The following is a 44254-nucleotide window of genomic DNA, read 5'->3' on the forward strand; positions in this document are numbered from 1 at the left end:
CGGGGCGCCTAAGATCAAAAGCAGATCAAGAGCAAGATCAAGAGCGACTCGCTTCGCATCGTGGTTACCGGTGGCTGCAGCGAACTGCACAGCTGTATAGATACCTATGGCCTTCGCAGGCAAGCCAGCTCCCACAGTTTTGAACGTGTTTCAGCCTTTCAGGATCGCCGCATAGCCTTCCCGGTAGGTCGGGTATGTCGGCACCCAGCCCAACGCCTTGATACGCGCATTACTGCATTGTTTGCTGCCAGCACGGCGCACACTGGCGTCCTCGGCCCACTCAGTCACACCCAAGTACTCGCGCAACCAGGCCACCACCTCGGCCAGCGGTGCCGGCGCATCGTCAACGCCGATATAGACCTTGTCCAGCGAGCCGCCCTTTTCCACATGCCGCAGCAAAAAGGCGAGCAGGCCCGCGGCGTCATCGGCGTGGATACGGTTGCCATACAACGGCGGATCAACCGCTACGCGGTAGCCTTGACGCACCTGGGTCAGCAGCCATTCACGGCCAGGGCCGTAGATGCCGGTCAAGCGCACGATGGTGGATGGAATACCGCTATTGAGCGCCACTTGCTCAGCTTCCAGCATCACCTGCCCGGAATAGCCCTTCGCTTGCGTCTCGGACGTTTCGTCGACCCACTCGCCGTTCTGCTGCCCATACACACTGCTGCTGGAAACAAACAGCAAATGCTTGGGCGTCTGGCCGTAGTCTTCCAGCCACTCCAACACATGCAGCAACCCTTGCACGTAGGCGGCGCGATAGCCGGCTTCGTCGTGGTCAGTGGCAGCGGCGCAGTACACCAAGTAATCCACCCCGCCGATGGGCCAGGTATCAGGGCAGTCCTTTTTGAACAGGTCGCCGGCGATGCCGATCACCCCGTCGGGCAGGCGTGAAATATCGCGGCGCAGGCCGTGGACCTCCCATTCCGAGGCCAGCAATTGGCTAGCCAGCCGACTACCCACATCACCGCAACCGGCAATCACAACAGAAGGCGCAGACATTACAAAACTCCATTCTTAAAGGCGCAGATTAGCCGCCAGAGATGACCAACGGCCAGAAAAAGCACAAATAAAGTTACTGTATTACTTCTGTTAACAAGAATTACTTGCAATAATGACCGCCCATTTGTCCTCGACCCTTTGGGTCTGGAAGGACGATCACCCATTTTTTTCTCAGGTCCGGCCAGCATGACACGTCATACAACCCCCGCTTCGCCAACCAAGCTTCACAGTCCCTCCCGCGCCTGGCGTGCGATTGCTGCGATGCTGTTCAGCGTACTGCTGGCACCGACCGCCGCATTCGCTGACGCCACCGCTCCCGCCGCTCCAGCAGCCGCCGAGCAAAATGCCGCGACCCCGGCAGCGCCTGCCGTCGCGCCAGTGGCCACCGACCCGGCCCAGGCCGCCGGCGCTGCCGCACCTGCCGACGAAACCGGCGTGGTGCTGGAAGAAGACAACACCCTGGGCATGGCCCACGACTTGTCGCCATGGGGCATGTACCAGAATGCTGACGTGGTGGTGAAAGCCGTCATGATCGGCTTGGCCATTGCCTCGATCATTACCTGGACCATCTGGATTGCCAAAGGCTTCGAGCTGTTGGGCGCCAAGCGTCGTCTGCGTGCTGAAATCGTCCACCTGAAAAAAGCCACCACCCTCAAGGAAGCGAGCGAAACCGCGACCAAGAAGGGCACCCTGGCCAACCTGCTGGTGCACGACGCGCTGGAAGAAATGCGCCTGTCGGCCAACACCCGCGAAAAAGAAGGCATCAAGGAACGCGTCAGCTTCCGCCTGGAGCGCCTGGTTGCCGCCTGTGGCCGTAACATGAGCAGCGGCACCGGCGTACTCGCCACCATCGGTTCCACCGCGCCCTTCGTCGGCCTGTTCGGTACCGTGTGGGGCATCATGAACAGCTTCATCGGCATCGCCAAAACCCAGACCACCAACCTCGCCGTCGTTGCCCCCGGCATCGCCGAAGCCTTGCTGGCGACCGCCCTGGGCCTGGTTGCCGCGATTCCTGCGGTGGTCATCTACAACGTCTTCGCCCGTTCGATTGCCGGCTACAAGGCCCAGGTGTCGGATGCATCGGCAGAAGTCCTGTTGCTGGTCAGCCGTGACCTCGATCACCTGCCTACCGAGCGCAGCTCGCAACCGCACATGGTGAAAGTGGGGTAATCGGCCATGGGCCTGCATTTGAATCAAGGCGACGACGAACTCGTCGAGAACCACGAAATCAACGTCACGCCGTTTATCGACGTGATGCTGGTGCTGCTGATCATCTTCATGGTGGCCGCACCGCTGGCGACCGTGGACATCAAAGTGGACCTGCCTGCGTCCAGCGCCAAGCCGGCGCCGCGGCCAGAGAAACCGATCTTCCTCAGCGTCAAGGCGGACCAACGCCTGTTCCTGGGCGAAGAAGAAGTCAAGGCTGAGACCCTGGGGCCGGTGCTGGATGCCAAGACCCAAGGCAAGAAAGACACGACGATCTTCTTCCAGGCCGACAAAGGCGTGGACTACGGTGACCTGATGAGCGTGATGGATGCCCTGCGGGCAGCCGGCTACCTCAAGGTAGGCCTGGTCGGACTTGAGACGGCAGCCAAGAAATGATCACGACGCGCCACAAACTGACGCGTTATGGCACCAGCCTCGCCGTCGTGCTGGGCGTGCATGCCGTCGCGATCATCATCGCGCTCCAATGGTCCGCGCCGCAGGCGATCCAGCTGCCGCCCGCCGCTATGGTCATCGACCTGGCGCCGCTGCCAGCGCCACCGCCGCCTCCAGCACCGCCCAAGGTCGTTGCGCCGCCGCCGCCACCGGTCGAAGAGCTGCCCCTGCCAAAGCTGGCCGAGGCGCCCAAGCCAACGATCCAGGTGCCCAAGCCGGTCAAGCCCAAGCCTAAGCCACAACCGCCAAAGCCGGTGGAGAAGAAGCCCGAGCCGCCCAAGGAGAAACCTTCCGAGGAGCCACCGAGCGAAACGCCGCCGAGCAACGCACCTGCGCAGAAGTCCGCACAACCTACGCCGGGCCCATCGGCACAGCAGCTGGCCGCCCAGGCTTCCTGGCAAAGCACGTTGCTGGCGCATCTGCAGAAGTACAAGAAGTACCCGCCTGGCGCCCAACGCAGTGGCAAGGAAGGTATGAACCGCTTGCGCTTCGTGGTCGATGGCGAAGGCAATGTGCTGTCCTACGAGCTGGAAGGCCGCTCCGGCAACGCCGACCTGGACCGTGCGACCCTTGAGATGATCCGCAAGGCTCAGCCGTTGCCCAAGCCGCCGGCCGACCTGTTGAAAAACGGCAGCGTCGAACTGGTCGCACCGTTTGTTTACAACATCGACAAGCGTCGCCGCTGACAGAGCACTGTGGGAGGGACTTGCTCCCTCCCGCATTCGCTTTATTACCTCAGCAAAATTCCGACATTCCCCACTCAATCCACAGCAAAGTTCTGATAACGTGCGTCTATCGATTGCAGCCGGTATGCTTGGCCCGCAACCTCATGGACGCCCGCTATGACTCTTACAGAATTACGCTACATCGTGACCCTCGCCCAAGAACAGCACTTCGGCCATGCAGCCGAACGTTGCCACGTCAGCCAGCCGACGCTGTCGGTGGGTGTGAAAAAGCTTGAAGACGAACTCGGTGTGCTGATTTTCGAGCGCAGCAAGAGCGCCGTGCGCCTCACCCCGGTGGGCGAAGGCATCGTTGCCCAGGCCCAGAAGGTCCTGGAACAGGCGCAAAGCATTCGCGAACTGGCCCAGGCCGGCAAGAACCAGCTGACCGCACCGCTCAAGGTTGGCGCGATCTACACAGTCGGCCCCTACCTGTTCCCGCACCTGATTCCGCAACTGCACCGCGTCGCGCCGCAGATGCCGCTGTATATCGAAGAAAACTTCACCCACGTGCTGCGCGATAAACTGCGCAACGGCGAGCTGGACGCGATCATCATCGCCCTGCCCTTCAACGAGGCGGACGTGCTGACCCTGCCGCTCTACGACGAGCCGTTCTACGTGCTGATGCCGGCCTCCCACCCGTGGACCAAGAAGGACACCATCGACGCCGGCCTGCTCAATGACAAGAGCCTGCTGCTGCTCGGTGAAGGCCACTGCTTCCGCGACCAGGTGCTGGAAGCCTGCCCGACCCTGACCAAGGGCAACGACGGCGCCAAGCACACCACGGTGGAATCCAGCTCCCTGGAAACCATTCGCCATATGGTCGCGTCCGGCCTGGGCATCTCGATCCTGCCGCTGTCTGCGGTAGACAGCCATCACTACGCCCAGGGCGTGATCGAAGTGCGCCCACTCACGCCGCCGGTGCCGTTCCGTACCGTGGCGATTGCCTGGCGCGCCAGCTTCCCGCGCCCCAAAGCGATTGAGATCCTCGCGGACTCGATCCGTCTGTGTTCGGTGGCCAAGCCGCCCGTTGCGAGCTAAGCCACGGTATGACTGAGCTGTCGCAGGTGTCAGTGACGGCACTCAAGGGTGTCGGGGAGGCCATGGCCGAGAAGCTGGCCAAGGTCGGCCTGGAGAACCTTCAGGACGTGCTGTTCCACCTGCCCCTGCGCTACCAGGACCGCACCCGCGTGGTGCCTATCGGCCATTTGCGCCCCGGGCAGGACGCAGTGATCGAAGGCACCGTCAGCGGCGCCGACGTGGTGATGGGCAAGCGCCGCAGCCTGGTGGTGCGTCTGCAGGATGGTACCGGTGGCTTGAGCCTGCGCTTCTACCACTTCAGCAACGCACAGAAGGAAGGCCTCAAGCGTGGCACCCGCGTGCGCTGTTACGGCGAGGCACGCCCAGGCGCCTCTGGCCTGGAAATCTACCACCCGGAATACCGCGCCATTACCGGCGATGAGCCGCCACCGGTGGACACCACGCTCACGCCGATCTACCCGCTGACCGAGGGCCTGACCCAGCAACGTCTGCGCCAGTTGTGCATGCAGACCCTGACCATGCTCGGCCCGCAAAGCCTGCCCGATTGGCTGCCCCTGGAGCTGGCCCGCGACTATCAATTGGCGCCCCTGGCCGATGCGATTCGGTATTTGCATCACCCGCCCGCCGATGCCGATGTGGACGAACTCGCCCTCGGCCATCATTGGGCCCAGCATCGACTGGCCTTTGAAGAACTGCTCACGCATCAGCTGTCCCAGCAACGCCTGCGCGAAAGCATGCGTTCCCTGCGCGCCCCGGCGATGCCCAAGGCCACGCGGCTGCCTGCGCAATACCTGGCCAACCTCGGCTTTGCACCCACCGGCGCGCAACAGCGCGTGGGCAATGAAATCGCCTACGACCTCAGCCAGCAAGAGCCGATGCTGCGGCTCATCCAGGGTGACGTAGGCGCCGGCAAGACCGTGGTGGCCGCCCTCGCCGCCCTGCAAGCCCTGGAAGCTGGCTATCAGGTGGCGCTGATGGCACCCACGGAAATCCTCGCCGAACAACACTTCATCACCTTCAAGCGCTGGCTCGAACCCCTGGGTCTGGAAGTGGCGTGGCTGGCTGGCAAGCTCAAAGGCAAGAACCGCGTGGCCGCCCTGGAACAGATCGCCGCCGGCGCACCGATGGTGGTGGGCACCCATGCGCTGTTCCAGGACGAAGTGCAGTTCAAGAACCTTGCGCTGGTGATCATCGACGAACAGCACCGCTTTGGCGTGCAACAGCGCCTGGCCCTGCGCCAGAAAGGCGTGGGCGGGCGCATGAACCCGCACCAGTTGATCATGACCGCCACGCCGATCCCACGCACCCTGGCCATGAGTGCCTACGCCGACCTCGACACCTCGATCCTCGACGAACTGCCGCCAGGGCGAACGCCGGTCAACACCGTGCTGGTCACCGACACGCGGCGGGTCGAAGTGATCGAGCGCGTGCGCGGTGCCTGCGCCGAAGGCCGCCAGGCGTACTGGGTGTGCACACTGATCGAAGAGTCCGAAGAGCTGACCTGCCAGGCCGCCGAAACCACCTACGAAGACCTCACCAGCGCCTTGGGTGAGCTCAAGGTCGGGTTGATCCATGGCCGTATGAAGCCGGCGGAAAAAGCCGCGGTGATGGCCGAGTTCAAGGCCGGCAACCTGCAATTACTGGTGGCCACCACCGTAATTGAAGTGGGCGTGGACGTCCCCAACGCCAGCCTGATGATCATCGAAAACCCCGAGCGCCTGGGCCTGGCGCAACTGCACCAGCTGCGCGGGCGGGTTGGCCGGGGCAGCGCCGCCAGCCACTGCGTGCTGCTCTATCACCCACCGCTGTCGCAGATCGGTCGCCAGCGCCTGGGCATCATGCGCGAAACCAACGACGGTTTTGTCATCGCCGAAAAAGACCTGGAACTGCGCGGCCCAGGTGAAATGCTCGGCACGCGCCAGACCGGCCTGCTGCAATTCAAGGTTGCCGACCTGATGCGCGATGCCGACCTGCTGCCCGCCGTACGCGATGCTGCGCAAGCCTTGCTTGAGCGTTGGCCCGATCACGTCAGCCCCTTGCTCAACCGCTGGCTGCGCCACGGCCAGCAATACGGCCAAGTCTGACCCGCACCCTGTAGGAGCGAGCTTGCTCGCGAAGAACGCCAACGATAACGCGGACATTCTGGGTAATCGCGCCGTCAGGAAGCTCTTCGCGAGCAAGCTCGCTCCTACAGCGGGATCGGCGCACAGCCAACCTCGTCACAAAGAACACTTATCCGACCAACACCCGTATCAAGCTGGTTATACTCCAATGAATGTAAGAAATTGGATCAGGCCATGTCAGAAGTTGCCCTCGCCACAGCCCCACTGACCGCCCCGCCGGTCATTCGGGCGCTGCTCGCAAAGCTCGCCATCCCCTACACGGAAGTCATGGAACAGCCTGGCCTGAACCCTGCCCGAAAGGTCCAGGCGGTGTTGCTTGAGGATGCGGTTGGCGCGCTCATGGTGCTGTTCCCCCAAAGCCAGTTGCTGGACCTCAACCGCCTCGCCGAACTCACCGGTCGCCGCCTCACGGCCGTGGCCCCCGAGCGTGTCGAGCGCATGTTGGGCAAGCATGACCTGAGCCTGCTGCCAGGCTTGCCGCCCCTGACCAGTTCGCCGTGCCTGTACGAAGGCCGCTTGCTCAATGAGACCAGCCTGCTGGTGCATTCGGGCGAAGCCGGGCTGTTGCTGGAAATTCCCACCGACGCCTTCAAGAGCCTGCTCACCAAGGCCAGCGCCGCGCAGTTTGGCGAACCCTTGAGCAACATCCGCCCGAACCTCGACCGCCCTAATGATGACCGCGAGGAAATCACCCAGGCGATGCAAGCGTTCACTGCGCGCCGTATCCAGCAACGCCTGGAAGCGACCATCGAGATTCCGCCGCTGGCCGACACTGCGCAGAAGATCATCAAGCTGCGTGTCGACCCCAACGCCACCATCGACGACATCACTGGCGTGGTGGAAACCGACCCAGCCCTTGCCGCCCAGGTCGTCAGCTGGGCCGCGTCGCCCTACTACGCCTCGCCGGGCAAGATCCGCTCAGTGGAAGACGCCATCGTGCGCGTGTTGGGCTTTGATCTTGTGATCAACCTAGCGCTGGGCCTGGCCTTGGGCAAAACCCTGAGCCTGCCCAAGGACCGCCCGCACCTGTCCACGCCGTACTGGCACCAGTCGATCTACACCGCCGCCGTCATCGAGGGCCTGACCCGCGCCATGCCCCGTGCCCAGCGCCCGGAAGCTGGCCTGACCTACCTGGCAGGTTTGCTGCACAACTTCGGCTACCTGCTGCTGGCCCACGTGTTTCCGCCGCACTTCTCGCTGATCTGCCGGCACCTGGAGGTCAACCCGCACCTGTGCCACAGCTACGTCGAGCAACACTTGCTGGGCATCAGCCGCGAACAGATCGGCGCCTGGCTGATGCGCTACTGGGACATGCCGGACGAACTGTGCACCGCCCTGCGCTTCCAGCACGACCCCACGTATGACGGGCAATACGCCGAATACCCGAACCTGGTGTGCCTGGCGGTGCGCCTGTTGCGCAGCCGGGGGATTGGCTCCGGGCCGGATGAATCCATTCCGGACGCGTTGCTGGAGCGCCTGGGCCTGAGCCGCGAGAAGGCCGAAGATGTGGTGGGTAAAGTGCTGGATGCCGAAGTGCTGTTGCGCGAATTGGCTTCGCAGTTCAGCCAGGGGTAAATCTGGCGCCTGTGACACCGCTATCGCAGGCAAGCCAGCTCCCACAATTGACCGTATTTCCAAGTTGGAACGCGGTCACTGTGGGAGCTGGCTTGCCTGCGATGAATCCAACTCGGTCTACCTGCCCCCCCCCTCAATGTAGGAGCGAGCTTGCTCGCGAAAAACCTGAGAACACCGCAGGGCGCCAGGCACCCCGCGTCATCGTTGACGTTTTTCGCGAGCAAGCTCGCTCCTACAGGTGTTACTTCTTTTTCTTCGGCTTCAAATACTTGGTCAACCCCTGGAACCAGATCACCAGTGCCGGGTTGCCCTTGATCTGGATCGACTTGTCCTGAATCCCCGTCATGAACGCCAGTTGCTTGTTCTTCGCCTGCATCGTGGCGAAGCCGTAGGCGGCATCCTTGAAGGCAATCGCGAAAGCCGGCGCCGGGTGGACACCTGAGCGGCTGGTGATGCGCTGGTCTTTGACGATGAAGTGACGGGCAACCTTGCCGTCGAGGGTCTGCAGCTGGAAGGCCAGGTCTTTGTCACCCAGTTGCTGCTGGAAGGCGGGGTTGGTGCGGCTGGCTTTGCCCATCATCAGGCCAAGCACCCACAAGAGAAGACGAAATTTCATGCACACGGCCTCGGTGTATTTATTGGAGTGGCCGCAGCAGTGTAACGATTTGCAAAAAGAACGCCACCGATCTCGCGCTTTAGGCGCAGATCGGTTGGCGTTTAACGCTTATAGCAACAAGTACTTAAACGTTAGGGCAAGGCACTGGCGCCCAGTCGGCCAGGTTTGGATTGCGGCAGGTTGCTTCGATCTGGGTTTTGCCCGCAGTGGCGACCCGCTTGCTTTCAGCTTGCTTGGCCTGCACGGTCTGGATGCTGCGCTCGGTGGTTACCGCTTCTTTTGGCACTGTTGGCAGCACTGGCTTCTTGGCAGGCTTGACGGCTTTTTTACCCTTGGCCGGAGCGACCACTGGCGTGGTATCGGCGGTGGCCACGGTCACCACATCGCTGCGCTGTACGCCGACCTGTTGCAGATCTTTCTCGTACGCCTGGGTGTAGTTGTTCAGGTCTTCGCTGGCTTTACCGTTGACCGTCACGATCAGGTCATTGGATTCCTTCAGGCCCGCGACGATTTCCGCCAGGCGCTTGCGGCCTTCGGTGTCGTTGACGGTCTTGGCCTTGCGATCAGCCACCAGCTTGGTGAATGCGCTCTGATAGCACTGCTGCGAGGCCTTGGCATAGGCGGTGCTGCGGTCGATGTCCGAGGCGCTTTTGTTGAAGTCGGTGGAGTAGGACGCGATGCGCTGGTTGTCATCGGTGATCTGCTTCTGACGCTCGGTGTAGTAACCCGCCGCGCCGCCAGCCAGGGCGCCGCCTGCGGCACCGATTGCGGCATTGCGGCCACGGCTGTCCTTGTCGCCGGTGAGGGCGCCCAGCAGGGCACCGCCGGCCGCGCCGAGGGCTGCACCGGTGACGACCGACTTGGTCATGTCCGAATCGGTGGCGCGCAGGTGCTGCACCGGCTCGTAGCAGTTGGGGTAGTACTCGACCTTGGTGCTCGACGCTACCTTGGATGCAGGCGACGTAGCGCAACCAGTCAACACGGTGCTGAAACCAGCTGCGATCAGCAGCAGGTGACGCTTGGAAACCGCCTTACGGGAAAAAAGCATAGATGTGATCTCTGTTAAGTTTGACTTGCCCAGCACGGCCCACCGCCGCCTGAGTCCCTTCCAAGCTCGCTAGACAGCCAACGATCAAGACCGCTGACCGCTCGCTGCGAGCAATTCCTTCAAGATCGTTGCCGGGTCGGCCCGCTGTTGCTTGCGGTAGTTGCCGACATGGCGAACGAACAGTGTCGCGCGCGTCACCAGGCTCTTGCCGAGCACTGGCTTGCGATCCAACTCTTCCTTGACCCGTTGAAACTGCGCCTGGATCACCGCATCGGTGTAGCGCGTGCCGGTGGCCAGGTTGTCGATGTAAATCGCCACCGCGCCGTCCAACGCGCTGCGCCCATTGGTGATGGCCATATCGAACAGCTGCGTGCTGGCCTCGTCCTTGCTGTCCACCGCCTGCTGGCGACTTTTCTGCAGGTTGGCCAGGCGGATGTTGTAGTTGCTGATGGTCTCGGCCACCAACGCCGCCGACTGGATCAGGTTGCCCGCCGCCTCTTCACGCTGTTGAGCGATCAGCGACACATTGCGCTTGAGCTCTTCGTTGACCAGGCCCAACTCGGCTTGCAGCTTGGGATCGACACTGGCGGCGATGATGCTGTCCAGGCGCTTGGTCGGGTCCTGGGCGTCGTCGATGGCGTCGGTCAGGGAGGCCAGGCGGCCTTCCTTCTGCCACTGGGCGAACAGTTCCTTGTAACGCGAGCGCGGCGCCGACAACGCGCCAATCGCCACGCGAAAACCGGTGGTCTCGTTGCTTTGCTCGGTGCCATCAGCGGCAAACAGCGGATATTCGCGGCGCATGCCGGTGAACAACGTGCCCTCGCCTTCCAGGTAATTGCCGCCCTTGACCACAAAACCGCCGTAGGTGCCCTGGCGGCGGCCGGCGTGGACCAACTGGAAGGATTCCTGGACCATTTCCGCAGCATTGCCGATCACGTCGAACATGCCGATGGGGTTAGGCAATTTGGTGCCGATGGGCATCAACCGCGCCGCCTGGCCGGTGCCGCCGGCCACCTGGTTGAACACCGCGTAATCGGCCAGCGGGCCATCGCTTTCACTGCCCTCGGCGCGCCGTGGATACAGGCGGCCTTCGAGGTCCTGGCGGCTCACCGCCTGGCCACCGCGTGCGGCGTACTCCCACTCCACTTCGGTGGGCAGGCGCACAAAGCCCAGGCCGCCGTCTTCGGCCGACGCACCGCGCCCGCTCACAGGCAGCAGTTCGCGGTGGTATTTCATCAGCCAGGCGCTGTACACCGCCGAAAAACGCTCGGCTTCAAAGCGCGACAATTTCACCTTGGGCAAACGCCCGGCCATGCCAGTGGGTGCGTCACACGCCGGCGCCGGTTCACCGCTGGCCAGGGATTGCGCCTGGGCCATCACCTGGGCGTATTGGCGGGCGGTCACTTCGTACTTGCCGATGAAGTACAGCATCGGCTTGAGCGGAGTTTTTGCGTCGGTCTTCGGCATCTGCGGCGCGATGACCTTGCTCCAGTCTTTGGGCAAGTCCTTGAGGGTGAACTGGCCGTTGATGAAGTCGCGGCGGTAGCCGGAAATAAACGACTGCTGATAACCCGCCTCGCCTTCGGCAAAGGGGTAGCCCAGGTTGATTTCACGGTCATCCAGGGTGCCCTGGGCCAGAATGTAGGCGTAGCGGAATACCATGTTGCCTTCGCAGGGCAGCGGCAGGCTCACGTCGTCCGGCAACGGCTTGGGGTTGTCGAGCTTGTCACTTGCCTCATCGGCCCCGGCCAGCGAGGCCAGGCTCAGCGCCACGCAGGCGCCCAGTAATTTATACATCTCTGATTCCTTCAGAAGCCTGGATACGTGCCACCCGCCAACCACCACAGGCGGCCGCCACGGCACTGACGCCGAGCACCGCCACCAGGGCCAGGCCGTAATGGCGCGCCAACAGGTGGCTGGCGTACTCGCCCGGCACCTGCACAAAAAGCTTGTTCAACGCCGCCTCGGCCAGGCCATACAGCCCAACGCTGAGCACAGCGGCAAAACCCGCGCTGTAGAGCGCTTGCAGCAGCACAAACAGCAACAACGCGGCGGTGGAAAACCCCAGCAGGCGCAACACCGAGAGTTCCCGATGCTTGCGCGCCACCGCCGCCAGGGTGCCCGCGAAGATCGCCGCAAACGCCCCGGCCAACGCCAGCCCGGCGATGATCCAGAACACAATCGACAGGTTGCGGCTCAACGATTGCACTTGAGCGATGGTGTGCGCCTGGGTTGAAACCAACAGGTTCTGCCCGGCGAAATACACCCGCAACGGTTCCACATCACTGAGGCTGCGCGCATACAGGCGAAACGCCGGGTAGATACGCTGTTCGCTCACGCTCGCCGCGTCACCGGCCCAACTCAATGCCGGCACGGCACGGCCATCGCGGTAATCTTCTGCCGCTTCCAGCAGCGCCAGATCGGCAAACAGGCCCTCGCGAGCGAAGGCTTCCAGCGGCAACACCGCCAGCACCTGCAACCGCGTGCGCTGGGCCTCGACGCGCCCCGCCACTTGCCGCGCAAAGCGGGTTTCCAGCCAGTCACCGGGCCTTGCCGCGAGCTTTTCGGCGGCGGTATGGCTGAGCACGATCTGGTCCAGGCCGTGGGGCAGCGGCAAGCCTGCCAACAACGGGTCGCCTGCGGCAGTCGGCAGCATTTCCAGGGTCAAGGTGCCCACCTGCGCCGTGGCCGCAATCTGCCGTGTGCGCGGCACAGCAAAGGCCACATCGCTGCGCTCACCCAGTTGCGCGATAAACGCCGCACTGAATCGACCACCGCCCAACGGGATGATTTCACGGCTGGCGGGGTCGGTCTCCAAGCGTTCGGTCAAACTGCTAACCAGTCCAAATTTCAGCCCGAATAACACCAGCAATGGCGCGATAACCGCCACCAATGCCAACACCGAACAGGCCGACAGCCACCCATCGTTGCGGTAGTCCTGCCAGGCGAGCGAGGCAACCAGGCCGATGCGCATCAGCACGCCTCCCCGAGGGTTGCGGTGACGCCGCCGTCTGGGTCGCGCTGGCAACGGATTCGCCGCACCTGCAAGCCACTGGCGCGGGCCAGCGGTTCATCATGGGTGGCGATCACACAGGCCGCACGGTGTTCGCGGGCCTGGGCCAGCAACGCCTGCATCACGCGCTCGGCGTTGAGCGGGTCCAGGGACGCCGTCGGCTCATCAGCCAGCACCAGTTGCGGCCCATGGGCCAGGGCCCGCGCGCAGCTGACCCGCTGGCGTTGGCCCACCGACAACGCCGCCGGGCGCTTGGCCAACTGATCGCTGATCTGCAACTGCTCAGCCAGGCGCGCCACGCGGCCGTCGTCCTGCAAGCCCAGCAGTTGGCGCGACAGCGCGATATTGCCGCGCACATCCAGAAACCCCAGCAAGCCTCCGGTCTGCGGCACATAGCCCAGGTGCTGACTGCGCAACGCGGCGAGCGCCGATTGCCGGTCAGCACGCCACAGCGCGCCGATGTCCTGTTGGTTGAACGCAAACTGCCCCACCTGATCCGGCGCCAACACCAGCGCCAGCACGTCCAGCAAAGTGCTCTTGCCGCAACCACTGGGGCCGACAATCGCCAGTTGTTCACCCGCACCCAGCTGCAATGCCGGGATCACCAGGCTGTAGCGCTGGCTACCGACGCCCCGGCTCTTGTGCACCGCGCTCAGGTTCAGCATTACGGCAGCGTCGACAGTGGCACGCGGTACAACGCATCGCCCGGTTCGGCATCACCGAACCGGACCCAGTTGGCCACGTCGTTATGGAAGGTTTCATACAGGCGGATTTTCGAATCCAGCTCGTCGATAAAGTCTTCCTGCTCGGCCACGCTCAACGACAACCACAGGTCCTGGGTCATGTTCAGCGACTTGCTGCGGTACGGCAGGCCCTCCAGGTATTCACCGAGCAGGCCGCCGTCAGCCAGGTTGCCGCCCTTGCGCAGGGCCTGCGGGTCACGGCTCATATAGGCCGAGGCGCTGGCGATTTCCTGGAAGAAATCCTTGGGCGAGCTTTGGGTTTTGCGCGCCGCATCCACGATCAACTTCAGCGATTGCTGCAGATCGTTGAGTTGCAGCTTGGTCAGCATCACGCACACCTGGAACGCTGGCAGCGCCGGGTTGGTCAGGTCACGATCAGCGGTCCAGGCGCTGACCAGTTGCGGCGCCTGGCTCGCGGTTTTGCGCCCGAGAAAGTCCATGTGCATGGCATAGCCGACGGCGGCTGACTTGTCCGCCAGACTCGGCGCGGCACTGAGCAACGGCACGGGCTGCGGCGTGTTGCTGCGCACCTGATGCACCAGGTTGGCGAACACCGTGCCGATCTCATCGACACGCTCACCCAGCTTGCGCACATCGCCCCCTGGCACTGGCGTGTACAGGTCGCCGATCTGCGGGTTGGCGTCGGCGGTGAGGACGCGATACTGGCTCTCGGCGCCGGCATGGGTTTTCTTGCCGGCGTCGGTGCGCAGGTGCAGCGCGTAGATTTTGATCTGCTTGCCCAGCGCCGCCTGGCGCACTTCGGCTTCGTTCATCTGGGTGGCGGCGAACGGGTCGTTCTTGCGCAGCGCGCCGGCATCGGAGACCAGCAGGATGATGCGCCCGCCGTAGCCGGACCAATCCATGCCGTCCACCGCCTGCATCACCCCGGCAAACGCATCTTCGTTGAACGAGTGGCTGGACACCGTCGACGCTTTGACCTGGCGCGCCATATCCAGAAAGCGTTGCGGATCGCGGCCTTGGTCGAGGGTAATGAGGGTCTTGGCGACATACTCAAGGCCCGGGGTTTTCTGGATGCTGCTGCGAAAGCCGACCATGCCGAAGCTGACGCTGTCCAGTTCGCCACGCTCGGCAATGCGGGTTTGCAGCTCGTGCACCACGTCGCGAATCTGGTCAATGTAGGGCTGCATCGACACAGTGGTGTCCACCACCAGCACCACCGCCGTGCGGAACGCATCGGCATGGGCGCTGAGCGTCGGGCTGGCAGGTTTGGCAGCGGCGCTGCTGCCTGGGTCGATGGAGGCCACGTTGAGCAACTGCACCGGCTGGCCGTTGTCGTCGAAGCTTTCTTTGGAGTCGAAAATCGGCAACAGGTAGAACTGGTTTTGCGGCACCGCGCTGGCGGTGGGTTCCAGGGCCAGGACTTGCTGGTTGTTCTCACGGTTGCTCTGCGCCTTGGCCAACACGCTTTTCGCAGCGGCAGGGTCGGCCAGCAGTTTTTCCACCTCTGCGGGCTGGCGCAGGAACATTACGGGCGCCCGCCCCGAGCGCTCGGTGAACTTGAGCACCAGGCTTTGTTTCCAGTCGCTGACCTGGGAGGCTGGCAGCCAACCGTCGCTGCGACCATCGGTGGCGGCGCCGACGCGTACCCACGGGCTGCCGTCGACGTCTTTGCGCTGGTACACGTAGAGCACGGAAAACGCCGGCAGCGCTTTACCCGGCGAGCTCCCTGCGTCCGCTGAAAGCTGGGCGCCGGGTTTGCTGAGTACGCGCTGGAACAAGGTTTTCTTGCCTGCCATCAGCAACGGGCGTTGACCGCCATCCACTTCAGCGACAGCCACCGGTGGCGTCACCTTGGGCACCACGGCGGCTGGCGGCTGGGCCGGTTCATCGCCGTCGCTCAACCACCAGTAGCTGGCGCCACCAATGGCCAACGCGACGGCGACCGCCACGGCGGCCAAGGCCAATACCGGCCCACGGCGCTGCTCGGACGGGGCATTGTGCTGCGTCGGCGTGACCACCGGTTGACGCACTATTGGCTGCGGCTGCGGTTTATCCGTCGGAATGTCGATGGTGACAGGGGTCATGCCCGCCAGATCAAAACTCAATGGAATCGGCAGCGGCCGCACCAGCGTGGCATCCGAATCATCAGCCGGCAGTTGATCCAGCGCCAACAACAACGCTGCCGCATCCGGATAACGGTCCGCTGGGTCCTTGGCCAGCAACTTGCGCAGCACGCCCTGATAGCGCCCATGGTGCACCGGCAATTCCGGCAAGGGTTCGGTCAGGTGCGCCAGCGCCGTGGAAAGCGCATCGGTGCCGTTATAAGGCAGCTTGCCGACGAGGATTTCATACAGCACCACGCCCAGCGCGTAGAGGTCGGCGCGGCCATCGATCTCCTGGCCCCGCGCCTGCTCCGGGCTCATGTAGCTCGGCGTGCCCACGGCAAACCCGGCCTGGGTGAATTGGGTGCGATCGTCCAGCGACTTGGCAATCCCGAAGTCCGACAGCACGGCCGTGCCATCGGCACGAAACAGAATGTTCGCCGGCTTGACGTCGCGGTGCACCAGCCCTTGGGCATGGGCATAGCCCAGGGCCGAGGCAATCTGGCGGATCAGCGTCACGCCCTGCTCCGGGGTCAGCCCGGCGGCAATGCGCTCCTTGAGCGTGCCGTTGGGCAGGTATTCCATGGCCATGTAATACAGCTCACCGACGTTGCCGATGTCATGGATGGTCACCGTGTGCGGGTGCGACAAGCGCGCCAGGGTCTTGCCCTCGCGCAGGAAGCGTTCGCAGAAACTCGGGTCGGCTGCCAGCGCCGCCGCCATCACCTTCAGCGCCACCTTGCGCTCCAACGAGCGCTGGGTCGCCAGGTACACGCTGGCCATGGCGCCTTCGCCAATCTCGCCTTCGATGTCATAACCCGGGATGACGATGTTCATGACGAGACCTTCACGACGAGGGTGGTGATGTTGTCGGGTGCGCCGCGATTGAGCCCCAGGTGCACCAGGCTGCGCACGATTTCATCCGGCGCGTCATGGCTGAGCACGTCGCGGATTTCGTGGTCTTCGACGGTTTTGTTGAGGCCATCGCTGCACAGCAAATAGCTGTCGCCGGGCGCGATCAACAGGTCCACTGAAGCGACATCCAACTGGGCCTCCACGCCGATGGCACGGGTGACGATATTGGAGCGCGGGTGGGTGCGGGCGTCGGCTTCGCTGAGCAGGCCGCTGTCTTGCAGGTCTTGCACGTAGCTGTGGTCGCGGGAAATGCTCTCCAGCACGCCGTCGCGCAGGCGGTACAGGCGGCTGTCGCCGGCCCACAGGCACACCCCGCGCAAACCGCGCGCGGCAAATACCACCACGGTGCTGCCCATCATGGTCACGCCACGGTTGGCGGTTTCTTCGCGCACAGCCGCGTTGATGCGCAGCAGGTCGTTGCGCAGCGCCGCCGAGTATTCGTCCAGGGAACGGCCCAGCGGCACATGGCGCAGGCTGTCGACGATCAAGCTGCTGACATAGTCCCCCGCCGCGTGCCCGCCCATGCCATCGGCCACCACCCACAGGCGGTTTTCCGGCAGGTCCAGAAAGGCATCTTCGTTGACTTGGCGAACCATGCCCACATGGCTTTTGCTCGCGGATTCGTACGTCACGCCCATCTACACCACACCTTCTTGTCCGAGCAAAAACTGCGCAAAATCGCTGGCGGCAGGCAAGCCCTGGCACCGTAATAAACCGGGAGAGATACGCTGCGAACCTCGCCCCCACCACAGGCTTGCGCCCTCGCACGCCTGTTCGGCCAGCGCGGTCATACGCTGGTGCGGCACGGTGGCTGCCACCCTTTGCAGGCCGGCGAAACGGCTGTCCACCGCTCGCGGTTCGCTGGCCGGCACACCCAGCTCGTCGAGCCCGGCATTGAAGCCTTCGAAGGTCGCGCCACTGTCCAGGGTGCTGAGCAACAAGGTTTCAGCCTGCTCGAACCAGGCGTCCGAACCGCCCACCAGCGACGCCGGGTTGGTGTCGTGATCCAGCAAGGTCACCACCGCCAGCGGAAAGTACCGCCCGACCCGGTCAATGCTCGGCATCACCACGCCCGCCGCCGCATCCGGCCCGCACACGCCCGGCGCCAGCACAAAGCGCCACAGCGGGCTGACCAGGTACGCATTCAGCCAGTCAGCGCCGAGGCTGTTCTGGCTGGCGAGCAAACCCGCCGCCAGCCAGCTGTCCCACGGGCCGATAAAACTCTGGGGCAAGGCGCGGCTGACAAAGTCGCCGCGGCTGGCCAACTTGCCGTAAAAACCCAGAGTCGTCATAGCCGCTCCGGCAGGCTGAAGCCGCTGAGCACGCGGCTCTTGAACGGGTTGAAGGCACTGTTGGCGCGCAACTCGTAGGCGATGCTCGCGCCATCGACCCGCAGGCGCAGGTTGAAACGGTCCGGCGAGTTGCCTGCGGTGAGGTCCGACTGCTCCAGCAGGCGGAACCAGGCCCACGGGCCGTCCAGGGTGATGCCGGAGCGACCACTGGCCGCCGGCGGCATGATGGAGATACGCACCACGCCAATGCTGCCGGGGTTCGGCCATTGCATCGCCACCGGGCGGCTCGGGCCGTGGTCGTAGCTCAATTGCTGGCCGTCCAGGTCGAGCAGGAATTGGGTGATGGTGGGGTCCATCGACACCGGCTTGAGCTCGAAACGCACGATGGGCTGGGTGCCACCGGAGCGGAAGAACGCGTCCCGAATCGTCGCCGCACGCTGGAAGGTTTGCAGCACGCCAGGGGCAATCCCCAACTTCTGCGCCGCCCCAGGTTGCCAGCGCCAGGTCTGTGCCGACGTGTCCACATAGGGTTGCAGGTATTTGCGGAAGTAGTTGTCCATCACCCCGCCCACGCCGAAGAACTGGCCGAAGTCATCCAGGGTGGCGTCCCGCGCACTGCCCGGCGACATCGGGTAACGCCCGGCCAATGACTGGCGATACACGTTGACCACTTCACTGACCCAGGCGGCGTTCAGCTGATTACGCACCCCGCCCATCATGCTGTTGGTGGTGGAATTGACCACCGACTTGACCATGCCCTGCACCAGCGGCGGCTGGCGCTCGGCGTTCAGGCTGACCCGCGTGGCCGCAGCCGCCGCCTGGTTCTTGGCCTCGCCGAGCAAGGCATCGCCGCTGGCACCGACCATGGCGCTGACCTGCACATACAGTGCATTCATGTCTGACAGCAGGCCGTCGATGGCTGCCGGTTCGCCTTCGTTTTTACTCACGATGCTGTTGAGTTCGGCAAAGTGCGCAGTCACTGGATCATCCGCCGGCGCCGGGGCATTCGCCGTCGGTTGCACCTCGCCCAGCAAGCTGCCGAGGCGCTCCTTGAGCTTGTCCACGCCGCCTTCCACCGGCACGCCTTTGGCGGCCAATTGGCGCTCTTCGGCTTGCAGGTCGGTTTCCCTGGCGACCGCCATCAGTAGTTTTTTCAGCGGCGAAGTCGGCCCGGAAATCACCCGCAGCACATCGGCGGCCTGGGCCACGCTGGTGATCGGCACAAAGTCGATGTCAGCGAGCAACGCGTCCCACTGGCGCTGGTAATCCTGGAAGTACAAGCGGCGCACGTCAGCGGCCAGGCTCACCACGTTCTGCTGATCGGCCTGTTCATGGCCCAGCACCCATTGCTCTTCGGCCAGGGTGCCGGTCTGGTTCAGGCTGCTGAGCAAGAACGCCTGGCGATAGCCCTTGGCGGTGAAGAAGCCACTCAACGGTTCGCCCAACGGCTTGCCGCTCTTGCGGCTGAACACCAGCGCGGCATCGCGACCGGCGGCCTCGTTGAGGCGAAAGTCCGGAATACCTTCGGGCAGTTTCTGGCGCTTGACCCGGTCGTACACGCGCTGGGCCACCGGCAGTTGCTGCAACTGCCGACGCAGGTCGTCGATCAGGCGCGGGTCCAGGCGTGCGCTCGGCGGGTGGCGTTCGAACAGCGCCTGCAAGTGCCCGGCCAGGGCCTGGCGCTGGTCGGCCGGCAGGTCGCGGGGCAGGTTGCGGTCCCAGTCCAGAGCGATCCAGGCCTTGATGAAGTCCGGGTCGTAATGCTCGGTGTCGGCGAGCATCAGGTAAGCCTTGAGGCCCTCGTAGAGAAAGTCCGAGTTGCCGCCGCCGTGCAGTTGCTCTTCGATGCGCGTCACCAGGCGTGGCGCGAACACGGCGATCAACAGTTTGCGGTACACGCTGGCGGACTCGGCTTCGAGCATATCGCCCTGGTACAGCCCCAGCCCTTCGGACCAGCTCGGCGAATCCCCCGCCAGGTTCTTCACGGCGTTGAGCAACGGCAGCACGGCGAGCACTTCCCGCTGTGCCGGGCTCAGGTTCTGGACGGTCTGGCCCAGGGGCGCGACCTTTTGATCGACCTGGGCGATATACGCCTGGTTGGCGCGATAGCTCACCCACCACAGGCTGCTGACCACCACCACCAGCGCGACGGTGGCCGCCAAAACGCCACGGGCGATCCACTTGCGGCGCCGCTCGACTTTCGGGTTCACCCCCACCAGGCCGCGCTCTGCAAAGGCCACGGCGGTGAAGAGTTTTTCGATGAAGTAACTGCGCCCGGTGCCGCTCTGGCGCGCCAGGTGCTGGCGGTCCAGGTTCATGCTCTGGGCCATGGCACCGATCAGGCGGTCAATCGGGCTGCCTTCCTGGGTGCCGCTGGTGAAGTACACGCCACGCAGCAACACGCGTTCTTCAAAGGCATTGGGTTTGAACACGCCTTCGAGGAAGCTTTGCAGGCAATCTTTCAACGCGCCGAACTGCTGCGGGAAGCCGTAGATCAGGTCGCGCCGTGCCGGGTCGCGTTCCTGTTGCAAGCGCTCGACCAGGCGTTCGTTGAGGCGCTGCTCCAGGCCGGCGAATTCGCTTTGCAGGTGCGCCAGCGGGCTGTCGCTGTTTTTGCCGTCGTCCAGGGCAAAGGTCATGCCCCACACCTGGGCGCGCTCTTCCTTGCTCAGGTTGTCGAAGAACTCCATGAAGCCTGGCACCAGGTCGAGCTTGGTGAGCATCAGGTAGATGGGGAAACGCACGCCCAGCTGCGTATACAGCTCCTGGATGCGCAAGCGAATCGCGGCGGCATGGGCAGCGCGCTCGGCGTCGGTGCCCAGCAGCAGATCCGAGAGGCTGATGGCGATAAACGCACCGTCGATAGGCCGGCGCGCACGCTGCTTTTTCAGCAGGTCGAGAAAGCCCAGCCAGGCGGCTTTATCCACCGTGGAGTTGCTGTCCTGTGTGGTATAGCGGCCCGCGGTGTCGAGCAATACGGCCTGGTCGGTAAACCACCAGTCGCAGTTGCGCGTGCCCCCCACGCCGCGCACCGCACCGGCGCCCAATTGCGCCGCCAGCGGGAAATGCAGCCCGGAATTGACCAGCGCGGTGGTCTTGCCCGAACCCGGTGGGCCGATGATCACGTACCACGGCAACTCATAGAGGTTGCGGCGCTCATCGCCGCCCAGCTTGGCTTTTTTCAGCAGCGCCAAGGCTTCGTCCATGCGCTGGCGCAGGGTGGACAGCTCTTCGGCGGTCGCGACGCTGTTGGGGTCGACCGGGGTTTCTGCGGCCAGGCTGCGCATCACTTCGGCGGCTTGGCGACGGGCCTGGATGATGCGGAACACGCGGTAGGCCACCCACAGCGCAAATACCAGCACGATCAGCGCCCAACGGCGCCCTTCGGGCACCAGCACGTCCAGCAGCGGGCCAACAAACCAGATGATCAGGCTCAGGGCAATCAGGCCCAGCACGGGGATCACCCAGCGAATCATGAAACTGAAAAACGCCTTCACTCGACGCCCTCCGCCAATACGGTGATTTCAACCCGACGATTGCGGGCACGGCCTTCGGCAGTACTGTTTGTGGCCAACGGCTCGGTGTCGCTGCGGCCTTCGGCACTGAAGCGCTCGGCCTGGCCGGTCTTGGCCGCCAGAATTTCCAGCACCGACTTGGCCCGGGCTTCGGACAACGCCCAGTTGGACGGGAAGCGCAACGTGGCAATCGGGCGATTGTCGCTGTGCCCGGTGACACGCACCTGGCCCTTGACCTTGCGGATGGCGTCAGCGATGCGCAGCATCAGCGGCTGGTAGTCATCGACGATGCTGGAGCTGGCCGAGGCGAACAGCTCATCGCCACGGATGGTCACGACAGAGCGGTCAACCTTGTCTTCCACCGCCACGCGGCCGGCCTTGATGTCGTCGGCCAGGAACCCAGCCAGGCGCGGGCGTTCGATCACTTTGGGCTGAGCCACCGGACGGTCGATGGCCTGCACCGGGATCTCGCCCAGGGCATGGATGTTCTTGAACACCGGCTCGGCGTCCGAGGCCAGCTTCAGGCGCAGACCGAACAGCAACGCCAACAGCAGCGCCAAGCCAATCGCCACGGCGATCCACGGCGGCATGAATTGCGCCAGGCGATCACGGGCCACGGTCACACCGCGCCAGTGCGGTGACAGCTCACGCTCGTGTTCGCCACGGGCGCTGCGAATCGCCGCGGCGGTGCGCTCGCGCAAGGCTTCCAACTGGCTACGCCCGTCAGTCATCACGCGGTAACGCCCTTCAAAACCCAGGCACATGCACAGGTACAACAGCTCCAGCAGGTACAGACGCTCCCGTGGGCTTTGCAGGCAGTGGTCAAGCAACTGGAAAACCTTTTCGCCACCCCAGGCTTCGTTGTGCACGGTGATCAGCAGGCTCTGTTTACCCCAATCGCTGGTGCTGCCCCACGGCGTGCTCAGCACCGCTTCATCCAAGGCGGTGCACAGCGCGTAACGGGCCAACAGCACTTCATTGCGTGCCACACCGGCGGCTTCGGCGCGTTCTTCGAACTGGCGCAGGTACGCCAGCAACTGCGCACGCAGGCTGGCCGGCGCGGGGTGGGCGATGGTGTTGCGCAGTCGCGTCAACAACGCCAGCAACGGGCCGGCGGCGCTTTCCAGCGGGTTGAGGCCCTGGCTCTTGCCGGTGAGGATCGGCGCAGCCGGCATTGACAGCGGCGCAGGTTCGGCACGCGAGGGTGCAGGCTCTCGGCCACCCGGGCGCGGCATGAACTGGGTGCGGTCATCATCATTGGGATGCATCGCCAATTATCCTCGGATCGCCCAGAAGGCCAGGTTCAAGCCCGGGAACTGCCCGGCGATATGGAAGGCGAAACCGCCGGAATTATTCAGCTGCTGCCAGTGCTCGCTGCCACGGTCCAGCTCGTAGTAGGTGCTGCCGGCGTGGTAAGGCAATTGGCGTGGCGCCACCGGCAATGGCAGCAGGCCGATGCCCGGCAGTTGCAGGTTGACCATGTCGCGGATGTGCTCCACCGAGCCAACCTTGCTCTGCTGGCCGAAACGCGCACGCAGGGTTTCGCCGGGCACATCGGCGCGCACCACGAGGATGAAACTGGCGTTGTCGAGCAGGGTCTTGTCGGCCAGCATCGCCACATGGATGCCGTAGGCTTTCTCCACGATAGGGATCGGCGTGGCCTTGCTGTCGATCAGCATCGACAGCGCTTCACGCAGAGCCGCCATCACCGGCATAAAGCTCAGGGCCAGGTCGTCGTGCTGGTACTGCGGGTATTCGTGGGGACGGCGGCCGGAGGTTGAGAAGGTGGAAAATTCACCGGCCAGACTGACCAGTTCGCTAAAAAAGCGCTCCGGGTGCAACGGGCTCAACTGGCTGAAGTGCTGGATCAGCGGCTGGGCGCGGTTGACCAGTTGCAGCAGCATGAAGTCGGCGATCTCCGAGGCACCACCGGCACCCGAAGCCACCACGCGACCGGCCAGCGCTTCGCCACGCTGGTGCAACAGGCCCAGCAGTTCGCTGCGAAAGGCCGTCAGCGGTTTACTCGCGGCCACGTCCAGCACCGGCGGGATATAGGTGTCATCGAGCACCAATGCACGGTCGGCGCGTTTTTCCTTGATGCGTACCAGGCCGATGGCGGCGTAGTCGCTGATGCCATCCTGCGCTGTCAGCAGGCGCAATGCCCGCGAGCCCACGGCCACCGGTGCGCGGTTTTCGAACGGGGCGTTGTCGTCGCGCACTTCACGCACCTGGCTCACGTAGCGCGCGGCTTCCAGGGCTTCACCCTCGTCCACCGTGTCACGGGCACCGGCGCGCTTGAGCGGCAGGGCCAGGTACACCAGGCCGTCGCGCAGGTTGTCGTCGATGTTCAACGGGCTCGGCGCCAGGTCGTCCTGGGGAATATTGAACGGCGTGCCATCGGGCAACAGGCCGCGGGCCGACACAATCGCCAGCTTGCCCTGGGCCAGCAGGCCCTGGTCGATCAGCAGCTCGGAGAATCCCCAGGCACCCGCCGATAACGGGCGGCTGCGGGCGTCGATCAGGTTTTCCAGGTAACGGTCATGCTGCTGGAAGTGCTGCGTTCCGATGAACATGCCTTCCGACCAGACCACGCGATTGTTCCAGGACATGGGGGCTCCGATTGCTTGTTATTGGGCTGGGCTGGATGGGGAAGCCACGACGTCGGCGCGCACGGCATGCACGTCGAGGCTGATCTGGTATTCGCTGTATTGGCGCGGCGGCACGTTGATGACCGTGCGCCATTGCGCACGGTCCAACTCGCGGTAGCCCACCAGCAGGCCGATCTGGCGCGTGGACGGGTCGAGGTCGCGCTGCACGCTCAGTTGTTGGCCGGGCTGCACCATCACTTCGTCCTGGTCCAGCAGGTCCAGGCCCAGGGTGGATTGCGCACGGTCCGCCAGGGCGAAGTAATCGGAGCGTGAAAAGGTAGCGGCGTTTTTCAATTCGAAAATGCGCACCCGCACCGGCGCGGCCTGGCCGTTGGCACCGGGGTTAAGCCCGGCAATCGCGTGAAAGTGCAATTCGACGGCGGCCGTGTCGGCTTCGGCCTCGGCAGCCGCCTGGGGTTTGACCGCGTCGTTGGCACACGCCGTCAGCAGCAGCGCGGTAGCGGCTGCGAGTAAAAACCTGGGAATCATCCTGCGTCCTCAATGACGTATTTAGCTATCCGTTTTATCCATGAGTGCGAGGCGTTTTCAGCCTCGCTGTCGTGCACTGTGTTCTTCGTAGGCCCGGCTGAATTCGCGACCGAACAGGTCCTGGAAATCGTCCTGGGCCTCGCGGGAAATGTTGCTGTAGAGCTCGGTGAACTGCTGCCAGTACTGGGCCTGACGCGAACCGTTGAACAGACTGGAGAGGCCGCCGGGCTTGCCCATGCGCTCCTCCAATTGCGCCGGTTCAAAGCGCGTGAGCAGGTGTTTGATCGCCGCTTCCACGCCAGCCATCACGGCCAACTGGTGGGCGCGAAGGTCGTCGAAACTGTCACGTACGGCGAGGTCCGGCGCCATGAACGCCTGGTTGCCATGACGCAGCAACAGCAGTAACGCTTCATCGGCATTCGGGGCGAATTTCAACGGGTTGTTTTCGGCGGGGCGGATCATCGTCTGCTGCATGCGGAACTCGCCCTTGAGGCTGGCACGGGCACGCAATACGTCGATCAAGCCCTCGACCATCAACCGGTAGCTGCGGCCGATGCTTTCCATCTGCGCGCAGGCGTCGGCTTTGTCCAGGCGCAACTGGTCCAGGCCCGCACCCCGTAGGAAGGCTTGCAGGAGGTCCGGTTGTGGCTCGGCATTGGCCACGGGGAGCGCAACAGGCTCGACCACAGGTGGCGGCGGGATGATCGGGTCTGGGGCGGGCGCAGCATTGACCACGGGCGCGGGCGCGTCGCCGAACAGGTCCCAGTCTTCGGGAATCACCGAGCCTTGCACCGCCGACTTTTCGGGTGCCGGTACGGCCACCGGAGCCGGGGGGCGAAAATCGTGTTGCTCGGACGGCACATGGTCCGCCACGGTGGGCGGCGGCACGGCGGTGGGGCTGAGGAAGTCGAACAGGTCGGGCAGGGTTTCCATGGCCGAGGCGCCCTGGAATTGCGGGGCGATCATCGGCGTGGGCGCAGGCTGGCTCACCACGGCGCCCATCAGCGCTTCAAAGCTGTTGGGTGAGTCACCGGCAAATGGCTGGCTGTCGATGGCCTGCACGTTGAAATCGATACGCGCCTGGATTTCGTAATCACCGATGCGGATCAACTCACCGTCTTGCAACGGCTCGCTGTTACCGCGACGCATACGAATACCCGCCTTGACCAATTCCACACCATTGGTGCTGTTATCGGTTAAGTAGTAACGGCCATCTTTGTATTGAATAACGCAATGTTGCGAAGAGACGAGACGCTCGGGGTCGGGCAATACCCAGTCATTCTCAGAACTGCGGCCAATAGCCATCACGCCCTGATCCATGGACTTTTCGGGGCATTGCCCAGGGGTGATCTTGTGATAACTAGTGATAGTCAAACACAGCGACATCTTGCCTCCTTGCTGATACATCGCGCGCAGTCTACCCAGGAGGCAGTGCCACCCTGGAGAGTCCCGTCCTGTCGTACAAACGACCGCCAAAATCTGCTTTTACCAGCATGATCGCTGATCTTAACTGGCTTCCATGACAAAAATCCGCTCTGGGCGCGCCTTTCGACCCGCCAGTCGCGCAGGTTGTTAAACACCGCACATCTGTCACAGAGGGCGAATAGCTTACCTTGACAAGCCATAACTACTACACCAAAAATGCACAACTTCTTGAACATCAGTGATGGCGCAGTAGTGGCACGCTGAGTATATGACCAAGAAAACATGCAAAGTTCATTACGCAACTAGTGCATGCATTGCCCGCCGTCCAGCGGGCCGATAAGGAGATCGAATTCAGTGGATGTGCCGTTGCTGCTCACCGCCGTTTCCGCGACGTCGCCCTGTGGCGAGGACATGGAATATGACGCGCAATTTCTGCAGTTGGAACGTGATGCCAAGGGCCAACCCGAACGCAGCATGGGCGACTCGATCCTGCCCGCTGAGCCGCCCGAGTGGCGCAGTATCCAGCAGCAAAGCCTCGACCTGTTGCAGCGCAGCAAAGACCTGCGCATCACCCACTTTCTGCTGCAAAGCACCCTCGCCCTCCAGGGTGTGGCCGGGCTGGCCGAAGTCCTCACGCTGATCGACGCCTTGTTGCGCCAATACTGGGCCGAGCTGCACCCGCGCCTGGATGCCGACGATGACAACGACCCCACCGTGCGCATCAACGCCCTTACCGGCCTGACCTGCGAGACCAATATCCGTCTGCTGCGCGAAAGCATCCTCACACGCTCGCGCACCTTCGGGCCCGTGACCCTGCGCGCAGCGCTCAACGCCAGCGGCCTGCAGAGTTTTGCCGATGAGCAGTTGGGCAACCAGCAACTCAATGCCGCGTTCCTGGACAGCGACCCCGAACAACTGCAAGCCACCCGTGACGCCTTGAGCGCGGCGCGTGCGGCGTGCGAGGCCATTGAGCAACAGGTCAATGACCAAGTCGGTTCCGCCCAGGGCGTGGACCTCAGCGCCTTGAAGCAGCCGCTCAAACAGGCCCTGCAACTGCTCAACCAAGCGGTGCCAGGCACCGACAGCAGCAGCGATCCCGAGGCCGTCAGTGAAGACAATGCCCCCTCGGTCGATTACGCCGCCGCGCCCGCAGCCCCTCGCCCTTCTGGCGACATCGCCACCCGCGACGATGTGCTGCGCAGCCTCGACAAGATCCTCGCGTACTACACCCGCCACGAGCCTTCGAGCCCGCTGCCGGTGTTGTTGAACCGAGCCAAGAATCTGGTGCATGCCGACTTTGCGGCCATCGTGCGCAATCTGATTCCCGATGGCATGTCCCAATTTGAAAACCTGCGCGGCCCCGACAGCGAGTAAGCCGCCGGACCGTGCAGTAACAACACCGTCGCTCAAGCGACCAGGAGCAGCAACGTGGCGAAGCAAAGTTCTCAGAAATTCATCGCGCGCAACCGTGCGCCTCGAGTGCAGATCGAGTACGACGTCGAGCTTTACGGCGCCGAGAAAAAGGTCCAGCTGCCCTTCGTAATGGGCGTGATGGCCGACCTCGCCGGCAAGCCTGCCGAGCCGCTGGCACCCGTGGCCGACCGCAAGTTCCTTGAGGTGGACGTCGACAACTTCGACTCGCGCCTCAAGGCCATGCAGCCACGCGTCGCGTTCCACGTACCCAATGAGCTGACAGGCGAAGGCAACCTGAGCCTGGACATCACCTTCGAAAGCATGGACGACTTCAGCCCGGCCGCTGTGGCGCGCAAGGTCGATTCCCTGAACCAGCTGCTCGAAGCCCGCACCCAATTGGCCAACCTGCTGACCTACATGGACGGCAAGACTGGCGCTGAAGAAATCATCATGAAGGCGATCAAGGACCCGGCATTGCTTCAGGCACTTGCCAGTGCGCCCAAGCCTGCAGGGGAGCAGTAATCATGACGGACAATACCGCCCGCGAAGGCAGCCAGATCCTGGGTACCACCGAAGAAGCCAGCGAGTTCGCGAACCTGCTGCTGCAAGAATTCAAACCCAAGACCGAGCGTGCCCGCGAAGCCGTTGAAACCGCGGTGCGCACCCTGGCCGAACAGGCCCTGGCGCAAACCGACCTGGTGTCCAACGACGCGATCAAGTCGATCGAATCGATCATCGCCGCCATCGACGCCAAGCTCACCGCCCAGGTCAACCAGATCATCCACCACCAGGATTTCCAACAACTGGAAAGCGCCTGGCGTGGCCTGCATTACCTGGTCAATAACACCGAGAGCGATGAGCAACTGAAGATTCGCGTGCTCAACATCTCCAAGCCAGACCTGCACAAGACCCTGAAGAAATTCAAGGGCACTGCATGGGACCAGAGCCCGATCTTCAAGAAGATGTACGAAGAAGAATACGGCCAGTTCGGTGGCGAGCCTTACGGCTGCCTGGTGGGTGACTACTACTTCGACCAGTCGCCGCCCGATGTGGAACTGCTGGGCGAGCTGTCGAAAGTCTGCGCCGCCATGCACTCGCCGTTCATCGCTGCGGCCTCGCCGACTGTGATGGGCATGGGCTCGTGGCAGGAACTGTCGAACCCACGCGACCTGACCAAGATCTTCACCACCCCGGAATACGCCGGCTGGCGCTCGCTGCGTGAATCGGAAGACTCGCGCTACATCGGCCTGACCATGCCGCGCTTCCTGGCACGCCTGCCGTACGGCGCCAAGACCGATCCGGTGGAAGCCTTCGCTTTCGAAGAAAACACCGACGGCGCCGACAGCTCCAAGTACACCTGGGCCAACGCCGCCTACGCCATGGCGGTGAACATTAACCGTTCGTTCAAGCACTACGGCTGGTGCTCGCGTATCCGTGGCATCGAGTCTGGCGGTGAGGTGGAAAACCTGCCGGCCCACACGTTCCCTACCGATGACGGTGGCGTGGACATGAAGTGCCCGACCGAAATCGCCATCAGCGACCGCCGTGAAGCGGAACTGGCGAAGAACGGTTTCATGCCGCTGCTGCACAAGAAAAACACCGACTTCGCCGCGTTCATTGGCGCCCAGTCGCTGCAGAAACCTGCCGAATACGACGACCCGGACGCCACCGCCAACGCCAACCTGGCCGCGCGCCTGCCGTACCTGTTCGCCACGTGCCGTTTCGCTCACTACTTGAAGTGCATCGTGCGCGACAAGGTCGGCTCCTTCAAAGAGAAGGACGAAATGCAGCGCTGGTTGCAGGACTGGATCCTCAACTACGTCGACGGCGACCCGGCACACTCCACCGAAACCACCAAGGCCCAGCACCCGTTGGCAGCCGCCGAAGTGATCGTGGAAGAAGTCGAAGGCAACCCGGGGTATTACAACTCCAAGTTCTACCTGCGCCCGCACTATCAGCTTGAAGGGCTGACGGTGTCGTTGCGTTTGGTATCGAAGCTGCCTTCGGCAAAAAGCGCCTAATTAACCGGACCGGCTCGCTTCCTGTAGGAGCGAGCTTGCTCGCGAAAAGCTTAAAGACGCCGCGCTCATTCAGGATGCCAGCGTCATCGTTAACGACCTTCGCGAGCAAGCTCGCTCCTAAAGAGGTTGGGGACGTCAACACATTCGTGGCCTGAGCCACACAGGGAGAAAACATGGCTGTTGATATTTTCATCAAGATCGGCGACATCAAGGGCGAGTCCATGGACAAGGCCCACAAGGACGAAATCGATGTGTTGAACTGGAGCTGGGGCATGTCCCAGTCCGGCAACATGCACGTCGGCGGTGGCGGTGGTGCGGGCAAGGTGAATATCCAGGACCTGTCGCTGACCAAATACGTCGACAAGGCTTCGCCCAACCTGATGATGCACTGCGCCAGCGGCAAGCACATCGACAAGGTCAAGCTGACCGTGCGCAAGGCCGGTGGCGAGAGCCAGGTCGAGTACATGGTGATCAACCTGGAAGAAGTGCTGGTCACCTCCTTGAGCACCGGCGGTTCGGGCAGCGATGATCGCCTGACCGAAAACGTCACCCTGAACTTCGCCCAAGTGATGGTCGACTACCAGCCGCAGAAAGCCGACGGCACCAAAGACGGCGGCGCGATCAAGTTCGGCTGGAACATCCGTTCTAACACCAAACGCTGATAGCCCTTGTGGCCGTGGCCCGGTGCCACGGCCATTGTGTCCCTCTCGCAACCCGTCCGTGGAGCTGCTTTGGTGGTAACTGAAATCGCTTCCCGCGACCGTCTGCAACCGTCCCTGTTGGACCGGTTGACCGACGACGACCCGACCAACCCCAAGGAAAGCGCCGACAAACGCGTGCTGTCCCTGACCCAATTGAAGGCCTCGGTGCTGCGTGACCTGGCGTGGTTGCTTAACACCACCTCGTTACTCGATACCGATGCCACGCTGCACACCCCGGCCGGTACGTCGGTGGTCAATTACGGCCTGCCGGCACTGGCGGGCAACAGCGCTTCGAGCGTTGATATCAAAGCCCTGGAAGCCTTGATTTACCAGGCCATCGCCACTTTCGAGCCGCGTATTTTGCGCCACACATTGCGGGTCAAGGCGCGCATGGGCCATGGCGAGATGAACCACAACGCCCTGAGTTTCGAGATTGAAGGCGACCTGTGGGCACAGCCGGTGCCGTTGCGTTTGCTGTTGCAGACCGACGTGGACCTGGAGTCCGGCCATGTGCGCGTGCTCAATGCCGACCAGCGGAGACGCCCATGAACCCGCGCCTGCTGGAGCTGTACAACCAGGAACTGCACCACGTGCGCGAAAGCGCCGCCGAGTTCGCCAAGGAATACCCGAAGATCGCCAGTCGGCTGACCCTGTCCGGTATGGACTGCGCCGACCCGTACGTCGAACGCTTGCTTGAAGGCTTCGCCTATCTCACCGCCCGCGTGCAGCTCAAGCTCGACGCCGAGTACCCGACCTTCACCCATAACCTGTTGGAAATCGCCTACCCGCACTACCTGGCGCCGACGCCGTCGATGACCGTGGTGCAATTGCAGACCGACCCCGATGAAGGCTCCTTGGCCGGCGGTTTCCCGTTGCCCCGTGACACGGTGCTGCGGGCCGCCCTGGGCCGTGAAACCCAGACCTGCTGCGAGTACCGCACCGCGCACCCGGTGACGCTGTGGCCGTTGCAGGTCAGCAACGCCGAATATTTCGGCAACCCCGCCGCCGTGCTCGGCCGCCTGGCCGCCAGCGAGCCGAAAGCCAAGGCCGGTCTGCGCCTGACCCTGCGCACCGGTGCCGAGCTGCCGTTCAACAGCCTCGACCTGGACACCTTGCCGCTGTACCTGAGCGGCGCCGATGAACAACCGTTTCGCCTCTACGAACAACTGCTGGGCAATGCCTGCGCGGTGTTTGCGCGTCAGCCCGGTGGCGATTGGGTCGAGCGCCTGCCCCAGGGCGCGTTGCGCTCGCGGGGCTTCGACGATGCCGATGCCGCCATGCCGGTGGTGGCGCGGGCGTTCCAGGGCTATCGCCTGTTGCAGGAGTACTTTGCCCTGCCCCATCGCTTCCTGTTCGTTGAATTTGCCGAGTTGAGCCGTGCGGTCAAACGCTGTGACGCCCAGGAGCTGGAACTGATCGTGCTGTTCGACCGTCACGAACCGAGCCTGGAAGGCAGCGTCGGCGCAGCGCAGTTCTTGCCGTTCTGCACACCCGCCATCAACCTGTTCCCCAAGCGCGTGGACCGCATCCACTTGTCCGATCGGGTCAATGAACACCACGTGATCGCCGACCGTACCCGGCCAATGGATTTCGAGATTCATTCCTTGAGCGGCATCACTGGCCATGGCACCGGGCCGGAGCAGCCGTTCTTGCCGTTCTATGCCGTGCGCGATCCGTCGCGCTATGGCCGCGACCAGGCCTATTACAGCGTGCGCCGCGAGCCGCGGGTGCTGTCCAGCGACCAACGCCGCAATGGCCCGCGCTCCACGTATGTGGGCAGTGAAACCTTCGTCAGCCTGGTGGACAGCCGCCAGGCACCGTATCGCCATGACCTGCGCCAACTGGGCGTGACGGCGCTGTGCACCAACCGCGACCTGCCGCTGTTCATGAGCGTGGGCAACGGCAAGACCGACTTCACCCTGGCCGACAGTGCGCCGGTACTGGCCGTGCGGTGCGTCGCCGGGCCAAGTCGCCCGCGTGCCAGCCATGCGCATGACGCCAAGGCCTGGCGCCTGATCAGCCAGTTGTCGCTCAACTACCTGTCCTTGAGCGAACAGGGCCAGGGCGCCGGCGCCTTGCGCGAACTGCTGCGCCTGTACGGCGACAGCAATGACGCCGCCCTGCAATTGCAGATCGAAGGCCTGCGCGAAGTCAGCAGCAAGGCGGTGACTCGACGCCTGCCGATGCCGGGCCCGATTGTGTTTGGCCGCGGCCTGGAAATCACCCTGGAGTTCGATGAAAACGCGTTTCGCGGCACCGGCGTGTTCCTGCTCGGTGCGGTGCTGGAGCGCTTCCTGGCACGCTACGTGTCGATCAACAGCTTTACCGAGACGGTGATCCGTACCACCGAACGCGGTGAGATCATGCGATGGAAAGCCAAGCCCGGACGGCGTCCGACCCTGTGAGAACCCTGGACGCGATGCACCAGGAGCCCTGGGAATATGACTTCTTCCAGGCATTGCGGCGCATCGAGTGCGAAACGCCCGAGCTGCCACGCCTGGGCCATTCCCTGCGCCTGGCCGATGATCCGCTGCGCCTGGGGCAGCAGGCCGATTGCACCTTCGCACCCGCCACCCTTGCCTCGGTCGAGCCAGGAGGCGATGGCAAGCCGGCGCGGTTGGAGCAGTTCTTCTTCGGCCTCGGCGGCCCCAACGGCCCGCTGCCGCTGCACATCACCGAGTACGTGCGCGAGCGCCAGCGCAACAACGCCGACAGCACCAGCAAGCAGTTCCTGGATGTGTTCCACCATCGCCTGCTGACTCTGTTCTATCGGGCCTGGGCCGAGGCGCGGCCTACCGTCAGCCATGACCGCCCGGACGATGACTACTGGTCCGCCCGCCTCGCCGCCCTGAGTGGCCGCGGAATGCCGAGCCTGCTCAATCAAGGGCTGATCCCCGATACCGCAAAGCTGCATTACAGCGGCCATCTGTCGGCGCAAACCCGCTACCCGGATGGCTTGAAAGCGATCCTGGGCGAGTACTTCGGCCTGCCGGTAGAGATTGAAGAGTATGTCGGCCAATGGCTTGAACTGCCCGAACGCAGCCGGGTGGGGGTCAGCGCCAACCAATTGGGCGTGGACTTCTGCCTGGGCAGCCACGTGTGGGACCGCCAGCACAAATTCCGCATCCGCCTGGGCCCGCTCACGCTGGATGACTACATGGGCATGCTGCCCGGCCAACAGCCGTTCAACGAGCTGGTGGCGTGGGTGGCGGAGTACCTGGGCCATGAATTGGACTGGGACTTGAACCTGGTTTTGCAACAACCCGAAGTACCGGCGCTGCAACTCAACGGCCAGTTCCGCCTGGGCTTCAACACCTGGCTCGGCCAACCTGCGCATGACGCCAACGACCTAATCCTGGCCCGGCATTACGCCGACCACGCCACCACCTCAAGGAATCCAGAGCATGGGTGAAATCAGTCGCGCCGCACTGTTCGGCAAACTCAACAGCGTGGCCTACAAGGCCATCGAAGCCGCCACCGTGTTCTGCAAATTGCGGGGCAATCCGTATGTGGAACTGGCCCACTGGTTTCACCAGTTGTTGCAACTGCAGGACTCGGACCTGCACCGCATCATCCGCCAGTTCAATGTGGAACCAGCACGCCTGGCCCGCGACCTCACCGAAGCCCTGGATCGCCTGCCGCGCGGTTCCACGTCGATCACCGACCTGTCCTCCCATGTGGAAGAGGCCGTAGAACGCGGCTGGGTGTATGGCAGCCTGATGTTTGGCGAAAGCCAGGTGCGCACCGGTTATCTGGTGCTGGGCATCTTGAAGACGCCGAGCCTGCGCCATGCGCTGCTGGGCTTGTCCGGCGAGTTCGACAAAATCAAGGCCGAAGCCTTGAGCGAACGTTTTGATGAATACGTCGGTGACTCGCCGGAAAATGCCTTGAGCGCCAGCGATGGCTTCAATGCCGGTGTCCCTGGCGAGGCCAGCGGGGCCATGGCGCCCAGCGCGATGGGCAAGCAGGAAGCGCTCAAGCGTTTCACTGTAGACCTGACCGAACAGGCCCGCAGCGGCAAGCTCGACCCCATCGTGGGCCGTGACGAGGAGATTCGCCAACTGGTGGATATCCTCATGCGTCGGCGCCAGAACAACCCGATCCTCACCGGTGAGGCCGGGGTGGGCAAGACCGCCGTGGTCGAAGGTTTCGCCCTGCGCATCGTTGCCGGTGACGTACCGCCTGCGCTCAAGGACGTGGAGCTGCGCAGCCTCGACGTGGGCCTGTTGCAAGCCGGCGCCAGCATGAAAGGCGAGTTCGAACAGCGCCTGCGCCAGGTCATCGAAGACGTGCAGGCCTCGCCCAAGCCGATCATCCTGTTTATCGACGAAGCCCATACCCTGGTGGGTGCCGGTGGCGCTGCCGGCACCGGTGACGCGGCCAACCTGCTCAAGCCTGCCCTGGCCCGTGGCACCTTGCGTACCGTAGCTGCCACTACCTGGGCCGAATACAAAAAGCACATCGAGAAAGACCCGGCCCTGACCCGCCGCTTCCAGGTGGTGCAGGTTGCCGAACCGTCGGAAGACAAGGCATTGCTGATGATGCGCGGCGTGGCTTCCACCATGGAAAAACACCACCAGGTGCAGATCCTCGACGAAGCCCTGGAAGCCTCGGTGAAGCTCTCCCACCGCTACATTCCGGCGCGTCAGTTGCCGGACAAATCCGTGAGCCTGCTGGACACCGCCTGTGCCCGCGTCGCCATCAGCCTGCACGCGGTGCCAGCGGAAGTGGACGACAGCCGTCGCCGTATCGAGGCCCTGGAAACCGAGCTGCAAATCATCGCCCGTGAGCATGCGATCGGCATCGCCACGGGTACGCGCCAGAGCAACAGCGAAGCCTTGTTGAGCGCCGAGCGCGAGCGCCTGGCGACCCTGGAAAGCCGTTGGGCTGAAGAAAAAGCCTTGGTGGATGAACTGCTCGCCACCCGTGCCACCTTGCGCGAAAAAGCCGGCGTGGTGGACAGCGGCAACGATGCATTGCGTGCGCAATTGGTCGACCTGCAACAACGCCTCACCACTCTGCAAGGCGAAACCCCGTTGATCCTGCCGACCGTGGATTACCAGGCCGTGGCCTCAGTGGTCGCCGACTGGACCGGCATCCCGGTGGGCCGCATGGCGCGCAATGAACTGGAGACTGTGCTCAACCTCGACCAGCACTTGAAGAAACGCATCATCGGCCAGGACCATGCCCTGCAGATGATCGCCAAGCGCATCCAGACCTCCCGCGCCGGCCTCGACAACCCGAGCAAGCCGATTGGCGTGTTCATGCTGGCCGGCACCTCGGGTGTGGGCAAGACCGAAACCGCCCTGGCTCTGGCCGAAGCCATGTACGGCGGCGAGCAGAACGTCATCACCATCAACATGAGCGAGTTCCAGGAAGCCCACACCGTGTCCACGCTCAAGGGCGCACCTCCGGGCTATATCGGCTACGGCGAAGGCGGTGTGCTGACCGAAGCGGTACGGCGCAAACCCTACAGCGTGGTGCTGCTGGATGAGGTGGAGAAAGCCCACCCGGACGTGCACGAGATTTTCTTCCAGGTGTTCGACAAGGGCGTGATGGAAGACGGCGAAGGCCGGGTGATCGACTTCAAGAACACCCTGATCCTGCTGACCACCAATGCCGGTACCGAGCTGATCTCCCACGTCTGCAAGGATCCTGCGAACATCCCCGAGCCCGAGGAAATCGCCAAGGCCCTGCGCCAGCCGCTGCTGGAAATTTTCCCACCGGCCTTGCTCGGCCGCCTGGTGACCATCCCGTACTACCCGCTGAGCGACGAGATGCTCAAGGCGATCACGCGCCTGCAACTGAACCGCATCAAGAAGCGTGTGGAGAACACCCATAAAGTCGCGTTCGAGTATGACGACGCCGTGGTCGACCTGATCGTCTCGCGCTGCACCGAGACTGAAAGCGGCGGACGCATGATCGACACCATCCTCACCAACAGCCTGCTGCCGGACATGAGCCGCGAGTTCCTCACGCGCATGTTGGAAGGCAAGGCATTGGCGGGAGTGCGGATCAGCAGTCGGGATAATGAATTGCACTACGACTTCAGCGACACCGAATAACTATTGTTGGAATACGGTCAGTGTGGGAGCTGGCTTGCCTGCGATAGCGGTCTGACATTCAGTATTGATGTTGACTGATCCACCGCTATCGCAGGCAAGCCAGCTCCCACAGTTGATCCGGCTCCGTCAGTAATGACGGTATTTACGGGACTACCGATGCTATTCAACCAAGCCTCACGCCTGGCCAAGATCACCAGCCCCCTCGGGCCGGATGTGCTGCTGCTCAATGAAATGGGCGGCGGTGAAGAGCTGGGCCGGCTGTTCAACTATGAGCTGCAACTGACGTCCCTGGACGCCAACATCGACCTCAACCAATTGCTGGGCAAACCGATGAGCGTCGGCCTGCAACTGGCCGACGGTGGCGAACGGTACTTTCATGGCATCGTCGCGCGCTGCAGCCAGAACATCGACCAAGGCCAGTTCGCCAGTTATCAGGCCACCCTGCGCCCATGGCTGTGGTTGCTCAGCCGAACCTCCGACTGCCGCATCTTCCAGAACCTGAGCATCCCGCAGATCATCAAGCAGGTGTTCCGTGACCTGGGTTTTTCCGACTTCGAAGACGCCCTCAGCCGGCCGTATCGCGAGTGGGAATACTGCGTGCAGTACCGCGAGACCAGCTTCGATTTCGTCAGCCGGCTGATGGAACAGGAAGGCATCTACTACTTCTTCCGCCATGAACAGGACCGCCATGTGCTGGTGCTGGCCGACGCCTATGGCGCCCACACCAGCGTGCCCGGCTATGCGTCGATCCCTTACTACCCCAAGGACGAGCAACAGCGCGAACGCGACCATATGCACAACTGGCACCTGGCGCAGGAGGTGCAGCCTGGCTCGCTGGAGCTTAACGACTACGACTTCCAGCGCCCCAGCGCGAGCATCGATGTGCGCTCGGCCATGCCGCGCCCGCACACCGCCGGTGACTATCCGCTGTACGACTACCCCGGCACGTACGTGCAAAACGCCGACGGCGAACACTATGCGCGCACCCGCATCGAAGCCCTGCAAACCCTGCATGAACAGATCGAGTTCAGCGGCAACGCGCGCGGCCTGGGCTCGGGCCATCTGTTCAGCCTCACCGGCTTCAGCCGCCAGGACCAGAACCGCGAATACCTGATCGTCGGTTGCCGCTACTTCATCGTGCAGGAAAGCCTGGAAAGCGGCGGCGGTTCAGGCTCGGCGCAGTTTGAAAGCAGCCTGACCTGCATCGACGCCCAACAGAGTTTCCGCCCACTGGCCAACACCCACCGCCCCATCGTCAAAGGCCCGCAGACCGCGGTGGTGGTGGGCCCCAAGGGCGAGGAAATCTGGACCGACCAGTATGGCCGCGTGAAGGTGCACTTCTACTGGGACCGCCACGACCAATCCAACGAGAACAGCTCGTGCTGGATTCGTGTGTCGCAATCCTGGGCCGGCAAGAACTGGGGTTCGATGCAGATTCCACGCATCGGCCAGGAAGTGATCGTCAGCTTCCTCGAAGGCGACCCCGACCGGCCGATCATCACCGGCCGCGTCTACAACGCTGAGCAGACGGTGCCCTACGATTTGCCAGAGAACGCCACCCAGAGCGGCATGAAAAGCCGCTCCAGCAAGGGCGGAACGCCGGCCAACTTCAATGAAATCCGCATGGAGGACAAGAAGGGGTTGGAGCAGTTGTATATCCATGCCGAGCGTAACCAGGACATCGTGGTGGAGGTGGATGAGAGCCACTCGGTGGGGCATGACCGCAATAAAAGCATTGGCCATAACGAGACGGTGACCATTGGCAGTAACCGTCTGCGAGTCGTGCGCAACAACGACACGGTGATCGTGGGCGGTGCCAAGTCCGACAGCGCCGCCACGAGTTACACCATCGAGGCCGGCGAGAGTATTCGCCTGGTGTGCGGCGACAGCGTGATCGAGCTCAAAGCAGGCGGCGACATCAACATGACCTGTGGCTCGTTCAACCTGTTTTCCAGCGGCAGCAGCAAGATCCAGACGAAGGGCAAATTGGACATCAACCTGGGCAGTGATAAGGGCACATCGCCCGGTGCCCAAGGCGTGCAAAGCACGATCAAGTCCGCCGTCGAATCAAAATTTCCCGGTAAGCCCGGTGCTGGTCAATAACGAGATTTCGCCACCATGAACTACCTGATCAACGAAGCCCAATTCACCCTGCCCGATGTCGAGGTACAGGACACTTCGATCAATATCCTCAAGTTCGCCAAGCTGGGCACCACCTTGGTGGTGAGCCGCAGCCCCTTGGCCGATGGCGAGAGCCTGCAAAGCAATTTCGAAGGCCAGCTGAAAAAGCTTGAACAGCAGGTCCAGGACCTTCGCTATTCCCCGGCGCAAGCGGTCAAGGTCGGCCCGGCGCAGGACATCGACGCGTTTGAAGTGCAGAACCACTTCAGCAAAGGCAGCGACAACATTTACCAATATCAGCTGGCCATGCAGATACCGGGCACGCGTCGCTTGATCGCCCTCAGTTACGTCAAGGCCCAGCCCCTGGGCCCGGCCGAGGCGGCGCACTGGGCAACGCTGAAAAGCACACTCAACTTTCTCGCCACGCCTTGAGTCGAGCCTGAGCAATGAGTGAGGATCTTTGGGCCGCCCGCGAAGGCGACGCACTGCTGCACACCTCGGTCATGGCCGACATTCTCGGTGGTGTGCTGGAAGTGGCCGCCTATGCGGCGATCACCACCGTGGGCTGCCTGGCCGTTGCCGGGGCGGTGTTCCTCGCGACTGGTGCAACCATCGCCACCGGTGGCGTTGCCCTGGTGTTGGTGGTGGGCGCGGTCGTCGGTATTACCGCTGGCCTCACGGGGGCGGACTTGAAGATATCCAGTTGGTGCGAGTCCGCCGCCAACTGGGTGTTCCCGCCGGTGATCGATGCATTCATCACCAGCGGCTCGCACAACGTGTTTATCAATGGCAAAAAAGCTGCCCGTGCAGCCGGCAAGATGACCGCCGTGCCGGTCGCGCCCAGCGAGCCGCCGGCACCCAGCTTCCTGGACATGGCCGGGGAGTTTTTCTCGCAGATGTGGCGCCCAACCGTCGCCTCGCCCGCCCCCGGCACCGAGCCGTGCCCGCTGGACACCGTGGCATGCAACAAGCATCCGCCTATGCCGCTGCAGTTCATTGCCGAGGGTTCCAGCTCGGTGTTTATCAACGGGCAGCCTGCCGCACGCAGCGGTGATCGCAGTACCTGTGACGCCAAGATTGGAACGGCTGAGGGCCTGATTTCGCCGGATGTGCGCATTGGTGGCGAGACCATTGTGGTGCAGGAAATTCGTAGCGGGAAAACGCCGGGGGTGGGGCTGGCGATTGCCGTGGTGATGGCGTTGCGCGGCAACCTGAAATGTTTCTGGACAAAGCTGCCGTGCATGATCGGAGGTGCGTTGGTGGGTGGCGCGATCTCTTACGGGACCGCCAAGGTCACCTCGGCACTCAAGAGCGCCATGAATGGCTCGCCCAATCCGGTGCACAGCGCGACGGGGGCCAAGGTACTGGGCGAAGAGGAGGAGTTGGACTTTGTTCTGCCCGGTCTGCTCCCTATCGATTGGCAACGTTTCTACAACAGTCTCGATACACGTCGCGATGGCCTCTTCGGCGCAGGCTGGAGCGTCGACTATGAGGTGTCCGTCGAAATAGATGCCGATGAAAACCTTTTCTATATCGATGAGCAGGGACGGCGCCTGGAGATCGGTTATATCCCGTTGTCCGGTGGCGCGTTCGATCCCGGCGAAGGCCTCGCGGTGAGACGCAGCGGTGATGGCGCAGTATTGATCGAGAGCATCGACGGTCTGTATCGGCTGTTCGAAATCGACCCGCAGAACAACTCACGGATGCGCTTGCACCTGCTGGGTGATCGCAATGAAGGGCGGATCTTTCTCGATTACGATGCCCAGGGAAGGCTTCACCGCTTGCGTGACACCCATGATTTCATGCACGTCGAGTTGAGTTATACAACTCAGCATCCGCGTCGTGTGAGCCACATCGAGCGGCGATACCTGCGCCAGGACCATTTCAATGCACGCAGCGACGTACTTGTCAGTTATCACTATGACAGCAACGGCGATCTTGCCGAAGTATTGGATGCCCAGGGCACGACCCTACGACGCTTTGCCTACGACAGCAGCAGACGCATGGTCGAGCACCAATTGGCGAGTGGTCTGCGTTGCTTCTACCAATGGGCTCAAGTACCTGGACCAGACGGCCAGGAATGGCGCGTCAGTCGGCACTGGACAGATGCGGGCGATGAATACACCTTCGACTACGACTTGGATGCGGGCATTACACGCGTCACCGATGGGTTGATGCGCGTCAGCACTCGGCATTGGAACCCGCAATATCAGATCACCCGATACGTTGATAACGCGGGCGATATCTGGGAATTCAAATGGAACGAAGATCGCCAGTTTGCAGGCGCGATTGACCCAAAGAACGGCAGATGGCGCTTCTGTTACGACGACTCCGGCAACCTGAGTACAGTGACCGACCCGCTGGGCAGGACCCGTGGCACACAATGGCTTGCGCATTGGGCATTGCCTCAGATTGAAACCGACCCTGCGGGCAATAGTTGGCATTACCGCTACGACCAACGTGGCAACTGCATTGAGGAAGTCGATCCACTGGGCAACCGCACGCGCTATGTCTATGACGGCTTCGGACAGCCGGTGCGCATCATCGATGCGACGGAAAAAACCAGAACATTGCATTGGAACGAGTGGAGCCAACTGGTCGAAGAAGTCGATTGCTCCGGTTATTCGACGCGTTATCAATATGACGCGTTTGGCAATCTGGTCGTGCAGACCAATGCCGAAGGTGAATCGGTGCGTTACCGATACGGCCCTCAGGCGCTGCTTCTGGAATGTAAGCTTCCGGACGGCCGCGTCGAACAATTCCAACGCAGCGCAAATGGTTATCTGACTGCCCACGTAGACCCTGCCGGTAGCACCACACGCTATGCCTATGACATTCGCGGTCTGGTCAAACAGCGCTGGGACGCGCATAACCGTTCGGTCATGTTCGATCATGATGCCTACGGACGTCTGAGCAAGCTGACCAACGAGAACGGTGAGAGTTATCGCTTTGAGTGGGACGCAGCCGACCGCATGGTGCAGCAGCAAGACTTGGATAAAAGCCGGCGCTGCTACACCTATGATCCGCTGGATGATGTCGTCGCCGTTGACTACCTGCCGGGGACGGAAGGTGAGCCGGTAGCGCCGCTGTCACATCAGTTTCAGCGAGATCCCGTGGGACGCCTGGTCAGCAAAATAACTGCGGACGGTACCACCAGCTACGAGCACGACCTCAACGACCAACTGGTCGGTGTTACTTTCACGGCGCCTGATGGTAGTGAGCAATCACTTGGCTTCAGCTATGACGCCATGGGGCAGCTCCTTGAGGAGAAAAGCTCGGCAGGATCTGTGCAGCATCGTTACGACGAACTGGGGAATCTGATTCAAACCGGCTTGCCTGATGGTCGATGGCTGAACCGCCTGTATTACGGCAGTGGCCACCTGCATCAGTTGAATCTCGATGGAAAGGTTATCAGCGACTTCGAGCGTGATCGCTTGCATCGCGAGGTGCAGCGTACCCAGGGTCAACTCAAGACGAGTACCGCCTATGATCGAAGTGGAAGGGTCCGCTCGCGCCAGCGTCGCAGCATCGATCAGCCGTGGCAGCTGCCACCACTGGTAGAGACCGACTATAGCTACGATCCTAGCGACAACCTGATCGGACGCCGCCGTGTTGACCGCCAGCATGATCGTCAAGAGTATCTGGGCTACGACAGTTCCGGACGCATCCTCGTCAGCCAATGGGGTGGACGGAGCGAGACCTATGCCTATGATGCTGCGGCCAACCTGCTGGACGGACCACAACAAAGCGGTCTGGTACGACATAACCGCCTGCTGACATTTCAGGACAAACGTTATACGTACGACGCTCTTGGACGAATGATTGAAAAGCGTAGCGCTGCGCGCGGCTTACAGCGTTTTGCCTACGACGCTGAAAGCCGACTGGTCGAAGTGCACAATGCAAACGGCAGTGTAGTCAGAATGACGTACGACCCGTTGGGCCGTCGCGTCGAAAAAACCGAGCATGACAACGATGGCTATCGATTGGGCGTGACGCGATTTACCTGGGATGGATTGAGGCTGTTGCAGGAGCACAAACATAGCCAGACCAGCCTTTATGTCTATGAGGAAGAAGGAAGCGAGCCTTTAGCCCGCGTGGACGGTGTCAGCCCGTCGCAAAAAATTCGCTATTACCACAACGACCTCAACGGTTTACCCGAACGTCTGACAGAAGCAGACGGACGTGACACTTGGCGTGCGACGTATACGGTATGGGGCAACACGGTGGAGGAGGTGCGCGAGCCTTACTATATTGAAGAGCAAAACCTGCGGCTCCAAGGACAGTATCTGGACCGGGAGACAGGGCTGCATTTCAATACGTTCAGGTTTTATGATCCCGATATAGGACGATTTACGACTCCCGACCCGATTGGTCTGTTGGGTGGGCAGAATCTATACGTCTATGCGCCCAACCCTATTGCTTGGATAGACCCTGAGGGTCTTAAATGTCACCTGCGACCTTATTTCAAAGCATACGCCCGAATGAAGAAATTCAGAGGGCGTCTGAAAATGGAAGTGCATCATCGAATTCCTCAGATGTATATCGGCGTTAAAAAGTTGTTCCCTGAATCCATGCGAACTTCGTTGTCAAACCTGCAAGGGTTGCCAAGAAACGTTCACAGAAAAATAGTAAGTCCAATGTGGGCAAGCTTCCGGAAAACTAACCCTAAGCCAACCCGTGCCCAAATCGTGAAAAAAGCGATGGAAATCGACAAAGTCATCGCCGAACATATTAACAAGGTTAATTAACCATGAAAGACATAGTCTCAAGCATTGAAAACCTCTCAACCGACCCTGAAAAGATTAAGCTATTTAGATCATATGGCACTATGGTTGTTCTGAAAAACATGGGAAAAGTCACCGGGGGGCTTGACAAGGAGTACATGGCGTTCCTGATGGAGACCAACGGGGCGTCTATTCTTGATTACTGTTTTTTAGGTTTCAAAAACCGCGAGCTGGGCTTGAACCTTTATGAAAATGTTATGGATTTCTGGCAAGCAGACAATTCATTAGCCATGAAATTTTGGGCATTCGCGGGCACCAGTGCCGGAGATGCGTTCGGCTATCTGGATTTGAAAAATAAAAAAGGCTCCCACTTCATCGCTTACTACACCCCCGACCAACCCGAGCAAGTCACCGTCATCTCTTCGTGCTTTGAGCTTTTTATGAGGAAGTTCATAACTGAAATTCAAATACTCATTCAAGCCAATGATGATTCGTTTTGGATAGAAGACAACACATGGATGACATCTCAGGAAGGCTCATCAGTTGACGATGTTGAGCTGCAAGACTTTCTTGCAACGAACGGAAGCGCCTACTACAAACTTATCGGGTAATTGCGGCAAACAAGAAGACGGCTTTATTTAATAAACACCTGTCAAGTGAATGCTAAAGATCAAATAAATCCGCCCCCGTTAACCGACATAAAGGTCCGCACCCCGAGGGAATGCATGCAGAGATTTATAAACGATTGCAAAATGCGAGCCGAAAAGGCCCGGATCAATTCAAGGCCGAGCTCGCAGAGCTTAGGAAGGAGGCACTGGACCCTACCTCCACGCTTAATCAGATTTTGAGGAAAGTAGACTTATGAATTACTTCAAACTTAATCCAAACGTTACCAGTAAAAAGTGGGACAGGCTAATTAGATAATACGCGCCCATCAGCGGCGTTACGGGGACTGGGCAGATTATGAATAGACACTATGGCGAGTGACAAAATGCCATCAGCCGTGATGTCCGGCATACAGCAGGACGGGCTCGTGTTACCTAAAAAAACGCGTTTTGAAAAAAAACGGATTATCGATTGTAAATTAAAAGATGCGAATCGCTCCGATCCGATTTTCGATCAATATATATTGGAGAGCTGCAGCTTTGAGAAAAGTGATTTCTCCGGTTCAAGATTTTCAATAAGACCTTATTAGCCCATTGTCACTTCAAGACGGTTGACTTTCAGGCTTCAGCAACAGCAACAGCAACAGCAACAGCAACAGCAACAGCAACAGCAACAGCAACAGCAACAGCAACAGCAACAGCAACAGCAACAGCA

The 44254-nt window shown here is 62.0% G+C and carries 32 protein-coding genes; 18 read left to right on the plus strand and 14 right to left on the minus strand.

Annotation, left to right across the window (positions count from 1 at the left end; translation table 11 throughout):
• Positions 1–150: 150 nt before the first annotated feature.
• On the minus strand, positions 151–1002 hold the full coding sequence (locus A7K61_RS17140) for an SDR family oxidoreductase (RefSeq protein ID WP_047712078.1): 852 nt from the start codon (positions 1000–1002) through the stop codon (positions 151–153).
• 186 nt (positions 1003–1188) lie between these two features.
• Between A7K61_RS17140 and exbB the strand changes: the two genes are divergently transcribed.
• The 6 genes from exbB (at position 1189) to A7K61_RS17170 (ending at position 8122) form a co-directional block, all read left to right on the plus strand.
• Positions 1189–2172 carry a tonB-system energizer ExbB gene (gene exbB, locus A7K61_RS17145; protein ID WP_032894531.1) on the plus strand — a complete coding sequence of 328 codons (984 nt, stop codon included), beginning with the start codon at positions 1189–1191 and terminating at the stop codon, positions 2170–2172.
• Between the two features lie 6 nt (positions 2173–2178).
• Positions 2179–2604 carry a TonB system transport protein ExbD gene (gene exbD / locus A7K61_RS17150; RefSeq protein ID WP_003195519.1) on the plus strand — a complete coding sequence of 142 codons (426 nt, stop codon included), beginning with the start codon at positions 2179–2181 and terminating at the stop codon, positions 2602–2604.
• Positions 2601–3347 carry an energy transducer TonB gene (locus tag A7K61_RS17155; protein ID WP_003195521.1) on the plus strand — a complete coding sequence of 249 codons (747 nt, stop codon included), beginning with the start codon at positions 2601–2603 and terminating at the stop codon, positions 3345–3347. The genes exbD and A7K61_RS17155 overlap by 4 nt, the downstream gene beginning before the upstream one ends.
• A gap of 156 nt (positions 3348–3503) precedes the next feature.
• Complete coding sequence (locus A7K61_RS17160) at positions 3504–4424, plus strand: hydrogen peroxide-inducible genes activator (RefSeq protein ID WP_003195523.1); 921 nt, start codon at positions 3504–3506, stop codon at positions 4422–4424.
• A gap of 8 nt (positions 4425–4432) precedes the next feature.
• Positions 4433–6508 carry an ATP-dependent DNA helicase RecG gene (recG, locus tag A7K61_RS17165; protein ID WP_003195525.1) on the plus strand — a complete coding sequence of 692 codons (2076 nt, stop codon included), beginning with the start codon at positions 4433–4435 and terminating at the stop codon, positions 6506–6508.
• A gap of 213 nt (positions 6509–6721) precedes the next feature.
• Entirely contained in the window at positions 6722–8122 is a 1401-nt protein-coding gene (locus tag A7K61_RS17170; RefSeq protein WP_069558002.1) for an aminoacyl-tRNA deacylase and HDOD domain-containing protein, read from the plus strand.
• Between the two features lie 241 nt (positions 8123–8363).
• On the opposite strand, the gene A7K61_RS17175 is transcribed toward A7K61_RS17170, so the two are convergent.
• From A7K61_RS17175 to tagH, 13 genes are all read right to left on the minus strand, one after another.
• Positions 8364–8738 carry a hypothetical protein gene (locus tag A7K61_RS17175; RefSeq protein WP_003195530.1) on the minus strand — a complete coding sequence of 125 codons (375 nt, stop codon included), beginning with the start codon at positions 8736–8738 and terminating at the stop codon, positions 8364–8366.
• Positions 8739–8862: 124 nt separating this feature from the next.
• Positions 8863–9786: a type VI secretion system-associated lipoprotein TagQ gene (gene tagQ, locus A7K61_RS17180; protein ID WP_069558003.1), complete on the minus strand. Its 924-nt coding sequence runs from the start codon at positions 9784–9786 to the stop codon at positions 8863–8865.
• An 84-nt stretch (positions 9787–9870) separates the two neighbouring features.
• Positions 9871–11583 (minus strand): SUMF1/EgtB/PvdO family nonheme iron enzyme, encoded by a 1713-nt coding sequence (locus A7K61_RS17185; protein ID WP_069558004.1) that lies wholly within the window; start codon positions 11581–11583, stop codon positions 9871–9873.
• Entirely contained in the window at positions 11576–12760 is a 1185-nt protein-coding gene (locus tag A7K61_RS17190; RefSeq protein WP_069558005.1) for an FtsX-like permease family protein, read from the minus strand. The genes A7K61_RS17185 and A7K61_RS17190 overlap by 8 nt, the downstream gene beginning before the upstream one ends.
• Positions 12760–13464 carry an ABC transporter ATP-binding protein gene (locus A7K61_RS17195; protein WP_044269903.1) on the minus strand — a complete coding sequence of 235 codons (705 nt, stop codon included), beginning with the start codon at positions 13462–13464 and terminating at the stop codon, positions 12760–12762. Before A7K61_RS17195 ends, A7K61_RS17190 begins: the two co-directional genes overlap by 1 nt.
• A complete protein-coding gene (locus A7K61_RS17200; protein WP_069558006.1) occupies positions 13464–16442 on the minus strand; it encodes a serine/threonine-protein kinase in 2979 nt (992 codons plus the stop codon). The genes A7K61_RS17195 and A7K61_RS17200 overlap by 1 nt, the downstream gene beginning before the upstream one ends.
• Positions 16439–17158 (minus strand): PP2C family serine/threonine-protein phosphatase, encoded by a 720-nt coding sequence (locus A7K61_RS17205; protein ID WP_034129104.1) that lies wholly within the window; start codon positions 17156–17158, stop codon positions 16439–16441. The genes A7K61_RS17200 and A7K61_RS17205 overlap by 4 nt, the downstream gene beginning before the upstream one ends.
• Entirely contained in the window at positions 17159–17812 is a 654-nt protein-coding gene (tagF, locus tag A7K61_RS17210) for a type VI secretion system-associated protein TagF (RefSeq protein ID WP_047712083.1), read from the minus strand.
• Positions 17809–21309 carry a type VI secretion system membrane subunit TssM gene (gene tssM, locus A7K61_RS17215; protein ID WP_069558007.1) on the minus strand — a complete coding sequence of 1167 codons (3501 nt, stop codon included), beginning with the start codon at positions 21307–21309 and terminating at the stop codon, positions 17809–17811. The genes tagF and tssM overlap by 4 nt, the downstream gene beginning before the upstream one ends.
• On the minus strand, positions 21306–22595 hold the full coding sequence (locus tag A7K61_RS17220; RefSeq protein ID WP_003195548.1) for a DotU family type VI secretion system protein: 1290 nt from the start codon (positions 22593–22595) through the stop codon (positions 21306–21308). The genes tssM and A7K61_RS17220 overlap by 4 nt, the downstream gene beginning before the upstream one ends.
• Positions 22596–22601: 6 nt before the next feature.
• Positions 22602–23936: a type VI secretion system baseplate subunit TssK gene (gene tssK / locus A7K61_RS17225; protein ID WP_044269913.1), complete on the minus strand. Its 1335-nt coding sequence runs from the start codon at positions 23934–23936 to the stop codon at positions 22602–22604.
• Between the two features lie 18 nt (positions 23937–23954).
• On the minus strand, positions 23955–24464 hold the full coding sequence (tssJ, locus tag A7K61_RS17230; protein WP_003195552.1) for a type VI secretion system lipoprotein TssJ: 510 nt from the start codon (positions 24462–24464) through the stop codon (positions 23955–23957).
• 57 nt (positions 24465–24521) lie between these two features.
• Positions 24522–25850 (minus strand): type VI secretion system-associated FHA domain protein TagH, encoded by a 1329-nt coding sequence (gene tagH / locus A7K61_RS17235; RefSeq protein WP_069558008.1) that lies wholly within the window; start codon positions 25848–25850, stop codon positions 24522–24524.
• A 393-nt stretch (positions 25851–26243) separates the two neighbouring features.
• On the opposite strand from tagH, the gene tssA reads away from it, so the two are divergent.
• From tssA to A7K61_RS17295, 12 genes are all read left to right on the plus strand, one after another.
• Positions 26244–27263: a type VI secretion system protein TssA gene (tssA, locus tag A7K61_RS17240; RefSeq protein ID WP_047712087.1), complete on the plus strand. Its 1020-nt coding sequence runs from the start codon at positions 26244–26246 to the stop codon at positions 27261–27263.
• Between the two features lie 54 nt (positions 27264–27317).
• Entirely contained in the window at positions 27318–27824 is a 507-nt protein-coding gene (gene tssB, locus A7K61_RS17245) for a type VI secretion system contractile sheath small subunit (RefSeq protein WP_003195557.1), read from the plus strand.
• Positions 27825–27826: 2 nt separating this feature from the next.
• On the plus strand, positions 27827–29323 hold the full coding sequence (gene tssC / locus A7K61_RS17250; protein WP_003195559.1) for a type VI secretion system contractile sheath large subunit: 1497 nt from the start codon (positions 27827–27829) through the stop codon (positions 29321–29323).
• Positions 29324–29496: 173 nt separating this feature from the next.
• Entirely contained in the window at positions 29497–29985 is a 489-nt protein-coding gene (locus tag A7K61_RS17255) for a type VI secretion system tube protein Hcp (protein ID WP_003195562.1), read from the plus strand.
• A gap of 72 nt (positions 29986–30057) precedes the next feature.
• Positions 30058–30573: a type VI secretion system baseplate subunit TssE gene (gene tssE, locus A7K61_RS17260; protein ID WP_003195563.1), complete on the plus strand. Its 516-nt coding sequence runs from the start codon at positions 30058–30060 to the stop codon at positions 30571–30573.
• Positions 30570–32429 (plus strand): type VI secretion system baseplate subunit TssF, encoded by a 1860-nt coding sequence (tssF, locus tag A7K61_RS17265; RefSeq protein ID WP_032894507.1) that lies wholly within the window; start codon positions 30570–30572, stop codon positions 32427–32429. Before tssE ends, tssF begins: the two co-directional genes overlap by 4 nt.
• Positions 32393–33436 carry a type VI secretion system baseplate subunit TssG gene (gene tssG, locus A7K61_RS17270; protein ID WP_056790876.1) on the plus strand — a complete coding sequence of 348 codons (1044 nt, stop codon included), beginning with the start codon at positions 32393–32395 and terminating at the stop codon, positions 33434–33436. Before tssF ends, tssG begins: the two co-directional genes overlap by 37 nt.
• Complete coding sequence (gene tssH, locus A7K61_RS17275) at positions 33429–36089, plus strand: type VI secretion system ATPase TssH (protein WP_069558009.1); 2661 nt, start codon at positions 33429–33431, stop codon at positions 36087–36089. Before tssG ends, tssH begins: the two co-directional genes overlap by 8 nt.
• Before the next feature lie 156 nt (positions 36090–36245).
• A complete protein-coding gene (locus A7K61_RS17280; RefSeq protein ID WP_069558010.1) occupies positions 36246–38192 on the plus strand; it encodes a type VI secretion system Vgr family protein in 1947 nt (648 codons plus the stop codon).
• A 15-nt stretch (positions 38193–38207) separates the two neighbouring features.
• Positions 38208–38642: a DcrB-related protein gene (locus A7K61_RS17285; protein ID WP_003195571.1), complete on the plus strand. Its 435-nt coding sequence runs from the start codon at positions 38208–38210 to the stop codon at positions 38640–38642.
• Positions 38643–38656: 14 nt separating this feature from the next.
• On the plus strand, positions 38657–42958 hold the full coding sequence (locus tag A7K61_RS17290; protein ID WP_256557905.1) for an RHS repeat-associated core domain-containing protein: 4302 nt from the start codon (positions 38657–38659) through the stop codon (positions 42956–42958).
• Between the two features lie 2 nt (positions 42959–42960).
• Positions 42961–43545 carry an SMI1/KNR4 family protein gene (locus A7K61_RS17295; protein WP_044269927.1) on the plus strand — a complete coding sequence of 195 codons (585 nt, stop codon included), beginning with the start codon at positions 42961–42963 and terminating at the stop codon, positions 43543–43545.
• The last annotated feature ends 709 nt before the right edge of the window (positions 43546–44254 follow it).

This window comes from Pseudomonas sp. AP42, assembly GCF_001728935.1.
Lineage (GTDB): Bacteria > Pseudomonadota > Gammaproteobacteria > Pseudomonadales > Pseudomonadaceae > Aquipseudomonas > Aquipseudomonas lactis.

Bases quoted from the DNA above. Each gene is read 5' to 3' on its own strand.
- A7K61_RS17140 (WP_047712078.1), bottom strand. From the start codon at position 1,002: ATGTCTGCGCCTTCTGTTGTGATTGCCGGTTGCGGTGATGTGGGTAGT.
- exbB (WP_032894531.1), top strand. From the start codon at position 1,189: ATGACACGTCATACAACCCCCGCTTCGCCAACCAAGCTTCACAGTCCC.
- exbD (WP_003195519.1), top strand. From the start codon at position 2,179: ATGGGCCTGCATTTGAATCAAGGCGACGACGAACTCGTCGAGAACCAC.
- A7K61_RS17155 (WP_003195521.1), top strand. From the start codon at position 2,601: ATGATCACGACGCGCCACAAACTGACGCGTTATGGCACCAGCCTCGCC.
- A7K61_RS17160 (WP_003195523.1), top strand. From the start codon at position 3,504: ATGACTCTTACAGAATTACGCTACATCGTGACCCTCGCCCAAGAACAG.
- recG (WP_003195525.1), top strand. From the start codon at position 4,433: ATGACTGAGCTGTCGCAGGTGTCAGTGACGGCACTCAAGGGTGTCGGG.
- A7K61_RS17170 (WP_069558002.1), top strand. From the start codon at position 6,722: ATGTCAGAAGTTGCCCTCGCCACAGCCCCACTGACCGCCCCGCCGGTC.
- A7K61_RS17175 (WP_003195530.1), bottom strand. From the start codon at position 8,738: ATGAAATTTCGTCTTCTCTTGTGGGTGCTTGGCCTGATGATGGGCAAA.
- tagQ (WP_069558003.1), bottom strand. From the start codon at position 9,786: ATGCTTTTTTCCCGTAAGGCGGTTTCCAAGCGTCACCTGCTGCTGATC.
- A7K61_RS17185 (WP_069558004.1), bottom strand. From the start codon at position 11,583: ATGTATAAATTACTGGGCGCCTGCGTGGCGCTGAGCCTGGCCTCGCTG.
- A7K61_RS17190 (WP_069558005.1), bottom strand. From the start codon at position 12,760: ATGCGCATCGGCCTGGTTGCCTCGCTCGCCTGGCAGGACTACCGCAAC.
- A7K61_RS17195 (WP_044269903.1), bottom strand. From the start codon at position 13,464: ATGCTGAACCTGAGCGCGGTGCACAAGAGCCGGGGCGTCGGTAGCCAG.
- A7K61_RS17200 (WP_069558006.1), bottom strand. From the start codon at position 16,442: ATGAACATCGTCATCCCGGGTTATGACATCGAAGGCGAGATTGGCGAA.
- A7K61_RS17205 (WP_034129104.1), bottom strand. From the start codon at position 17,158: ATGGGCGTGACGTACGAATCCGCGAGCAAAAGCCATGTGGGCATGGTT.
- tagF (WP_047712083.1), bottom strand. From the start codon at position 17,812: ATGACGACTCTGGGTTTTTACGGCAAGTTGGCCAGCCGCGGCGACTTT.
- A7K61_RS17220 (WP_003195548.1), bottom strand. From the start codon at position 22,595: ATGCATCCCAATGATGATGACCGCACCCAGTTCATGCCGCGCCCGGGT.
- tssK (WP_044269913.1), bottom strand. From the start codon at position 23,936: ATGTCCTGGAACAATCGCGTGGTCTGGTCGGAAGGCATGTTCATCGGA.
- tssJ (WP_003195552.1), bottom strand. From the start codon at position 24,464: ATGATTCCCAGGTTTTTACTCGCAGCCGCTACCGCGCTGCTGCTGACG.
- tagH (WP_069558008.1), bottom strand. From the start codon at position 25,850: ATGTCGCTGTGTTTGACTATCACTAGTTATCACAAGATCACCCCTGGG.
- tssC (WP_003195559.1), top strand. From the start codon at position 27,827: ATGACGGACAATACCGCCCGCGAAGGCAGCCAGATCCTGGGTACCACC.
- A7K61_RS17255 (WP_003195562.1), top strand. From the start codon at position 29,497: ATGGCTGTTGATATTTTCATCAAGATCGGCGACATCAAGGGCGAGTCC.
- tssF (WP_032894507.1), top strand. From the start codon at position 30,570: ATGAACCCGCGCCTGCTGGAGCTGTACAACCAGGAACTGCACCACGTG.
- tssG (WP_056790876.1), top strand. From the start codon at position 32,393: ATGGAAAGCCAAGCCCGGACGGCGTCCGACCCTGTGAGAACCCTGGAC.
- tssH (WP_069558009.1), top strand. From the start codon at position 33,429: ATGGGTGAAATCAGTCGCGCCGCACTGTTCGGCAAACTCAACAGCGTG.
- A7K61_RS17280 (WP_069558010.1), top strand. From the start codon at position 36,246: ATGCTATTCAACCAAGCCTCACGCCTGGCCAAGATCACCAGCCCCCTC.
- A7K61_RS17285 (WP_003195571.1), top strand. From the start codon at position 38,208: ATGAACTACCTGATCAACGAAGCCCAATTCACCCTGCCCGATGTCGAG.
- A7K61_RS17290 (WP_256557905.1), top strand. From the start codon at position 38,657: ATGAGTGAGGATCTTTGGGCCGCCCGCGAAGGCGACGCACTGCTGCAC.
- A7K61_RS17295 (WP_044269927.1), top strand. From the start codon at position 42,961: ATGAAAGACATAGTCTCAAGCATTGAAAACCTCTCAACCGACCCTGAA.